Here is a 57,671-nt window from a genome sequence, read left to right on the forward strand (position 1 = left end):
CCCCGAGGACGTCGAACTCGCCGCATGACCCCAGCAAGCCAGACCATCCCAAACCCGACGCGGACCTCTTGACGAAAGACATAGAGGCACCCCCCGGTTCCGGCGTTGCGCGCCTCGGGCAGCCGTTCCCCCCGCGCGTCGCTCACCTCGATGCGTACGTGCCCGCCGTCCTCCCTGTCCCCTGCGTCCATCGCCTTCCGGAGTTCGGTCAGCCGGTGCGGGATGCGCAGCGCGTCGGGGCGCGGGATCTTGAGCATGTCCCGCTGTGCGTGCGGGGTGAAGCGCGTGACGGTGCGGCGGGGACGCCGCCGCCCGGTCCGGGTCCCGGGGCGGTCGTGCCGTAGGGAGCGGCGGGCGCTCGTGACGTTGAGTGACAGGTCGATGTCTGTTGGTGAGGGGTGGAAACTCTGATACGTTCATAGAGAACCCCCTGCTCGTTGCGGCGAGCAGGCGCGAGGCCCGCCAGGACTTAGGCGGGCCTCTGCTTTTGTGGTGACCTCCCTGTCCCCGTCGGGGTCCGTTCCCGGTTCCGTCAGACCCATTCCTTGGGCCGATGCACTTCCGCGCCACCGCCCAGCGGGAACGGGTCCTGCAGCTGCGAGGCGCGGACCGCGCCGTCCCGGATCGGCTTGATGAACAGCGGTCGCAGCTGCTTCAGCCAGCGGCTCGGCTTGTCGAAGGGGTTGAGGATGCCGATGGGCACCCCCAACTCCTCCTTCACGATGCGCAGGGGCTCGCACAGGTCGCTGTCGTTGCTGACCAGCACGACCAGTCCGCAGTCCTTGCGGAAGGCGTCCAACAGCATCTGCGAGGCGATGTGGACGTCGGTGCCCTTCTCCTCGGTCTTGACCACCTGCACCGTGGCGGGGCCGCCGGGAGGAGGCGCGGCGAGCCTCATGCGGGGCGTGGTCTGCTGGAAGCGGCCGTAGTGCAGGGACACCTGGGGTAACGCGCCGAGCGCCCGCAGATAGGCGTCCTGCCTGCGTGGACCTCCCGGATCATCGGGTCGTGGCGTGATTCTCGCCGTGAAGTACCGCACGCGCTTGATCTTCTGCCCGGCCGGCAGCAGCTTCTCGCACAGCGACACCGGGTCGAGCCACTTCAGGTCGGGGCTGTTCTTGAGCCGGCCGTAGTAGAGGTTGAAGCCGTCGATGTAGATGTTGGTAGTCATGCGATTACCGTACGCTGCCGTGGGGATGGCGCGCACCGACTGGCAACGGGCGGTGGTGAGTTGAGGCAGCGTCGGCAGAGGGTCTCGTCGCCGGTCGGCCGGAAGAGGGTCGCTTGTACGTGGTCGCCCTCGCATTCGCGGAGGGCTGCGAGTCGGCTGGACGGGCGGGCGGGGGCGGGCTGTTCGGCGGTTGGGGCGCTGCTGGTCGGGGTGGGCGCGGGCGGTACGTCGCGGAGCAGGTAGCGCAGGAGGCCGCCGGGGCGGTGGACGGGGGTGCCGTCGTCGGGGAGGCCGCGCAGGATGTGCGTGCGGATGGCGCCGGGGGTGTGACCGGCGGCGAGCCAGCGGGAGACGAGGCGGGCCAGTTCGTCGTGCATGCCGCGGGGGATGCGGCGGAGGTCGGGGGAGAGGAGGGGGAGGGCGGCGACGAGGGCGCGGGCGGCTTCGGGGACGTCGGCTGCCTCCGGGGCGGTGGCGTCCGGCTCGGCGGGAGGGTGGGAGGTGTTTCCTCCGGGGTCTTTCTCTGGATGACCGTCGGTGGGCGGAGGGGTCGGAGCACCGACGGCCGGAACGCGGGCACTCGGTGCGAGCTGGGGCGACGCGGAGGCGTCGGATACGTGTACGGGCATCCGGGCGAGGATCTTGGCGGCCTCGGCGGCGCTCAACGGGACGTTGGACACGAGCTGTTGGGTGACCCAGTGACCGCCCGGCCCCTGGAGCCGCCGCTCGTGGACGAACCCCTCCTCCTTGAGCTGCCGCTTGGCCCGCGTGAAGGCGCACGCGCCGATGCGGGCGCGCTCGGCGGTGCGCGACAGGGGCTCGCGCGCCCCGTCGGGGAGGGAGAGCTGCCAGGTCAGCAGCCGCACGGCGTCGGAGGACAGCCGGGGGTGCCGGATGAGGTCGTGCGAGAACTGCGTGAAGGCGCGCGGGGGCGCGATATGGTGCCGGTAAATCACGGTGGAGTCGCTTTCCACTGGTGGTTCAGGCCCTCGTGGACGGCTGCAACCGTCGCGGGGGCCGCCTTCGTTCCGTGCCCGGCGGGCACGCGGAAGACGTGATGTCGAGGCGACGCTACCGCACGGAACGTGCGCGTGCGGACGCGTTGAGTGAAGAAGGCTCGCGTGGAGAACACGCGCCCCTGTGCCGCAGGCCGTGGCCGGGAAGGTTTCGCCTCGGGCTGCTGAAACAGCAGCGGGGGAAGGGGACATCTGGTTCGCTGGGCCTGCCGCGCAGGGACCGGAGGAGGCCTCTCGTGGGGACAGGGGAAGGGCCGGCGGACACCGCGTTCGACGTCGATGTCGCTTGGGAGGCGGTCACCCGGTCCCGCGAGCGGCACGACGCCTCCGGGGAAGCGCGGGCCCTGACCGTACTGGGCCAGGCCCTCGACGAGGCCGGCCGCTCCGATGAAGCCGATTATCTCCATCGGCGGGCCCATGACGTCGCCCCCACCGGAACCGTCCGGCTGATCCAGGCGGAGCTTCTCCTGCAGCGCGGCTTCGAGTTGAAGAGGGACGGAGGCGATCCGGACACCGCGTGGGGCGAATCGCCTCGACGCCGCCGCGGAGGAGGCGCGCGGAACGACCCTGCGCTGGAACCCGGACACCGCGGCCTGGGAAGCGGTGGAGGACGAGCAGGACTCCTGAGGCACCGCGCCGTGCGGAGGGGCGTTCACTCGTCCGGCGCAATTCCTGCTGGTCCCGGCGTGGTTGGCACAGGGGCGTCCTACGGTGCGAGCACGGGTGACCGGTGGACGGATGTGCTGAGGGGGCTGGTGCGATGGAGTCGGGAGCGGACTCGGGTGCGGGCGTGGAGGGCACGGGCGCGGACTCGAACGGTGAGTTCCTGCGCTGCTTCGGGCGGCAGATGAAGCTGCTGCGGGAGGCTACGGGGCTGACCCAGGCGCAGTTGGGTGAGCGGGTCCCGCCCCTCACTCATGCCCGCAGGGGCACTGCTCTGCCCACTCGCTCTTCTTCTGCCGACCGCGTGTCTTCTCCTCGGGACGCCAGTTGACGAGGTCGGCTTTCAAGGTCAGTGGGACCGGTTACCTTCGACCCATGTCGATCACCGCACGACTGCGCGACTCGGTGAAACTGCCGGGTGGAGGCGCACTGGTCAACGGCTTCGCGCTCGAGAGCCGTGGGGACGGTTCCTGCCGTGCCCTCCTCCGGAACGGGCACGAGCTGGAGGTCCACGACCTCCGCGAGGTGCTGGCGGGGGAGCGTGCGCCGGCGGCCGTCTTTCCTCTTCCCTGGCCGGGCTGGGACCGTGGCGTCCATTCCGTGAGCCCCGACGGCACGTTCGCGGTGTTCTCGGGTCAGCGCGCGGTACGGGCCGTGGGCGCGGGCGGGGAGACGCTGTGGGAGTACCGGCACGGCTGCTGGGGCCCCGAGCTCGGTCATCCGCACACGGGTGACGAGCAGGAGGTGTGCCGTGGTCTGGAGCACGGCTCCTGCCGGGTCTCGGACGACGCCAGGCTCGTATGGGCGCATGTCGTCGCCGAGCCGGAGCCGGGCGGCTGGGAAGAACGCTGGGTCGTCCTGGACGCCCGCGACGGACGGGCGTTGGCGTGGCTGCCCCTGGACAGCGCGGCGGCCGGTTCGAACCACCTCTCCCACCCGGACGGTGTCCACATGGGGCTGAGCATCGGCATGGGCCAGGACGGCATCCTGCTGCACTGGGCGCGCTGGGACGGCGAGCAGCTGACCGGCTGGGACCTGAACGAGGGTCTGGACCGCATCCTGATGGACGTCCACGAGGGACACCCGGGCTTCCTGACGGTCGAGCACTACGGAGCGGACCTGCGACTGCACGCCCTGGACGGCACCGTGATCGCCGAGCGGGAGCCCGAGCAGGCCGACGACGAGGACCCGCCCGCCTGGGACTACGCCTGCGGCTTCGTCGACGCCGACACCGTCATCGCCTCGACGGTCGACTCCGACGAGGACCCGGAGCAGGCCCGCCACTGGCTGCTCGACGCCCACACCCTGCGGATACGCGGGGTGGTCGCGTATCCGCAGGGTCGCGTCGACAGCTACGTCCGCCCCCTCGGCGACGGCACCTGGCTCACCTACGACGGCAAGAGCGAGACGCTCAACCGCTGGACCCGGGCGGAGCCGGCGACGAGGTGACGAACGACGCCGGCTGCTCAGCCGGCCCGGTCCGAGGCCGCGGGGTCCCGCGCGAGGAGATCGAGGCCGACCCCGGGCTCCCGCAACGGCCTGGAGCGGCACCTCTCCGGGATCAGTGGCCGGCCGGTCGGACTGCTCGTCGCGCGCGGGAGTCGACCGCCGTCTTCCCCGGCCCGGCCACAGGCCGACGCGCCGCAGTACATCGGAAGGACGCGGATCAGAGTTCCGTAGGCTCCAGCGCCCCCAGGTGCGCCATCAACCCCAGTCGGTCGTACTGCCACCAGCCCTCGACGATCTTGCCGTTGGCGCCGAAGCGGAAGATGGTCGTTCCGGTCATGGACACCTTCTTCCCAGTGGCCGGGATGCCGAGGAAGTCCGCCTTGTGGATGCCCTCCATGCTCCACCGCGTGCACACCCGGTCCGCCTGGGCGATCTGGTCCTCGATCCGGATCGTGAGGTCGAAGCCGCCGCGCCACACGTCCATTTCGCGCCGGAGGTGGTCCAGGCCGATGACGTCCTGCTCGTTCGCGGGATCGTGGTCGTGGTAGTGCTCCTCGACCAGACCCGTCACCGGAGACAGATCGTCCCCGACGGCCAGCACCTCGAAGAACCGCCGCGCGGACTCCGTGTTCAGCTGGGCGTCCCGCGTCACCTCCAGGTCCGTGAACGTGGGCATCTCGTCGCAGAGGGCCACCATGTCCCGGAAGATCCGGTCGGTCTCCGGGAGCTGCGAATTGCGCATCGCGTCCTCGTACGACGGGAACTCCACGATCTCGACGACGTGCGACGCGTCCGAGCGGTCCTTGCCGACCACCGCGTGCGTGGCCGTCCGCTTCCCCCTGGTCTGCTCGACCCACTGGTCCATGAGCCGGTCCATCTCCTCGAACCGGCTGGTCCTGCAGTCGATGAGCTGTACGAAGGTCATGACGTCACCTCCGGCCCCCCTGGGTCCGGGTCCTGTCAGCACCCATTTTCCCCCGGGCGACGGGCTGCGTCCCGCCGTGACCGCGTACCCGCCCCGGGGTCCGCTACAGGGGCCCGTACTTCCGTCCCGTACGCGACGAGATCCCGCCCAGCAGCCCGCGCGGGACCAGCCTCGCCGCTCCCATCAGCGCCTTGTACCGCGGATCCGGAATCGACACCGACTTGCCCCGGGCCAGGTCCGCGAGCGCCGCCGCCGTGACCTTGTCCGCGTCCAGCCACATCCAGTTCGGGATGTTGCCCGTCCCCATCCCGGCCCGCTCGTGGAACTCGGTGCGCACGAACCCGGGGCACAGCGCCATCAGACGGACGCCGCTGCCCGCCAGGTCCCGGGCCGCGCCCTGCGTGAACTGCACGACCCACGCCTTGGACGCCCCGTACGTGCCGCGCGGCACGAACGCCGCCACCGAGGCGACGTTCACGACGCCCCCGCGGCCGCGCTCCCGCATGGCCTCCGCCGCCGCCGACGTCAGCCGGAGCACCGCCTCGCAGTGCACCTTGAGCATCCTCAGCTCGTCGGCCATGGGGACGTCGAGGTAGCGGCCCTTGTTGCCGAAACCGGCGTTGTTGATCAGCAGGTCGACGGGGTTCCTGCGGTCACCGAGCCGGTCGGCCACCGCCTCGATGCCCTTGTCCCGGGCCAGGTCGGCGGTCAGCACCTCCGCCTCGATGCCGTGGCGGTCGTGCAGCTCGGTGGCCTGCTCGCGCAGCCGGCCGGTGTCGCGGGCCACCAGCACCAGATCGTGTCCGTCGGCCGCCAGCCGCCGCGCGAACGCGGCACCGATCCCAGCCGTCGATCCCGTAATCAGAGCCGTTGTCATGGCGCAAGAGTAGTTACCCGGAGCGGCAGCATCCGCTCACGTGGTGGGCCGTCAGGCCCTCAGGCCGGCGAGCCCGTCCCGTACTTCTCCACGTACGTCCGGGCCGTCGCGACCGCCTCCGGGTGCAGCGCCTCGCCCGCCGCGAGCAGCCGGGGCAGCAACGACCGCTCGGTCGTCACCGCGCGGAACTGCAACGCGACCGTCACCTCGTGGTCCGGCCGGTGCACGATCCGCACCGCGTCGCCCGCGCGTATCTCACCGGGCCGGATCACCCGCAGATACGCACCCGGCGCACCCCGCTCCGTGAACCGCTTCACCCAGCCCTTCTCACCCATATGGCCCTGGAACGTGCGACAGGGGATACGCCCGGAGGTGATCTCCAGCAGCACCTCGGGCCCCACGGCCCAGCGCTCACCGATCAGGGCGCCGGACACGTCGATCCCCTCCGTGGTGAGGTTCTCGCCGAACGAGCCGTTCGTCAGCGGGCGCCCCAGTGCGCGCTCCCACGCGTCGAGGTCCTCACGGGCCACGGCGTACACCGCCTGGTCGTCTCCGCCGTGATGCCGCGTCTCGCACACGGCGTCCCCGGCCAGGCCGCTCGCACCGAACCCCTTCGGCCCCGGCGCCGCCACCCGCACCGGCCCGTCCACGGGCCGCTTGTCGATGCCGGTCACACCGTCGCGATGGTCCGTGTACGGCACCGCCTCGGGGCGCCCCAGGTTCACAGACAGAAGCTTCATGCGTCGCACGGTAGGCGACGGGAGTCAAAGCGTCGACGCATTATTCGCCACTCGACCAAAGGACGACTTATCCTTGGAGGGTGATCGAAGCCCGTCATCTCCGCGTGCTGCGCGCCGTCGCCACCACCGGTTCCTTCTCCGCGGCGGCCCGGGAACTGGGCTGCACCCAGCCGGCCGTCAGTCAGCAGATGAAGGCGCTGGAGACGTCCGTCGGGACCCCCCTGCTCATCCGCAGCGGTCGCGAGATGCGCCTGACACAGGCCGGAGAGGCGCTGGTGCGGCACGCCGTCGGGATCATCGCCGGACTCACCGCCGCGGAGGAGGAGGTCGCCGCCATCGCCGGGCTGCGGGCGGGCCGGGTCCGGCTCGTCTCGTTCCCCAGCGGCAGCTCCACGCTCGTCCCCACGGCCCTCGCCGCCCTGCGCGACGCGCACCCGGGCACCCGCGTCTTCCTGGAGGAGGCCGAACCGCCCCGCTCCGTGGAGATGCTGCGCGAGGGAGACTGCGATGTGGCCCTCGCCTTCCGGTACGAGGGGGCGGCGGGCGCCGAGGAATGGGACGACCTCGTCGTACGGCCGCTGCTGACGGACCGGCTCGTGGCGCTCGTGCCGGAGCGGCACCGGCTCGCCCGCGCGGAGTCCGTCGCCATCGGTGAACTCGCCGGGGAGCCCTGGATCGCCGGTTGTCCGCGCTGCCGGGGCCAGTTGGTGGAGGTGTGCGAGACGGCCGGGTTCACTCCGCGCATCGACTTCGCGACCGACGACTATCCGGCGGTCGCCGGGCTGGTCGGCGCCGGGCTCGGGGTCGCGGTCCTGCCCCAGCTGGCCATCGAGTCGGTACGTCCCCGGGGTGTGCGCACGGTGGCGCTGGAGCCCGCGGTGCGGCGGGAGATCGTCGCACTCACCCTCCCGGACCTCGCCCAGGTGCCGGCGGTCACCGCGACGCTCGAGAAACTGGCCAGGGCTGCCGCCCGCTGACCGGGGGTTCCGGCACGCGGGGTACCGCGCCCCGGCGGAGCGAGGGCACGCGCATGCGCCCTGGGGTGAGTGAAGAAACGTTCCTTCAGTTGTTCGAAGCGGCGTGCCCGGCAGCGGCCGATGCCGACACCAGCCGGTGGCGCGCCCGCCCCATCAGCTCTTCGCGCTCGTCCTCGGTCAGTCCACCCCACACGCCGTACGGCTCACGTACCGCCAGCGCGTGAGCGGCGCACTCGGCGCGCACCGGGCACCTCATGCAGACCTCTTTGGCCGAGTTCTCGCGAGCGCTTCGAGCCGCACCACGCTCGCCCTCGGGGTGGAAGAAGAGCGAGCTGTCCACCCCGCGGCAGGCGGCCAGGAGCTGCCAGTCCCACAGGTCCGCGTTCGGTCCGGGAAGGCGGGAGAAATCTGCCATTGCGTGACCCCTTGTAGCCGTTTTGGGCGGATCCGGTGTCAACGACCGTACAACTACGATCCAAGGAGATGAAAATATGACTCATTGCGAATCTAGCCCCAGACACTGGCAAAGGGGAAGAAAAGGGTCTGAATGGGGCACGGGTTGTGATGAAAGTTCGGGGGTCCGTCGCGCATGTCTGCACCGTGTCCGTCTCCTCACGTAGAGTGCCGAAGATGGCAGACGGCCCCGTAACTCTTTCGAGTGACCGTCGTTGAGAGTGCGAGGCGGTTGAAGGAACAAGCGCTCGGGCGGGCGTCCGAGACGGTCGACCGCACAGGTGACGATTTCGTACCAGCCTGGAGGCTCAAGGTGACGCGCATCAGCTGCGGAGGGCGGCCATGACTTCCGTCCTCGTCTGCGACGACTCCCCGCTTGCCCGAGAGGCGCTCCGACGCGCGGTCGCGACCGTGCCCGGCGTCGAGCGCGTGACGACGGCTGCCAACGGCGAGGAAGTCCTCCGCCGCTGGGGAGCCGACCGCTCGGATCTGATTCTGATGGACGTACGCATGCCCGGCCTGGGCGGCGTCGAGACCGTGCGGCGGCTGCTGTCCGCCGACCCCGGAGCGCGCATCATCATGCTCACCGTCGCCGAGGACCTCGACGGTGTGGCGCTCGCGGTGGCCGCCGGTGCCCGTGGCTATCTGCACAAGGACGCCTCCCGCGCGGAGTTGCGCGCCACGGTCACGCAGGCGCTCGCCGACCCGACGTGGCGGCTCGCCCCGCGCCGGCTGCGCTCCGCCGAGATGGGCGCCGCGCCCACGCTCACCGCACGTGAGATCCAGGTCCTCGAGGGCATGAGCCACGGCCGCTCCAACGCCGAGATCGGGCGCGAGCTGTTCCTCTCCGAGGACACCGTCAAGACACACGCGCGGCGGCTCTTCAAGAAGCTCGGCGCGTCGGACCGGGCCCACGCGGTGGCGCTCGGCTTCCGGTGGGGCCTCGTGCGCTAGGGCCCTGCGCGTGGATCACGCCGGATCGGAAGCGGGGTCCGGGCCCCGTGCCGAGCAGCGCGAGGCGGAGGAGGGAACCGGGGCGGAGCCCCGGGGACCGACGCCGACCCGCTCGGCGACACGGCCGGGCGCGGAGTCGGGCTCCGCGTGTCCGGCCTGATCCGAGCGAGAGGCCCTGGGCCCGTTCTTCTTCCGCCCGGACCGCTTCGGCGCCCGGCATCGAGCGGCAACCGGCGAGCGGGGGCACACGAATGCCGCCGCCCGGATCACCCGGTCCGCGCAGGCACGGGGGTCGGCCGCCGGTGGGCCACATCACCGGCCGGGCTGGCATTCGGCCTGGACGGCGGGATCATCCGTGGCTCGGTGGGGTGTGCGCTCAGTCGGGGACGAGCCCGTGCTCCGGTGCGGGGTGCGCTCGGCCGGAACGGGTGCGTGGTCCGGTGGGGCGTGGGCGCGAGACGGGTGGCCGCGGATGCGCGCCTCGCTGCGCGGTCCCGGACCGCTCCGTACGACAGGTCCCGGGGCCGGCCGAATCCGCCGCGCCCAGGACCCGGAAAGCCCCTCCGACCAGGGCGCCGAAGGCCGCTGTCAGGTGCCCGATGCTCGTTTCGCCGAGCATGCCGCATCCTTGAGGGTGTGGAGTTCCTCGGGGACGAGTCGGTCGAGCGGAAGGGGAGGGCGCAGGAGATGAGTTCCGGCGCACCTGCTCATAACGCTTCAGTGCACAACCAGGGACACGGTGCCGCGGACCCGACGTCCGCAAGGCACCATGGACCGATGCGCGACGACGAGGCGGGCACTGCCCAAGGGGCGATCGGTGCGCTCGTCCATCGCGCCGTCGACGGAGACGAGCAGGCCACACACGATCTGCTCGCCCATGTCCACCCCCTGGCCCTGCGCTACTGCCGTACCCGTCTGTCCCGGCTCCCGGGCGACGCCCGGCACTTCGTCGAGGACCTCGCGCAGGAAGTCTGCGTCGCGGTGCTCCTCGCGCTGCCCCGCTACAAGGACACCGGACGGCCCTTCGAGGCGTTCATCTTCGCCATCGCCTCCCACAAGGTCGCCGACCTGCAGCGCGCGGCCATGCGCCACCCCGGCTCCACGGCCGTGCCCTCCGACGAGATGCCCGAGCGCCCCGACGACTCCCTCGGCCCGGAGGAGCGCGCCCTGCTCAGCAGCGACGCCGAATGGGCCAGGAAACTGCTCGCCAACCTGCCCGAGCACCAGCGCGAGCTGATCCTGCTGCGCATCGCCGTGGGCCTCACCGCGGAGGAGACTGGACAGATGTTGGGAATGTCACCCGGTGCTGTCCGGGTGGCCCAGCACCGTGCCCTGAGCAGACTGCGCGCCCTGGCGGAGCAGTAACCCCCGCCGCCGTGCCGCCGCTTCGGCGGATGAACGGACGCCCAGGCGTTCCCGTACGAACATACGAAGCCCACAGCCGTGCGAAACCGTGGAATGAGACACCCGCGCTTCCCGTTAGCATGGACATCCGCACCGAGCAAGGCCATTTGGGGAAGGTGTCATGACTGCCAACGTCGACGGAGTGCCCGGAAAATTCGCGACACTCGGGCTGACCTACGACGACGTGCTGCTGCTGCCGGGCGCGTCGGACATGGCGCCCGACGAGATCGACACCGCCTCGTACGTCTCCAAGAACGTGCGGGTCAACATCCCGCTGCTGTCCGCCGCCATGGACAAGGTCACCGAGTCGCGCATGGCGATCGCGATGGCCCGCCAGGGCGGCGTCGGCGTACTGCACCGCAACCTGTCCATCGAGGACCAGGCCAACCAGGTCGACCTGGTGAAGCGCTCCGAGTCCGGCATGGTCACGGACCCCATCACCATCCACCCGGACGCCACGCTCGCCGAGGCCGACGCCCTGTGCGCCAAGTTCCGCATCAGCGGCGTCCCGGTCACCGACGGCAGCAAGAAGCTGCTCGGCATCGTCACCAACCGTGACATGGCCTTCGAGACCGACCGCTCCCGTCAGGTGCGCGAGGTCATGACGCCGATGCCGCTGGTCACCGGCAAGGTCGGCATCTCCGGCGCGGAGGCCATGGAGCTGCTGCGCCGGCACAAGATCGAGAAGCTCCCGCTGGTCGACGACCACGGCGTCCTCAAGGGCCTGATCACGGTCAAGGACTTCGTGAAGGCCGAGAAGTACCCCCTCGCCGCCAAGGACGCCGAGGGGCGGCTGCTGGTCGGTGCCGCGGTCGGTGTCGCCGGTGACGCCTTCGAGCGCGCCCAGGCGCTGATCGAGGCGGGCGTCGACTTCATCGTCGTCGACACCGCGCACGGTCACTCCCGGCTGGTCGGCGACATGGTCGCCAAGATCAAGTCGAACTCCTCCGGCGTCGACGTCATCGGCGGCAACGTCGCCACGCGCGACGGCGCCCAGGCCCTCGTCGACGCGGGCTGCGACGGCATCAAGGTCGGCGTCGGCCCCGGCTCCATCTGCACCACCCGCGTCGTCGCCGGCGTCGGCGTCCCGCAGGTCACGGCGATCTACGAGGCCGCGCTCGCCGCCAAGGCGGCCGGCGTCCCGGTCATCGGCGACGGCGGTCTGCAGTACTCCGGCGACATCGCCAAGGCGCTGGTCGCGGGCGCCGACACGGTGATGCTGGGCTCGCTGCTCGCGGGCTGCGAGGAGTCCCCGGGTGAGCTGATGTTCATCAACGGCAAGCAGTTCAAGTCGTACCGCGGCATGGGCTCGCTCGGCGCCATGCAGACCCGCGGCGACCGCAAGTCGTTCTCCAAGGACCGCTACTTCCAGGAGGGCGTCGCCTCCGACGAGCAGCTCGTCCCCGAGGGCATCGAGGGCCAGGTGCCCTACCGCGGCCCGCTCTCCTCGGTCGTCCACCAGCTGGTCGGCGGCCTGCGCCAGTCGATGTTCTACGTCGGCGGCCAGACCGTGCCCGAGCTCCAGGACAACGGGCGGTTCGTGCGGATCACCTCCGCGGGCCTGAAGGAGAGCCACCCGCACGACATCCAGATGACGGTCGAGGCACCGAACTACAGCCGCAAGTAGGCGGCGGGCTTCGGCGAGGGCGGCTCCGGAGCATCCGGGGCCGCCCTCGCCGTACGTCCGGGGCGGTGTCCGCCGCGGTCGTCGGGGATACTGGAAGGCGCTGCAACGCATCAGGGAAAGGCCACAGACGTGACTGAGATCGAGATCGGGCGAGGCAAGCGCGGCCGCCGGGCGTACGCCTTCGACGACATCGCCGTCGTCCCCAGCCGCCGTACGCGGGACCCGAAGGAGGTCTCGATCACCTGGCAGATCGACGCCTACCGCTTCGAGCTGCCGTTCCTGGCCGCTCCCATGGACTCGGTCGTCTCGCCGGCCTCGGCGATCCGCATCGGCGAGCTCGGCGGCCTCGGCGTGCTGAACCTCGAGGGCCTGTGGACCCGCTACGAGGACCCGCAGCCGCTGCTGGACGAGATCGTCGGCCTGCCCGCCGAGGCCGCCACCCGGCGCCTCCAGGAGATCTACGCCGCTCCCATCAAGGAGGAGCTGATCGGGCAGCGCATCAAGGAGGTGCGCGACTCGGGCGTGGTCACCGCCGCGGCGCTCTCCCCGCAGCGCACCGCCCAGTTCTCCAAGGCCGTCGTCGACGCGGGCGTGGACATCTTCGTCATCCGCGGTACGACGGTCTCGGCGGAGCACGTCTCCGGTGCGCACGAGCCGCTGAACCTGAAGCAGTTCATCTACGAGCTCGACGTCCCGGTGATCGTCGGCGGCTGTGCCACCTACACCGCCGCCCTGCACCTCATGCGCACCGGTGCGGCGGGCGTGCTGGTCGGCTTCGGCGGCGGCGCCGCGCACACCACGCGCAACGTGCTCGGCATCCAGGTCCCGATGGCCACCGCGGTCGCCGACGTGGCCGCCGCCCGCCGCGACTACATGGACGAGTCCGGCGGCCGGTACGTGCACGTCATCGCGGACGGCGGGGTCGGCTGGTCCGGCGACCTGCCCAAGGCGATCGCCTGCGGCGCCGACGCCGTGATGATGGGCTCCCCGCTCGCCCGCGCGACCGACGGCCCGGGCCGGGGCAACCACTGGGGCATGGAGGCGGTCAACGAGGAGCTGCCGCGCGGCCAGAAGGTCGACCTCGGCACGGTCGGCACGCTGGAGGAGATCCTCACCGGCCCGTCCCACTCCCCTGACGGCTCGATGAACCTCTTCGGCGCCCTGCGCCGCGCCATGGCCACCACCGGCTACAGCGAGCTCAAGGAGTTCCAGCGCGTCGAGGTGACGGTGGCGGACTCGCAGCACCGGCGGTAGGGCCCGCGCGGGCTTCGATACGGCACTGAGGGGCCGGTCACCTGGTGAGGTGACCGGCCCCTCCCGCGTGTCCGGGGGGCCGGAGGGGCGCCCTTGGCAGTCAGGGGCGCGCGGTTGTCCCGGGGCCCGATCCGCGCTGGTCCACCCGGGTGAGGCCGCTGGTGTCCTGGTCAGCGCCCCAGTTCTTCCGGGAGCCCCCTTCCGGGGACACGGTGGGACGGTCTGTCGCGATCGGGCCGGGCCCCGAGGGCGGTGTCGTGGAGGTACGGCGGCCCTCCGCGCGCCCCCTCACAAGCGGTGCGCCGCCCCCGTCGGAGTCGCCCCGCGCGTGTCCAGCAGCAGCTGGGCCTTGACCGACAGCCCCTGGAGGTCGTACGTGCGGTGCTGCTGGAGCAGGATGGTCAGGTCGGCGTCCGCGGCGGCCTCGTAGAGGGAGTCCGCGCGGGGGACGGGGCGGTCGAGGACGTTCCAGGACGGCACGTGCGGGTCGTGGTAGCTGACGGAGGCGCCCAGCTCCATCAGACGGATCGCGATCTCGTGCGCGGGGCTGCCCTGCTCGTCGGCGAGGTCGGGCCTGTAGGTGACGCCGAGGAGGAGCACACGAGCGCCGCGCGCCGACTTGCCGTGCTCGTTGAGGAGTGCGGCGGCCCGCTGGACGACGTAGCGTGGCATCCGGCCGTTGACCTGCTGGGCGAGTTCCGCCATGCGCAGGGTGCGGCCCGTCTGGGCGGTCAGGTCCTGGGCCACGGAGTGACCGCCGACGCCGGGGCCGGGGCGGAAGGCCTGGAAACCGAAGGGCTTGGTCTCCGCGCAGCGGATGACGTCCCACAGGTCGATGCCCAGGTCGTGACAGAGGGCGGCCATCTCGTTGACGAGGGCGATGTTGACGTGCCGGAAGTTCGTCTCCAGGAGGTGCACGGCCTCCGCCTCGCGGGGGCCACGGGCGCGTACCACCTTGTCGGTGATCCTCGCGTAGAAGGCGGCGGCCGACTCGGTGCAGGCGGGGGTGAGGCCCCCGATGACCTTCGGGGTGTTGGCGGGGGTGAAGTCGCGGTTGCCGGGGTCGACGCGGCTGGGGGAGTAGGCGAGGTGGAAATCGCGCCCCGCGCGCAGACCCGATCCCGATTCGAGCAGGCGCAGGAGGGGTCCCTCCGTCGTTCCGGGGGGTGCCGGGGACTCGAGGATCACCGTGGTGTGCGGGCGCAGTCGTGCGGCGAGGGTGCGGGCTGCCGCCTCCACCTGGCCCAGATCGAGCCCGCCGTCCGCGCCGCGCGGGGCCGGCGCGCAGATGACGGCGGTGCGCACCCGGCCCAGCTCGGCGGGGTTGGCGGTCGTACGGAAGCCCTGCGCGAGCATGCGGCGCTGTTCGGCGGCGCTGAGGGAGCCCGTCTCGGGGCCGGTCCGGTAGCCGATGGTGGGGATGCCGGCGGCGACGGCGGCCTGGGCCAGGGGGAGGCCGCACGGGCCGAGTCCGATGACGGCGAGATCTGCGGGCATGGCGTGGGCCGTCCTTCCCAATAACCGGAGTGCTACAGGTGCGCAAGCCCTGTGGACTGGACAGGCGAGCGCAATGTCAGACTAGGAGTAAATATGACCGATATGTGGGATTGATCGGCTGGTTTTCGGTGAGTCGTTCCGCGGGCGTTGTCCACAGGCTGGGGGCGCGTGGTGGCTGAAGCCGGGCAAGCCGGTCAGAATCTGGGCATGAGGGTGGGGACCCGGGCTTCGCCCGACGGGTGCGGCCGACGCGACCGATGAGCGGGAGGCAGCGGTGAGGACAGCGACACTGGGGCCGGCGCAGCGCGCCGAATCACTCGCATCCATGGCGGAGCGCGAACTGGACGTGCTGGTGGTGGGCGCCGGTGTGGTCGGTGCGGGCACGGCGCTCGACGCGGCGACGCGCGGCCTGTCCACGGGCCTGGTCGAGGCGCGGGACTGGGCCTCGGGCACGTCCAGCCGGTCCAGCAAGCTGATCCACGGAGGCCTGCGCTATCTGGAGATGCTCGACTTCGCGCTCGTACGGGAGGCGTTGAAGGAACGCGGCCTGCTGCTGGGCAGACTCGCTCCGCATCTGGTGCGGCCGGTGCCGTTCCTGTACCCGTTGCAGCACAAGGGCTGGGAGCGGCTGTACGCCGGAGCGGGAGTCGCCCTGTACGACACCATGTCGATGACCCACGGGCACGGGCGGGGCCTGCCCATGCACCGCCACCTGAGCCGCCGTCACGCGCTGCGGGTCGCGCCCTGTCTGAAGAAGGACGCACTCGTCGGGGCCCTGCAGTACTACGACGCCCAGATGGACGACGCCCGGTTCGTGGCGACCCTCGTCCGCACGGCCGTGGCCTACGGGGCGAAGGCCGCCAACCGCGCGCGGGTCACCGGGTTCCTGCGTGAGGGAGAGCGCGTCGTCGGCGCCCGGGTGCGGGACGTCGAGGGCGGTGGCGAGTACGAGATCCGCGCCAAGCAGGTCGTCAACGCCACCGGCGTGTGGACCGACGACACCCAGGCGATGGTCGGCGAGCGAGGACAGTTCCATGTGCGGGCCTCGAAGGGCATCCACCTGGTCGTCCCCAAGGACCGCATCCACTCCACGTCCGGGCTGATCCTGCGCACCGAGAAGTCCGTCCTGTTCGTCATCCCGTGGGGCCGGCACTGGATCGTGGGCACCACGGACACCGACTGGGACCTCGACAAGGCGCACCCGGCCGCCTCCAGCGCGGACATCGACTATCTGCTCGAGCACGTGAACTCGGTGCTCGCGGTGCCGCTCACGCGGGACGACGTCGAGGGCGTGTACGCCGGGCTGCGGCCGCTGCTCGCCGGTGAGTCGGACGCCACGAGCAAGCTGTCCCGCGAGCACACGGTGGCGCATCCCGTGCCCGGGCTGGTCGTGGTGGCGGGCGGCAAGTACACGACGTACCGGGTGATGGCCAAGGACGCGGTGGACGCGGCGGTGCACGGACTCGACCTGCGCGTCGCCGACTGCGTCACCGAGGACACCCCGCTGGTGGGCGCCGAGGGCTTCCGGGCGCTGTGGAACGGGCGGGCGCGCATAGCCGCGCGCACCGGACTGCACACGGTACGGGTGGAACACCTGCTGCAGCGGTACGGCGCGATGGCGGAGGAGGTCCTCGACCTGATCGCCTCGGACCCCTCGCTGGGCGAGCCGTTGCAGGCGGCCGACGACTATCTGCGCGCCGAGATCGCCTACGCCGCCTCGCACGAGGGGGCACGGCACCTGGACGACGTGCTGACCCGGCGCACCCGCATCTCGATCGAGACGTTCGACCGGGGTACGCGCAGCGCGCGGGAGGCCGCCGAGCTGATGGCGCCGGTGCTGGGCTGGGACAAGGACCAGATCGCCCGGGAGGTGCAGCACTACGAGAAGCGGGTGGAGGCCGAACGGGAGTCGCAGCGGCAGCCCGACGACCTGACGGCGGACGCGGCCCGGCTGGGGGCGCCGGACATCGTGCCGTTGTAGGCGTCTGTAGGCGTCTGTAGGCGTCTGTAGGCGTCTGTAGGCGTCTGTAGGCGTCTGTAGGCGTCCGCAGGGGTTCGAGTCTGCAAGTCGCCCGAAGCCGTCTGCGGTCGTCTGAAGCCGTCCGTGGGCATCTGTGAGCGTCTGTGGTCGTCGCAGCCGGTGCCGCTCGCGACGGCCGGCCGAATCACCCGAACGGGTGGACGACGGCGGGATCTTCGTTCGGACCCCGGTCGTTCCATGAGGTGCGAGGGCAGAACTCGGCGGCGAGCACCGACGGTTCGGGACCGGGATCCGCCATCGCGTCCGTGGTCACCCGGAAGGTGAGGACACGCCGGCCGTCGACAGCGGCTGCGGTGCGCACGCAGCTGCCGGAGGCGCGCCCGTTGTGCCGGAGGCGGTCGGGGTCCGGGCGAGCGGCGCCGGGGACACGGGAATTGCCAGTAGTGTCCGAAGCGGCGTCATCGCGGCTCCTCCCTCGCAGGAGGCTCATCACGCAGGGCAGGGCATCGCGTCCTTGTCCCGGGTCGCGCATGCGCCGGGCCCGGGGCACGGTCTGAGGCACCCTGGGCGTCGACCACTTGTCGGGTGAGAGACAATGAAGGCTCTGTCAGGGCGGGTTGCATGAGGGGACGCATGTCGGAGGCGGAGCGGGCGGGGACATCCCGTCAGAACATGAGCGCACGTCTCCTCGCCGGGCGGTACCGGCTGGGAGATGTGCTCGGCCGCGGCGGCATGGGGACGGTGTGGCGCGCCGAGGACGAGACCCTGGGGCGGACCGTCGCCGTCAAGGAACTCCGCTTCCCGTCCAACATCGACGAGGAGGAGAAGCGGCGGCTGATCACGCGGACGCTGCGCGAGGCCAAGGCGATCGCGCGGATCCGCAACAACGGCGCCGTGACCGTCTTCGACGTGGTGCAGGAGGACGACCGGCCCTGGATCGTGATGGAGCTCGTCGAGGGCAAGTCGCTCGCCGAGGTCATCCGGGAGGACGGGCTGCTGGAGCCGCGGCGTGCCGCCGAGGTCGGGCTCGCCGTGCTCGACGTGCTGCGCTCCGCTCACCGGGAAGGCATCCTGCACCGTGATGTGAAGCCGTCGAACGTGCTGATCGCCGAGGACGGCCGGGTCGTGCTCACCGACTTCGGCATCGCCCAGGTCGAGGGCGACCCGTCCATCACCTCGACCGGCATGCTGGTCGGCGCTCCCTCCTACATCTCCCCGGAGCGGGCCCGCGGGCACAAGCCGGGGCCGGCGGCCGACCTGTGGTCGCTCGGCGGGCTGTTGTACGCGTCGGTGGAGGGCACACCGCCGTACGACAAGGGGTCCGCGATCGCGACGCTGACGGCGGTGATGACCGAGCCGCTCGAGGAGCCGAAGAACGCGGGACCGCTCAGGGACGTCATCTACGGACTGCTCACCAAGGACGCCGCGCAGCGGCTCGACGACGCCGGTGCCCGGGCCATGCTGAACGCCGTCATCCGGGCGCCCGAGCCCCAGGGAGCCGACCACGAGCCGGCGGACGCGACGAAGGTCGTGCCGCTGCCCGAGCAGCCCTCGGAGCGTGCGAACGGCGGGGGCAGGCGGGGCGAGGAGGCCGGGGAGAAGCTGCGGGGCGCGTTGCGTTCCGTGCGGAAGGCGGCGGTGACCGCCGGCTCGGCCGGCGCCGCCGCGGCGTCCCGCGCCAAGTCCGGCAACGGCACGACCCCTTCGGCGTCCGGGACGGACGCCGGGACCTCGCGGACGGCGGCAGGGTCCAGCGGGGCCCGTCCCGGCACGGCGTCAGGCTCCGCCTCCGCCCGTACCTCTGCCTCCCCCTCCGCGCCGGCCTCGGCCTCCGGCGGGCGTAGTTCGGGGTGGCCGGTGATGACGCCGCCGGATCTGCCGGCGAGGCCCGCGCCGCGGGCGCCGCTCACCGATGTGGTGCCCCGGCGGACGCTGGTCGTCATCGCGGTGGTCGTGGTGCTCGCCGTGCTCGGCGTCGTGCTGGCCCTCACGCTCAGCGGCGACGACGAGGGCGACAAGGGGGCCAAGGGCAGCGGTGGCGACCGGACCGTCGCCGGCCAGGACCCGAGTGCCGACACCAAGAACGACGAGGGGGACGGCGCCCGCACCGACGGCACCCGCACCGACGGCACGGCGACCGAATCGGCGGGCGCGGGGCCGGGCGCGGGTGCGAGTTCGGCGCCCGCCGACCCCGGCAGCGGGACCGGTGGGCCGGACGACTCGGCCGAGGACGGCGGCGGCGCCCCGGTCAAGGAGACGTACGAGGGGAGCCAGGGGTACTCGATCGGACTGCCCAAGGGGTGGAAGTTCCGGTCGACGGGGGCCGCGGGGGACCGGTTCACCGGACCCGACGGGCAGAAGCTGCTCATCGGTTGGACGACCACGCCGAAGGACGACCCGGTCGCGGACTGGAAGAACCAGGAACGCGGCATGGTGCGTGCCCAGTACCAGCGGATCCGCATCGAGGCGGTGGACTACCGGGGGTGGAACACGGCCGACTGGGAGTTCACCTACGTGGAGAACGGGACGAAGTACCGGTCCATCGACCGGGGTGCCGTCGTCAACGACGGGCTCGGGTACGGGCTGATGTACACGGCGAAGGCCGCCCAGTGGGGCGGCGAACAGCGCAAGGACACCTGGCGCACGCTGACGAAGACGTTCGAACCGAAGTCCTGAGCATGAGCGGTCCGCGGAATGGGGAGTGAGATGTGGCATCCCCGCTCTGCGGGTTGCCTCCGGCACGTATCGTGAGTGCTTGCGGACCGTACGCAGCCGGAACGGCCCGCTGGGCGAACGGACCCGACCGACCGTAGTGCCGGGGGAGGCAACGTGGACGACTATGCGGGACGGGTTCTCGCCGACCGCTACCGCCTGCCCCTGCCGCCCTCCGACGAGTACGAACTGACCGAGACCCGCGCCTTCGACACATACAGCGGGCAGGAGGTCCTGGTCAGGCAGGTTCCGCTGCCGGAGGTCGTCGAGGCCGAGGTGCTCGACGCCGAGGGGCTGCCCGACGGCTTCACCGCCCGTGACGGGGGCACACGCCGTGCCGGCTTCGGGCCCGCGTCCGCGCGCCCGGGCACACGGCGGCCCACCGACCCGGTCGTACGGCGCGCGGTCGAGGCCGCGCAGGCGGCGGCCGCCATCCCCGACCACCCCCGCCTGGACCAGGTCTTCGACGTGTTCGCCGAGGGCGGTTCGCTGTGGATAGTCAGTGAACTCGTGGCCGCGCGCCCGCTCGCGGCCCTGCTCGCCGAGGAGCCGCTCTCCCCGTACCGGGCGGCGGAGGTCGCCTCCGACGTCCTGACGGCACTGCGGGTGCTGCACTCCCACGGCTGGGTGCACCGCAACATCACCGCGCGGACGGTGCTCGTCTCCGACGACGGCCGGGTGATGCTGACGGGACTCGCGGTCGGCGCGGCGGAGGAAGCACTGTGCGGCTACGACCCGGTGCCGGCCCCGGACGAGGAGCCCGGGCGGGGAGCGGGGGCGCAGGCGCCGGGTCCGGCCGCGGAGCCCGCGGGAGCGCTGCACTCCGGGCGTGGCCCGTCCTGGCCGCCCGGGTTCGCCGCCGACCCCGATTCCGACCCCGATGCCGCCCGCCGGGCCGCCATCGAGGCACGGTCCGGTCGGCTGCCCGGCGGCGGAGGTGACACGCCGGGCGGTCTCTCGCCCGTGGCGGCCCCTCGCGCCCTCGACAGCGCGGGGGACGTGCGGGCGGCCCGCGCCGGGGCCATCGCCGCGTACCGGGCGGGTGCCCGTGCCGCCGCCCGGGTGCAGGAGGCTCAGCAGAGCGGCCGGGCGGCCCTGCCCGGCGCCCGGCCCGTTCCCGACGGCGGTGGTGGCGAAGGCGCGGCGGCCGGTGCGGTTCCGCCGGGACAGATAGCCGACCCCTACGGCGTGGGCGCCCCCGGCCGGTACGGCCCCACACCCGGCACAGGCACAGGCACAGGCAGCGCACCGGGCGCCGTCGGCGGCAGCGGACGTACCGGCTCCGAAGGCCCCGGCGCTCCCGAGGCATCCGGCGGCCCGGATGGGGCCGCCCCGCCCGCGCGTTGGGACGACCTCGTGGCGCATGCCTCCGCGCGCCGGGGTCCGACCACGGCGTTGGCCGCCGAGCGGGCGCGGCAGGCGCGGATGGCCGTCGTCGGCCCCGTGACCGAGCGGTGGGCACCGGAACAGGCCGGACCCGTGCACGAGAACTGGCAGCTGGCCGCGCCGATCGGACCCGCCACCGACCTCTGGGCCCTGGGCACGCTGCTGTTCCGGGCCGTACAGGGACATGCGCCGTACCCCGAGGAGTCGACGGCCGAGCTGGTGCAGATGGTGTGCGCCGAGCCGCCCGCGTTCGCCGAGGAATGCGGGCCGCTGCGGCCGGTCGTGGAGTCGCTGCTGCGTCAGGACCCCACCGAACGCCCGGACTTCGAGGAACTGCGCGGCTGGCTGCGGTCGCTGGTGCGGTCGGCGCCCGAGCCCGAGGCCGGCGTACACGTCATAGCGGCACCGCCCGTCGACGCGAGCCGACTGCCCGTCATACGGCGTCGGGGCGAACTGGTGCGCAGGCGGCGGGCCGGGCTCCCCGCCCACCACGCACGGCACAAGCGGGCCAAAGGGGAGGCCGGCTCCCCGCGCCGGCTCGGCCGCACCCTGCTCCTGCTGGTGCTGCTCGCCATGGCGGCGGCGATCGCGTACGCCATCCTGTTCCTGCCGAAGTCGGGCGAGGAGACGACGGGGGCGGGCGGTTCGACCGACCGCACCGGAGCCGCCGGTGAGGTCGGCGAGGCACCGAGCGCGCCGGACGCCGGCGGAGAGCCGGACACCGGACAGAACGCGCCGGACCCGAAGGACAGCCCCGGGGAGTCGGCCGCGTCCACCGAGACGCAGACCAACGGACCCGAGGTCGCCGACGGCTTCACCCTGCGCAAGGACCCGGAGGGTTTCCGGGTCGCCGTCGCCGAGGGCTGGCAGCGCACCGCGAAGAACGGCAGTGGCCAGGTCGTCTACGCCGACGGTGACTTCGAACTCATCGTGGTACCGGGCCGGGACAGCGCGCAGCGGTACGGCAGCGACCCCATGGCCTACCAGCGGGACGACGAGCGCGAGCTCCAGCCCTACCGGGACTCCAGCTGGGCCACCTCCACCGGCCTGAAGACCATCGAGGTGGGCGGACGGACCATGGCCGAGGGCCAGTTCACCTGGACCGGGAACGCGGGCGAGCTGTACGTCCGTAACCTCGCGGCGCTGATCGACGGCCGCTACCACGTGGTGCAGGTGCGCGGCCCGGAGGCCGAACGGGACGAGGTGACACGGCTGTACGAACAGGCGGCGGCCACCTACCGGTTCACGGGCTGAGCCGAGACCGTGCCAGCGGCCGGACCGACACGCGTGCGGCCGGCCGAACCGCGAATGCCACGCATGCGCGGGCGTTTTGGTTGCCTCCCGTCCCCTACAGCGACAACCATCACAGTGCGGTCTCCTTGGCACCCCGTTGGTTCCCAGGAACGGCCGGGATACTTACCCTGGCCCTGTCAAGACCATTGCGGGGCAACGTGAATCAGATGCAGGGCTCGCTCGTCGCGGGCCGCTACCGGCTCGGCGACTCCATCGGGAGCGGCGGCATGGGCCGGGTGTGGCGCGCACACGACGAGGTGCTGCACCGATCCGTCGCCATCAAGGAACTGACCGCGGCGCTCTACGTCTCCGACAGCGAACAGGCCATGCTGCTGGCGCGCACCCGCGCGGAGGCGCGGGCGGCCGCGCGCATCAACCACTCCGCGGTCGTCACGGTGCACGACGTGCTGGAGCACGACGGCCGGCCCTGGATCGTGATGGAACTCGTCGAGGGCCGCTCGCTGGCCGACGCGGTCAAGGAGCAGGAGCGCGTCGAGCCCCGCGAGGCCGCACGCATCGGCCTGTGGGTGCTGCGCGCGCTGCGCGCCGCCCACGCCGCCGGCGTGCTGCACCGGGACGTCAAGCCCGGCAACGTCCTCCTCGGCCGGGACGGCCGGGTGCTGCTCACCGACTTCGGCATCGCGCAGATAGACGGCGACACGGCCATCACCCGTACCGGAGAGGTCGTCGGCTCGGTCGACTACCTCGCGCCCGAGCGGGTCCGCGGTCACGACCCCGGCCCCTCCTCCGACCTGTGGGCGCTCGGGGCGACGCTGTACACGGCGGTGGAGGGCAGATCTCCGTTCCGCCGCACCTCGCCGCTGACCACCATGCAGGCGGTCGTCGAGGAGGAGGCCGACGCGCCGCGGCAGGCCGGCCCGCTCACGCCCGTCATCAGCGCACTCCTGCGCAAGGATCCGGCCACCCGGCCCGACGTGGCCCAGGTCGAGCAGATGCTCGCCGAGGCGGCGGAGGGACGCCGCCCGCACGCGGCGCAGGAGTACGTGTCGACCCAGGCCGTCGACGCGCATGTGCCGCTGCCGCAGGAGATCAGACCGCAGGCCGTCCCGGTGGCCGCGCCGCGGTACCCGCAGGGCGGCGGTTCCACGGCCGTCCAGACGCCCTACGGGCCCGGTGTCGTCGCGCCCCGTCGGCGGGTGCGCGGGCGGGTGATCGCCCTGGTCGTCGTCCTGGCCGCGCTCATCGGCGGGGGAACCGCGGTGGTGCTTCAGCAGGAGGGCCGGGGCGGCACCACGGTCGGTCCCTCCCCGACGCCCACACCCACCGGCGCACCCGATCCCACGCCCGGCGCCACCAGGACGGGCGGGACCGACTCGGCGGGGGGCCTGCCCGAGGGCTGGGTACGCCGTACCGATCCCTACGGATTCTCGGTGGTCCTCCCCGGCGAGGACTGGCGGCGTGTCGTCTTCGACGAGGAGACCAGGCAGGTCGACTACACGCCCGACGGCGGCAAGCACTTCCTCCGTATCGCCGCCGACGACTCGCCCGACTTCGACGACCCGTACGAGCACCTGAGCGATCTGGACCAGCAGATAGGGCAGCGCCTGGTCGACTACCGGCAAGTGGGTCTGGAGCGCCGCGTCTACCGTGACCGCGACAGCGCGCGGCTGGAGTACAGCTGGACCGCGCTGGCCAAGGACACGGACTTCCCGGGGCCGTACCGGGCGATCGACCAGATGTACCTCTCGCGTGACGGCGTCGAGTACGCGATCTACATGGCCGGCCCGGCCGCCGACTGGGCCACGACCCGCGAGCAGTTCGAGACGGTCCTGCAGGGGTGGCGCGAGCCCTGACGCACCCGGGCGCGCTGACGAGCGCCCGCTTGGCCGAATCGCCGTACCGGAGGGGACACATCCGGTGAGGCATGATGGGCCCATGGTGACCGAGGGGGAGCCCGAGAACGGAGCCGCACGTCACAACGCCCGCGTCATCGCGGGCCGTTACCTTGTGGAGGCGAGGCTCGGGCGTGGCGGCATGGGCGTGGTCTGGCGGGCCACCGACCAATTGCTCGGTCGTGGCGTCGCCGTCAAGGAACTCCCCTTCGACGAGACGCTCTCCGCCGCGGAGGCACGGCGGCAGCGGGACCGCACCCTGCGCGAGGCCCGTGCCCTGGCCCAGTTGAGCCACCCGCACATCATCGTCGTCCACGACGTCGTCGAGGACGAGGAACGTCCCTACATCGTCCTGGAGTTGATCGAGGGCCCGTCGCTCGCCGACCGGATCGCCGAGCAGGGCCCGGTCGACGCCATGGAGGCCGCGCGGATCGGCATCGACCTGCTCGGCGCGCTGCGCGCCGCCCACACGGCCGGGGTGCTGCACCGCGACCTCAAGCCCGCCAACGTGCTGCTGGAGAACGGTACCGACCGGGTCGTGCTCACCGACTTCGGCATCGCCCAGGTCGCGGGCTCCACCACGCTCACCGAGACCGGCTCCTTCGTCGGCTCGCCCGAATACACCGCCCCCGAGCGGATGTCCGGCGCGAGGACCGGACCGGAGTCCGACCTGTGGTCGCTGGGCGCGTTGCTGTGCACGGCGCTCAGCGGCGAGTCGCCGTTCCGGCGCGACTCCCTCGGCGGCGTCCTGCACGCCGTCGTGGTCGACGAGATCCGGCCGCCCGCGCAGGCCGATCCGATCCTTCCCGTGGTGCGCGGTCTGCTGGAGCGGGACCCCGACCGCCGCCTGGACGCCGACCGGGCCGAAGGGATGCTGCGGGTGTTCCGCGAGACGGGCCGTACTCCGGAGTCGGTGCCCCTCGACCTGCTGCCGCCGGACCGGGACCTGCCCCGTCGGCGGCCCTCGGCACGGCGGGAGGAAGCGGACGGAGGGCTGTCGGTCTCCCCCGAGGAGCGTCCCGTCCGCCGCCGGCCCACGAAGGGCACGCTCGTGGCCGCGATGGCGGTTGCCGCGATGGCGGGAGCGGGAGTGTCCGCGGCGGCGCTGCTCATACAGGACCGGGACGGCGACGGGGGCGGTACGCCGACGAGCACGGCGCCCGAGACATCCGCGAGCGAATCGCCCGCCGGGCCCGGGGCGCCCGCCTCCACCGCCACGGCCACCACCCCACGGCGGCCCCTCCCGTCGGCGGCGGGCTCCACGGCCACCTCTCCCACGGCGACCGACTCCACGGCGACCGACTCGACGGCCACCACCTCCACGGCCACCACCTCCACGGCGACCGCTTCCACAGCGACCACCTCCACGTCGACGGACTCCACGGCGGCCGACTCCTCAGCCGTGCCGCACAGCCCAAGAAACGGGAGATGAGTTCCAGCGACGGTCACGGGTCTGTGACCGGTCCCCCTTCGCAGTGGATACGCGGGGGCGTGGCGCGATATGGATGAACCATGAGCAGCAACGGGGGAGCCCGCCACGGGGCCGATGAGCCAACCAGTTTCCGTCTGCGACCGCCCAACTCCCACCCGCCCGCGGCCGTCCCGCACCCCGGCAACCCGTACGCGGCACCCACCCAGGTGGTCCCACCGCAGACGCAGAACCGACTGATAGCCGGCCGGTACCGGCTGCTCGCCAAGCTCGGACACGGCGGTATGGGTACGGTCTGGCGGGCCAAGGACGAGACGATTGACCGCGAGGTCGCCGTCAAGGAGCCCAGCGTCCCGGACCACCTTCCCGAACGCGAACGTTCCAACGCCTTCGAGCGGATGCGCCGCGAGGCCCGCGCCGCCGCCCGCCTCGACCACCCCGCGGTGGTCAACGTCCATGACGTCGCGGTGGTGGACGGTCAGCCGTGGATCGTCATGGAGCTGGTCCAGGGCCGTTCCCTGGGTGCCGTGCTGCAGGAGGAGGGCACCCTCTCCGTACGCGAGGCGGCCAGGGTCGGCCTGGAGGTGCTCGGCGCGCTGGAGGCCGCCCACGCGGCGGGCATCCTGCACCGCGACGTGAAGCCGGACAACGTGCTGCTCGGCCGGCACGAGCGGGTCGTCCTCACCGACTTCGGCATCGCCCGGATCGAGGGCGAGACCAACCTGACCGACACCGGCGGCTTCGTCGGTTCGCCCGAGTACATCGCGCCGGAACGGGTGCTGGGCCAGCGCCCCGGCCCCGCCTCCGACCTGTGGTCGCTCGGTGTGGTGCTGTACGCGGCGACGGAGGGCGTCTCACCCTTCCGCCGCAGCAACACCCCGGCCACTCTCCAGTCCGTCCTCAACGCCGTGCCGGCGCCGCCCGCCTCCGCGCAGGGACCGCTGGCCGAGGTCATCACCGGTCTGCTGCAGAAGGACCCGGCGCGCCGTCCGAACGCCGCCCAGGTCCGCGCCGTACTGGAAACGGCCGCGCACCCGCCCGCCCCGCGCCCCACGCGTGTCGTCCGGTTCCCCGCCGCGGGCTCCGGAGGCAAGGGCGTCCGGATCGGCCGCAGGACGCTGACCGGGCTGGCGGCGGCGGTGGTCGCGGGAGCGGTGGCGGCGTACCTGGTGATCGCGGACCCGTTCGCGGGGCCGCTGCCGGACGGCTGGAAGCGGCACGACCTCGGAGACCGGGTGGGTGTCGCCCTCGCGGTGCCGGAGGGCTTCGTGAAGGACGCGCCCGCCGACGACTCGGACGGGACCACGGTCTCCTTCACCGACCCGAGCGGACTGGTGCGGATCGAGACCGACCGCGACCTGGAGGCCGAGGACGAGGACGGCGAGATCGAGGCCTCGGCCTCGGAGCGGGCCTTCGCGGAGTGGGACGAGCTCAAGGACGGCGACTACTCCTGGGGCATCGCCGCCACACCGGCGCCCAGGGGGAAGCCCCGCGAGACCACGTACAAGGACCGCGAGGCGGCCACCAACACCCTCGTCTACACGACGAGCGACGGGCCGACACCGCTGGTGCGCGAGGCGCAGGTCATGTACTACCGGAACAAGGACGGCGACATGTACCGGCTCCGGGTCGTGTACCCGGGCAAGGGCTACTTCGCCGAGGACGGGCGGGAGATCGCCCGCGCGGTCTTCACCTCGTGGGACATCCATACACTCTGAACGCACTGAACTCCGGCACGGACGGAAGTCAACGCCCTGATCAGGGCATTCGTTGCCAGCGTTCACTGGCGTCGTGTGAGCGGGGCGTGAATCTGTTACCGACGGGTACACAAAGCGTCCGCCCGGGCATACCCTGCGCCTCATGACGGACGCGCAGACCCGGGAAACGACCGGCACCAACCCCCTCGCCCCCGCCCCGGAGGGCGCCCGCACCGCCGCCGACGTGGTCACGCCGGAGCTGGTCGCGCAGCTCACCAAGGGCGTGGCCGGCTCCGGCCGGACCGCCAACCACACGCCGTTCACCGGCGAGAAGCTGGCCGACCTGCCCGAGTCGACGCCCGAGGACGTGGCGAAGGCCTTCGAGGCGGCCCGCGCCGCCCAGGCCGTGTGGGCCCAGATCCCGGTACGGGAACGTGCCGCCGTACTGCTCCGCTTCCACGACCTGGTGCTGGAGCGCCAGGCCGAGGTGCTCGACCTGATCCAGCTGGAGACCGGCAAGGCCCGGCTGCACGCCCACGAGGAGGTGCAGGCCGTCGCCGTCGCCGCCCGCCACTACGGCCGCCGGGCCGCCGCGTATCTGCGGCCCAAGCGGCACGCGGGGGCCATGCCGACCCTGACGAAGGTCACCGAACTGCGTCACCCGCGCGGTGTCGTCGGCCAGATCGCCCCGTGGAACTACCCGCTCGAACTCTCCGTCGGCGACGCGCTCCCGGCGTTCGTCGCCGGCAACGCGGTCGTGATGAAGCCCGACACGGAGACCTGCCTGACCGCGCTCTGGGCCCGTGACCTCCTCGTCGAGGCCGGGCTGCCCGCCGACGTCTTCCAGGTCGTCCTCGGTGACGGCCCGGTGGTCGGCCCCGAGGTGGTCAGGCACGCCGACTACGTCTCCTTCACCGGCTCCACCCGCACCGGCCGCGAGGTCGCCCAGGGCGCCGCCGCCCGGCTGGTCGGCGTCTCCCTCGAACTCGGCGGCAAGAACGCCATGCTGGTGCTGGAGGACGCCGACCTCGACAAGGCCGCCGCGGGCGCCGTCCGCGCCTGCTTCTCCTCCGCGGGCCAGCTGTGCATCTCCATCGAACGGCTGTACGTCCACGAGGCGATCGCGGACGCCTTCCTGGAGCGTTTCACCGCCCGGACGAAGGCGATCCGCCTGGGCACGTCCCTCGCCTACGGCGCCGACATGGGCTCCCTGGTCGGCGAACGCCAGCTGGACGCCGTCACCCGGCACGTCGACGACGCCGTCGCCAAGGGCGCCCAGGTGCTCGCGGGCGGCACGGCCCGCCCGGACATCGGCCCCTACTTCTACGAGCCGACCATCCTCGACGGTGTCGAGGCCCCGATGAGCGTCTGCTCGGAGGAGACCTTCGGTCCGGTCGTCTCGATCTACCGTTTCTCGTCCGACGACGAGGCGGTCGAGCGTGCCAACGCCACGCCGTACGGCCTGAACTCCTCGGTCTGGACGAAGGACGCCCGGCGCGGCCGCGAGATCGCCGCGCGGCTGCGCACCGGCACGGTGAACATCAACGAGGGGTACGCGCCCGCGTACGGCAGCGTCCAGTCGCCAATGGGCGGCATGAAGGAATCCGGGCTCGGCCGCCGGCACGGCTCCGAGGGCATCCTCAAGTACACCGAGGCCCAGACCGTCGCCCACCAGCGGCTGCTGCCGATGGCCCCCTCGCTCGGCATGGACGACGAGAAGTACGCGGCGTTCATGAGCCGCAGCCTGCGCCTGATGAAGGCGTTCCGCTTCCGCTGAGACAGCGGCCACCCAGCACCGGAACCACCGCTTTCAACGAGGAGAGCACGTGTCACAGGAGAACTCCGTGCAAGAGCCGGACACCGTGCGGGAGCCGGAGACCGTGCGAGAGCCGGACACCGGGCGGGAGCCGGACGACGACTCGTCGTACGACTACGACGTCATCGTCGTCGGCTCCGGGTTCGGCGGCTCGGTCTCGGCGCTCCGGCTGACCGAGAAGGGCTACCGCGTCGGCGTCCTGGAGGCCGGCCGCCGCTTCACCCGCGCCTCCCTGCCGAAGAACTCCTGGGACCTGAAGAACTACCTGTGGGCACCGAGGCTCGGCATGTACGGCATCCAGCGCATCCATCTGCTGGGCAATGTCATGGTCCTGGCCGGCGCGGGCGTCGGCGGCGGCTCCCTCAACTACGCCAACACTCTCTACGTACCGCCCAAGCCCTTCTTCGAGGACGCGCAGTGGGGGCACATCACCGACTGGCAGGAGGAACTGGCGCCGTACTACGACCAGGCGCGGCGCATGCTCGGCGTACGGATCAACCCGACCATGACCCCGTCGGACGTGCACCTGAAGGCGGTGGCCGAACGGATGGGTGTGGGCGACACCTTCCACCTGGCCCCGGTCGGTGTCTTCTTCGGGGACGGCGAGGACGCCGACGGAACGGTGAAGGCGAAGCCGGGGCAAGAGGTGCCCGACCCGTACTTCGGCGGGGCGGGGCCCTCGCGCCGGGCCTGTGCCGAGTGCGGCGAGTGCATGACCGGCTGCCGGCACGGGGCGAAGAACACCCTCAACGAGAACTATCTCCACCTCGCCGAGAAGGCGGGCGCGGTCGTGCACCCCATGACGACGGTGGTGTCGGTGACGGAGGACTCGCGGGGCGGGTACGCCGTCGCCACGCTCCCGACCGACAACCGCCGCAAGGACAAGGGCCGTACCCTCCGCGCCCGCCGGGTGGTGCTGGCCGCCGGAACCTACGGCACCCAGACACTGCTGCACCGGATGCGGGCCGGCGGCCAGTTGCCGCACCTCTCCGACAGGCTCGGTGAGCTGACCCGCACCAACTCCGAGGCCCTCGTCGGCGCCCAGACCGACGACCGCCGCTACCGCAGGGCCACCGGTGCGCCGAAGGCCGACTTCACGCGCGGCGTGGCCATCACGTCCTCGATCCACCCCGACGAGAACACCCACATCGAACCGGTCCGCTACGGCAAGGGCTCCAATTCGATGGGCGGGCTGTCCATCCTCCAGGTGCCCTACGCGGGCGGCGGCTCGGGCACGGCCCGGGTGCTGGGCTGGCTCGGCAACGCGGCGAGGCACCCCTGGCTGTTGCTGCGGTCCCTGTCCAACCGGCGCTGGTCGGAGCGGACCATCATCGGCCTGGTGATGCAGTCGCTGGACAACTCCCTGACCACGTACCTCAAGCCGTCCGGGGTCGGCCGTGGCCTGCTCACCGCCCGGCAGGGGCACGGTGCCCCCAACCCCAAGCAGATCAAGGCGGCCACGGACGGCGCTTCCGCGCTGGCGGCCGAGATCAACGGCTTCGCCGGTTCCAATGTCGGGGAGCTGACGGGGATGCCGTTGACCGCCCACTTCCTGGGCGGCTGCCCGATCGGCGGTTCCCGCGACACCGGTGTGATCGACCCGTACCACCGTCTCTACGGCCACCCCGGTATCTCGGTCGTGGACGGGGCGGCGGTCTCGGCGAACCTGGGCGTCAATCCCTCGCTGACCATCACGGCACAGGCGGAGCGGGCCATGTCGTACTGGCCCAACAAGGGCGAGGCCGATCCGCGCCCGCGGCAGGGGGCGTCCTACCAGCGGCTGAAGCCGGTCGAGCCGAAGTCCCCGGCGGTCCCGGCGGACGCGTTCGGCGCGCTGAAGCTGCCGTTCCTGGGGATGCCGGCGGTGCCGCCGAAGAGGTAGCCACGGCACGGCGGACCAGGAAGCGGACGGGGAGACGGACAGGGAGACGGACGAGGAAAACGACAAGCGACAAGGAAACAAGGGAAGAGGACCTGTGCCCCCCTCCGAGCCCAGGTCCTCTTCCCTTGTCCTGTGGGGTGCCGCGCGCGGCGCGGTCAGGCGTGGTTACGCCTCCGCACTGGCCTTGCGCCGGCGCACCACGAACACCGCACCCGCACCGGCCACGACGGCGGCACCGCCGACCAGCCCGATCATCGGGAGAGCGGAGTTGGAACCGGTCTCGGCGAGGCTGCCGGTGACCTTGACGTCGTTCACGTCGTCGAGTTCGGCCATGCCACCGGTCTGCGGCTTGGCGTCGTTCGGCTTACCCGCCTCGGAGCCGGCGGCCAGGATGTCGAAGAAGTAGATCCAGCCGTTGGGGTCGTCGGCCAGCCAGCAGCCTTCGGCGTCCGCGTACTCGGCGAGACCGCCGGTGAGGCCGAGGGCCTCGGGCACCTTGCCGTCGACGCTCAACCGCAGCTGGTACGAGACCGACTGCCCGGCACCGAGCGAGAACGCCGCGAACGTACCGCCCTCACCCGCGGTGTCCGCGAGCGTGTTCCACTGCCCGGTGGCCTTGTCGAAGGCCTGGACCGTGATCCGGCCGGAGTAGTCCTTCTCGTTCCAGCCGATGGCCGCGACGCCGATCAGCGGCTTGATGTTCTTGATCTCCTCGTCGCCGCGGTTGGACACGTTGAACGAGAACGCCTTCCAGCCGCTGCCGGCGACGATCGTGTCGGGCAGCCCCGACAGACCGCTGCGCAGTTCGGTGCTGAGCCCGGCGGTGCTGTTGCCCTCTTCGTCGACGCAGAGTTCGGGGTCGTCCTCCGCCGGGGCGCTCTCACTGGCGCTCGGCGACGGAGAGGCGGCCGGCGAGCTCGTGTCCGTGGCCGGCGTGCTGGCGCCGGTGGCGGGGGAGCTCGTGTCGTCGGCCGGGGTGCTCGCGTCGGTTGACGGGCTGCTCGCGTCGTCCGCGGGCGCGCTCGAAGCCTCGCTGGGGTCGCTCGCGTCCGTCGCGGGGGAGCTCGTGCCGTCGGTCGGGGTGCTCGCGTCGGTTGACGGGCTGCTCGTCGACGAGTTCGGCGTCTCTTCGCCGGTCGCGAACGCTGCCGGGGCCGAGAGCAGGGCGAGCGGCGCTATGACGGCCGTCGCGGCCGCAGCGGCCAGGGCACGGCGAAGCTTCATGAAGACCTCGGGTGGTTCGGTGTGCCGCGTGGTCGCGGCACGAACGAGTGCGGGAGGCCTCCGCGTGTGGGGCGCGGGTGTGGCCCGTGTTTCCGGTGGGTTTGATCCACGAAGCCGCTGAATGGTTGTCCCGATCTTCACGTGATTCTTATGTGAGCTGGATCACTTGCGGGTGGTGATGATCTCTGACGTACGCTCAGCCGCCGACATCCGTCCCTGAGAGAGAGCCCGCCGACGCCGTGGCCGAGCAGCCGTCCCAAGAACCCGAGCCCAGACCGGAGCACGCGCCGGATCCCGCGCCGGACTCCTCCCCGATGTCGTCGTCCATCCCGGACGACGTGTGGGAGAAGTTCGTCCAGGACAGTGAGCGTGACATCCGGGCTTCCGCTCCCAAGGAGCCGTCCGCCCGGGCGCGCATGGTGACCGAGCGGCTGCGGACCATGGACGAGGCGCGGGCTGCCGGGACGGGCGGGGGCGGGAAACGTCGTGGGCGCAGGAAGAGCGCTCCCGCGCAGCCCTCCCCGCCCGAGGGATGGCGTACCGGTCCCGCATGGCAGGACAGGGACGGCCGCGGTTCGCGGCGACGCCGGGTCTGGAGCGCGGTGGGCGTGGTGCTGGCGGCGGCACTGGCCGTGGTCGCCGTCAATCCGTCCGCCGCGCTGTCCTGGCTGCCCGGCGGCCTCGGCGAGGGGTCCGGCCCGTCGGGCGGGGCGCAGGCGGCGTCCGACGCGCCGCTCGCCCCCGAGACCGCCCGCCCCGGCACCGCGCCGTCCGCCGCCCCGGCCGACGTCCCCACCCGCGGCAAGCCGTTCGCCGGATCCCCGGCCGCGCGGTGGGAGTCGGGAGCTGATGCCATCCGGCTGCCCGAGGCGAAGGCCGTCAACGGGGTCCCGGCCGCCCGGATCGAGGAGGCGCTGAAGGGGACGAAGGAATTCCTGGTCGCCTCGAACCTCGATCCGGCGGTGCTCAAGGGCGCCCGGCCGACGAAGGCGCTGGACCTCGTGGACCCCGCGGAGAAGGACTACCTCGCCGACCTGCGCGTCGGGCTGCGCGAGCCCACGGTGAAGAACGACCCGGTGTGGACGTTCACCCGTTTCGATCCCGACGAGGTCGAACTCGTGGGTGACGTACGCGTGCGTGGCCACATGACGGTCGAGGCCCGGCGCGCAACCGCCGGGAAGGCCGTGGTCAAGGCCGACTACACCTTCGTGTACGCGGTGGCCCGCGCCGGCGGTGATGACGCCGGTGACGAGGTGACCCGGGCCGTCGTTCGCCGGTCGATCGAGGTGGAAGCCGTGGATCCGGCCCGTTTCCGGGCCGGGGAGGGGCACATCTGGGTCGCCGCCACCGACAGCGAGATATCCAACGACGACTGCCGGGAGGGCGACGGCGTGATCCGTCCGCAGTTCTTCGCCGACCGGCGGACCGGCCCCGAGCCGTCCGGGGAGGCGCGCGATCCCTACGACCGCAGCAGGGAGCTGACGGGCGCCGAGGACGACGGCGAGTGCGGCGTCGTGACCCGCACCTGAGGGGTGAGGGGTGTGAGTACGTCCGGCGGGCGACGGCATGCGAAGGGCCCCGCGGGGCGGAGCTTGGGTTCTAACTCTCGTCAGCACCGACGTCAGGGCAGCGTCGGTGCCTGGGGAACGGCGCCGGGGGTAGCGTCGCTGGTCTGTGGGCCGGACCGGTCCGGTGAGGGTCTGCCGGCCGGCCCCGGGCGTCCCGGGGCCGGCCGCATCTCGGTGACCGGGCTGCTGTCCCCTGCTGTCCGGTCACGTGTCCGGAGCGAGGTCCCACGACGTACGGCATGATCCGTACGTCTCATCGCTCCGGCGAGCCACGCGTGGTTCTCTCGGGCCCGCCCCTGGCTGACACGGACACCGGTACCAACGGAGCGGTCGCCGTGCCGGTCACGCGCCGTACGGGTGAGAGGCGATGCGTACGTCAGTGCCGGGAACGCGGATTCAGATCTTGCCGCGGCACAGCTCCAGCAGGGTCATCGCGAGCGCGGTGCCGGGCCTGCCCAGCGCGTCCCTGTAGTGGGCGAGGATCTCCATCTCGCGGGAGAGGTTCACGCGGCGCCCGCCGGAGACGATCCGTTCCTTCTGGATGACGGCCGATACGGCCATCCGTTCCTGCACCAGGCCGATGATCCGGTCGTCGAGCGCGTCGATCCGCTCGCGGGCGCCGGTGATCAGCTCGGCGGCCTCGGTGGTGCGGGCACCGGTCTTCTCGGTCGACTCCGTCGTGGTGGCGGTCATGTCGGGGCTCCTCGTGGGTGGTGGGTGCGGTGCCCCGGAGCGGCAAGATCCGGATGAAACGCCAGGCGCCCCGGACCTTGTCGGCCCGGGGCGCCTGGGAAGTCGCTTGTCAGTTGCTCAAGCAGCACGACCATGGCAGCCGGTGGGCCGGTTGCCATAGGTAAAGAGGAAGGTCGGGTGCGTGAACATGGGGCCAGTATGCCCGGCCGGCCGCCGCCGTCCAACACGGATCGCATGGTGAGACGGGGGTGGGGGCGGGGGGTAGGGGGCGGGCTTTTTCGGGACGTGCCGGGGACGTGGCCTGGGAGGGGCTGGGACGGACGTCCCTGCGCGGCTCTCGTGCGGCCCCCTGCGCGGCTCTCGTGCGGCCCCCTGCGCGGCCCCTGCCCGGTGCCTGCCTCGGTCCGCGACGTGTGCCGTCGCCGTCTCGGTAGAATCGGGAGGCACAAGACCCCCGCCCCACCGCCGGAAGGCACCTCGTGTCATCAGCGTCTCCCGCTGCCAACGCGCCCGACACCGTCCTGGTCGTCGATTTCGGCGCGCAGTACGCCCAGCTCATCGCCCGTCGCGTCCGCGAGGCGCGGGTCTACAGCGAGATCGTGCCGAGCACCATGCCGGTCGCGGAGATCCTCGCCAAGAACCCCGCGGCGATCATCCTCTCCGGCGGCCCCTCGTCCGTGTACGAGGAGGGTGCCCCCCGCCTCGACCGCGAGATCTTCGAGGCCGGCGTCCCCGTCTTCGGCATGTGCTACGGCTTCCAGCTCATGGCGCAGAGCCTGGGCGGCCAGGTGGACAACACCGGCGCCCGTGAGTACGGCCGTACGGAGCTGCACGTCTCCAAGGCGTCCTCCACCCTCTTCGAGGGCACCCCGGACGAGCAGGCGGTCTGGATGTCGCACGGCGACGCCTGCTCCGCCGCCCCCGAGGGCTTCACCGTCACGGCCTCCACGGACGTCGTCCCGGTCGCCGCGTTCGAGAACGACGACAAGAAGCTCTACGGCGTCCAGTACCACCCCGAGGTGATGCACTCCACGCACGGGCAGCAGGTGCTGGAGCACTTCCTGTACCGGGGCGCGGGCCTGACCCCCGACTGGACCACCGGCAATGTCATCGAGGAGCAGGTCGCCGCGATCCGCGAGCAGGTCGGCGACCGGCGTGCCATCTGCGGTCTGTCCGGCGGCGTGGACTCCGCCGTCGCCGCCGCCCTCGTCCAGAAGGCCATCGGCTCCCAGCTGACCTGCGTGTACGTCGACCACGGACTGATGCGCAAGGGCGAGACCGAGCAGGTCGAGAAGGACTTCGTGGCCGCGACCGGCGTACAGCTGAAGGTCGTGGACGCGGAGGAGCGGTTCCTGACCGCACTCAAGGGCGTCTCGGACCCCGAGGAGAAGCGGAAGATCATCGGCCGCGAGTTCATCCGGGTCTTCGAGCAGGCCCAGGCCGAGATCATCGCCGACGAGGGTCCGGCGGTGGAGTTCCTGGTGCAGGGCACGCTCTACCCGGACGTCGTCGAGTCCGGTGGCGGCACCGGCACCGCCAACATCAAGTCCCACCACAATGTGGGCGGGCTCCCCGAGGACCTCGAGTTCCAGCTGATCGAACCGCTGCGCCAGCTGTTCAAGGACGAGGTCCGGATGGTCGGCCAGGAACTCGGCCTGCCCGAGGAGATCGTCCAGCGCCAGCCGTTCCCCGGCCCGGGCCTCGGCATCCGCATCGTCGGCGAGGTGACCAAGGAACGGCTCGACCTGCTGCGCGACGCGGACGCCATCGCCCGTGAGGAGCTGACCGCGGCCGGTCTCGACCGGGACATCTGGCAGTGCCCGGTGGTCCTGCTCGCCGACGTGCGGTCGGTCGGTGTCCAGGGCGACGGCCGGACCTACGGCCACCCGATCGTGCTGCGCCCGGTCTCCAGCGAGGACGCCATGACCGCCGACTGGTCGCGGCTGCCGTACGACGTCCTCGCGAAGATCTCGACCCGCATCACCAACGAGGTGCGCGACGTCAACCGCGTCGTCCTGGACGTCACCTCCAAGCCGCCGGGCACCATCGAGTGGGAGTAGTCCCGACGGTCACGTCCGTTTGAGAGAGCGCACCGGCTCTCCGGGCTTCCAGACCTGGACGACGAGGTACGTGTCGTCCTCGACGCAGGTCCGCACGACCTCCGTCAGCTCGGTGCGGAAGAGGTGGAACGGCTCCGGCGGTTCCACCTCTTCGGCGTACTTGGCCCTGGTCTCCGCGTCCTCGACCTCGATCGCCCGCCCGCTGATCCGGACGTCGCCGCCGCCCATGCCCGTCCCCTCGCCGGGGTTCGCCTGGAGCGCGAAGCGCGGGTCACGGCGCAGGTCGAGCGCCTTGAGCGAGTTCGGCATCATGCCGAGCCACAGTTCGCCGTTCAGGAACCGCACCTCCAGGCCGGTGGTACGCGGTGAGCCGTCCTTGCGCAGGGTCGCGAGGATGTGGTGGGTGTACGCGGCGAAGCGCGCCTCGACGGTCTTCGCGAGATCGGGCTCGGCCGCGGCGAAGGCCTCCCAGTTCGTGTTCATGGGCCGAGTGTGGCGCGGATACCGGACAGCTCGTGTCGGGTATCCGCCGTGTCCTCCGGATGGAGCAGTGGGGGTGGGCCGGGGCACGGTTGTCGTGCTTGTCGGCCCGCACCGCTTTCGCTGCGCCAGGCGGTTCTGCCGGGCCGGGCTGAGCCGCGGCGGACCGAGCCGGGGCAGGGTCAACTCGGCGCCCCGGAATTCACTCGGGATGACTGGGCCTGCCGGACGGGGAGGGCATGGGGTAGGGCACAATTCGCTGTCGTCACCCGGGAGTTGCGTGGTGGTCGTCGGCAGTGGTCATGGGTTTGTGATGGTGGGGAAGGCGGGCTTCGGGCGTGGCGGTGCAGGAGGCGAGGCAGGGCGGCGCGGATGCGGGCCCGCACGAGGGCGGCTGTACCTGCGGGGACTGTCCGCACGGGGTGCGTGAGGGGCATCGGCGCGCGGTCGCGGCGTTCCTGCTGAAGCGGGACGAGTTCGCGGCCGGGCACGGCGTGCCGGCCGCCGTGGCCCACTCGGCCTCCGCCTCCCGGCAGTGGGTCTCGGAGGAGTTGACGCAGGCCGCGGAGGCCGTCGCCGAACGGGGCAGGGCCGAGGGCGCGGCGTGGCTGGTGCGGCTGTGGCGGCGGACCGCGGTCGTCGTGTGGGCGGGGGTCGTTCTGCTGCTCCTCGGGCAGGCGCTCACGGCGATCGGCGCGGGCTGGACCGCCGCGCGTTCCACCGGGTTGGTGGCCGCGCTGGTGGTGGCCGGCGCGCTGACCGCCGCGTCGTGGTTCCACCGGGCGCGCGGGGGTGCGCTGGCGCCGGTGATCGGGGAGGACAACCGCCTCTCCACGTCCCGTGCGGTGGCCGCCGCGTGGGTGCTGTTCCTGGCGTTCGCGGTGCTCGTGCTGGTGGGGCAGCTGGCGGCCGCCTCCGGGCACCGGGAGCGTGACGCGCTGATCGCCGGGCTGGAGCTCGCCCGCGGCGCCGGTGTGGTGACGGTGCTGGCCGTGGTGTGCGGGATCGCTGTGCTGGTGCGTCGGGTGGTCGGCCTGCGGGTGCAGGGGCAGCGGCTGCAGAAGGTACGCGCGTCCCGGCCCAGGGCGGCGGACCTGCTGACCGACGACGCGGGGCGGGGGAACTTCGCAGACATCCAGTACGTCGTGATCAGCGGGGTCGCTCTGGTGTTCGCGGCGGTGCGGTTGGCCCGGCGGCCGGACCAGTTGCCGGATCTGCCGTGGGGACTCGCGGTGGTGGTGCTGGTGTCGGCGGCGACGTATCTCGCGGGGAAGTACGCGGAGGGCGGGCGTCCGGTGATCCTTTCGGTGGTGCGGGCGCGGGAGGCCGGTGATCTGGACGCGCCCATCCGGACCGGCGACGACATCGAGATCCGCGGGGCCGGGTTCGTGCCGGTGGGGGCGCAGGGGGCGGATCGGCTGTCGCGGATGGTGGTGCGCGTGGGGGCGGTGAACGTGCACGTGCCGCTGGTGCCGGTGAGGGGCGGGTTCGACAACCCGACGGATGCCCTGCTGACGGTGCCTGTTCCGGCGGAGGTCGAGCCGGGGCGGGTGGAGGTGCAGGTCGTCACCGCGGCGGGCGTGGAGACGAATCGGTACGCGATCGATGTGATGGAGTAACGCGGCGCCTGTGGGTGGTGGGTGGGTCGGGGCCGGGTCGGGGGTGTCCGTCCTCGGACTGGCGCGGAAAGGGGCGTGGTCTGCACCTGGGCCTGCTGACCCGCGGGGATGTGGGCCACGTGAGAAGCGGGGGGTGCGGGCGCGCCGGCCACTGCGGGCGGACACCCCCGCCCCGTTCACGCCGTACGCGGCAGCCTGCGCACCTGCGGGCATGCGTGCCGCCTGGGGCGATGCGGGTCCCCCCGCTCGAGCGAAGCCGAGAGTGGGGGAGGGTGGGCGCGGCGGCACCCCGTAAGCGCCGGGCTGCGCAACCACCCCCCGGCCGCTCCCCCGCGCGCGGGGATGCGAGCCCCCGAAGAAAAACCCCGCGGTCAGGGTTGAGCCGGGACCGATCGTCGTACGTATGGACTGTTGAGGAGGGTTCGGTACGGCGGTGAGAGGCGGCAGGCAGCGATGACTCACGGTATGCGCGCGGACACGTACTCCCCCTACTCCGACGGCCACAGAGGCCGGCGGGACACCGCCGCCCGCTACGCCCTGGTCCCTCTGCGGATCTTCCTCGGGGTCACCTTCCTCTACGCAGGCCTCGACAAGCTCACGGACAGCGCGTTCATGAAGGACTCCGGGGCCGGGTCGATCGGGGACATGATGCGGGGCGTCCGCGACTCCTCCGCCCTTCCCGCGCTGGTCGACATGGCGTTGGAGAGCCCGGTGGGGTTCGGGTACGCCATCGCCTTCGGTGAGTTGGCCGTCGGGATCGGCACCCTGCTCGGCCTGCTCACCCGTCTGGCCGCCCTGGGCGGTGCGTTGATCTCCCTCAGCCTGTGGCTGACCGTGAGCTGGGCCGCCGATCCGTACTACTACGGCAATGACCTCCCGTACCTCATGGGGTGGATCCCACTGGTGCTGGCCGGGGCTCCCCTGTTGTCCGTGGACGCCGCCCTCCGAGCGCGGCGGCGGCAGCGGACGGGGGAGTACCGGTAGCTCGCGTCAGGCCGGTGCGTCCGCCGCTCCGGTCTCCCGGGGCCTCGTCCGGCGGCGGCGTATGAGGCGGGTCAGGAAACCCACCGCGCCGGCCAGGCAGAGGCCGCCCGTGACGACGGGGATCACCACGAACCACGGCGTTTCCCAGGCGCCGCCCGCGTCGCCTGCGTAGATCACCGCGGTCAGGGTGAGGACGATGCCGGCGACCAGCCTGCCGGGCTGGAACTCATGACGTAGCACGGCTCACCTCCGCCTGTCCCACGCCGACCTGGAGTTCGAGGTCGAGCGTGCCCGCCTCCTCGACGCCGGTGGGCGGTTCCAGGGTCACGTCCTTGTGCTTGCCCAGTGCCACGTCCACGTCCTTCTGCTCGTCGCCCGGCAACTGGATGTCGCCCACCCCCACGTCGATGCTCAGCTTCACGGTCACGTCCCTGGGCACGATCACGTGGATCCGGCCCACGCCGACATCGGCCCGCGCCGAAACGGTCCCGTCCCCGGGGACGCGTATCGCGGACAGGTCCAGGACGCCGTTGCCCGTGCCCAGCTCGTAGGCCGGGCGTACCTGAGCGACCGAGGCGGGCTCCCAGGTCGTGCGCGTCCAGTCGGTGCCGATGTCCTTGGGTACGGCGGCCGAGCCGGCGAGCAGGCCCGCCGTGAGGACCGCCAGGACGATCGATCCCGCCCCGGTGCGGCCGAGGAACGCGGAGACGGCCACGCCGACGCCGAAGACGGCCAGCGCGCAGGCGAGACCCGTCTGCAGACTGGTGCCCAGGGGCTGTGTCTCCCAGGTCAGGCCTGTGCCCAGACCGCCCGCGAGCAGGGCGAGCAGGAAGATCCAGCCGCCGATCCGGAGAGGGCCGCGCGGCTTCGGGGACCGGGGACGCGGTCCGTAGGTGTGGTCGCCGGTCCCGGGGTGGGCGCCGAGGCTGATGTTGACGGCGGCGGCGACGTCCGTGTCGCGGGAGTCCCGGGGACCCCACAGATAGCCCGTGCCGCCGATGTGCGTGCCGTCCTTGACGATGGGATCGCGCCACCACGAGGGGAAGGCGGAGGGGACCGGCGGCGCCTGGGGCTCCGGCGGAGCGTCGGCGACGGCCTGGGCGGCGATGTGGTCGGGGCTGGGGGCGCCGCGCCGCCGTGACCAGTACCCGGCGCCGGCGAGCAGCAGGGACAGTATGACGGCGAAGCTCAGCACGCCGTCGTTGCTCAGCATGGTGAGGAAGACGCCGCAGCCGACCAGCGCGAACAGCACCGCCGTCAGGGTGTGGCCGTCGACCCGGCCGGTCAGCAGCCTGCGGATCTCGTTCTCCTCCTCGTCGTCGTACGGGACGAAGAGCCAGGCGAAGCCGTAGAAGATGAGGCCGATGCCGCCGGTGGCGGACAGGACCGCGAGCGTGATCCGGAAGATCACCGGGTCCATGTCGCACTGCCGGCCCAGCCCGGCGCACACCCCGCCCAGCATCTTGTGCCGGCGGTCGCGCCGGAAACGGTGGCCGGCGTCCGTCAGGCCCGACTCGCCGGCCGGCTCCGGCGGCGGGGCGGTCGCTCCCCCCTCCTTGTGCGCGCCTGCGCGCCCGTGCGCGCGCGCCGAGTCCGCGGCGGGCGCGGCATCCTGCGGCCCGCTGCCCTCGGAGGCGCGCGGGCCGGAGCCGGGTCCCGGACCCGTCGCGGCGTGCTGGTGATCGGTCATGAGTCCATGGTGACGGGCGAGCCGCCGTGGCGGCAGTCGGCATGACCCTGGCCGGACCCTGATATCGGTCCCTGAGCGGGGCCGGGGGAGCGTTCGAGGGGCCCGGGCCGCGGAGATCAGGGGAGTCTCCGGGGCAGACCCTGATGCTCCGGCACCTCGGGCGTGTGACCATCGTGGGCATGTCGGAAGCCGCAGCAGCGCCAGTCGCCGAGCCGCGGCCGCCGCGCAAGCTCTACCGCAGCAGTGACGGACGCTGGCTCGGTGGCGTGGCGCGGGGCCTCGCGGGGCATCTCGGGCTGCCCGTGATCTGGGTGCGTCTCGTCTTCGTCGGCCTGTTCATGGCCGACGGTCTCGGTGCGCTGCTGTATGCCGCGTTCTGGTTCTTCGTACCGCTGGGTGTCGGCGGCGTGGACGCGCAGAAGCCGCCCTCGCTGGTGACGACCGAGTCCGCGCCGGACGGCCGGCGCAGACTCGTCACCCGGAGACCGGACAAGGGCCAGATCGTCGCCCTGCTCCTCATGGTCGTGGTGGCCATGATCTTCGTCGGCAGTGTGAACCTGAGCAACGGGGCCAGGGCCTATCTCTGGCCGACCGTGCTGGTCGGTGCGGGTGTCGCCCTGGTCTGGCGGCAGGCGGACAACGCCCGCCGGGCCCGCTGGATGGAGGTCGGCCGTCGCCGCCGCACGGTCACGCTGCTGCGGGCCGTGGCCGGCGTGCTGCTGGTGACGGCGGGCGCCTCGGGCATCTTCGTCCTGAGGGGCTCCGGCAGCCACCTCGGCTCGGTGCTCCAGGCCGCCCTCGCGGTCCTCGTCGGCATCACACTCCTCGCCGGCCCCTACCTCGTGCGCATGACACAGGACCTCTCCGAGGAGCGCCTGATGCGCATCCGGGCCCAGGAACGCGCGGAGGTCGCCGCCCACGTCCACGACTCGGTGCTGCACACCCTCACCCTGATCCAGCGCAACGCGGACAACGCGGGCGAGGTGCGCCGCCTGGCCCGGGCCCAGGAGCGCGACCTGCGCGCCTGGCTCTACAAACCGGAGGGCAACGGAAAGGACGAGGACGACGAGCCCACCACCCTCGCCGAGGCCGTGAGGCGCAACGCCGCCGAGGTGGAGGACAAGCACGGCGTCCCCATCGAGGTCGTCGTCGTGGGCGACTGCCCGCTCGACGAGAGAATCGGCGCGCAGATGCAGGCCGCGCGTGAAGCGATGGTCAACGCCGCCAAGTACGGTGGCGAGGGAGGCGCGGTTCAGGTCTACGCCGAAGTCGAGGGACAGACGGTCTTCGTGTCCGTCCGGGACCGCGGCCCCGGCTTCGATCTCGACTCGATACCCGCCGACCGCATGGGCGTCAGAGAATCGATCATCGGCCGCATGGAGCGCAACGGCGGCACGGCGCGGCTGCGCGCGGTGCCCGACGGCGGCACGGAGGTCGAGCTGGAGATGGAGAGGGCGGAGAAGACGTCATGAGCGAGCCGACCGAGGCGAACGGAACGACGGGACCGGCACAGGGGGCCGAGTCCGCGGCGCCGGCGGGCGGCGACGGCCGGCGTCATGCGCGCGTCGTCCTCGTCGACGATCACCGCATGTTCCGCACGGGCGTCCAGGCGGAGATCGGGCAGACCGAGCAGACGGGTGTCGAGGTGGTCGGCGAGGCCGCCGACGTCGACCAGGCGGTCACAGTGATCACCGCGACCCGGCCCGAGGTGGTCCTGCTCGATGTGCACCTGCCCGGTGGCGGTGGCGTCGAAGTGCTGCGCCGCTGCGCCCCGTTGATGGGCGACACCGAGCGGCCGGTCCGTTTCCTGGCCCTGTCCGTGTCGGACGCGGCGGAGGACGTGATCGGTGTGATCCGGGGCGGTGCCCGCGGATACGTGACCAAGACGATCACCGGGACCGACCTGGTCGACTCGATCTTCCGGGTCCAGGAGGGAGACGCGGTCTTCTCGCCGCGTCTGGCCGGCTTCGTCCTGGACGCCTTCGCCTCGACCGACGCCCCGCCGGCCGACGAGGACCTCGACCGCCTCACCCAGCGCGAGCGGGAGGTGCTGCGGCTGATCGCCCGGGGATACGCGTACAAGGAGATCGCCAAGCAGTTGTTCATCTCCGTGAAGACGGTCGAGTCCCATGTCTCGGCGGTGCTGCGCAAGCTCCAGCTGTCCAACCGCCACGAACTGACCCGCTGGGCGACGGCACGACGACTGGTGTGAGCCGGGGCCCGCCGGGGCCGCTCAGCCCACGCGCGTGGCGCCCGCGAACGGCATCTCGTCGAGGGGGGCCAGGCGCACGGGGGCCGAGGGGTTGGGGGCGTGGATCATCCGGCCGTCGCCGACGTAGAGGCCGACGTGGCTGATGCCGGAGTAGAAGAAGACCAGGTCGCCCGGGAGCAGCTCGGAGCGGGGGATGCGGCGGCCGGCGGCGATCTGGGCGTAGGTCGTGCGGGGCAGGGAGACCCCGGCGGAGCGGTACGCGGCCTGGACGAGACCCGAGCAGTCGAAGGCGTCGGGCCCGGTCGCGCCCCAGACGTAGGGGCTGCCGAGCTTCTGGTAGGCGTAGGAGACGGCCTGCGCGGCGCGTGCACCGGGGGCCAGGGAGGTGACGGAGCCGGGAGCCGTCAGGCCGTCCCGGAGGTCCGTCGACGGGCGTGAGGCGTGGTCGGTGCCGTCGGTGCGCCCCGCGCGTTGGTCGGGTGGCAGCCGGGACAGCAGCCGGCGGGCGGCCGTCAGCTTGCCGGTGATCGTGTCCCTGTGGCGTTTCAGATCGGCGCGACGGGACGTCAGGTTGTTCACCTCGATGCGCGCGGCGCCCCGCAGCTGCTCGATCTCCCGCAGCTGTGCGCGTACGCGCCCCACCGCCGCCCGCTGACGGCTGCCCGCCCGTTCGGCGAGGGCGGCGCCGTCCAGGTAGCCGTCCGGGTCCTCGGACAGGACGAGTTGCAGGGCAGGGTCCAGGCCACCACCGCGGTACTGCGCCGCCGCGGCCGAACCCAGCGCGGCGCGGGCGGAGTCGAGCCGCTCCTGCCTGCGGGCCCGCTCGTCCTGCAGAGCGCCCAGCCGCCGCCGGGCCGACTCCGCCTTCTCCTTCGCGCCGTTGTACTTCTCGGTGGCTGCCTCCGCCTCCTGGTAGAGCTTGGCGACGTCGGCTCTGACCTGGTCCGGTGTCGGCTGTGGTGCGGCGTGTCCCGACCCGTCGAGGCCGGTCGCGGTGGCCGCGCCGGCGAGGGCGATGGTGGCGGCCGTGCGGGCCTTGGTGCCGCCCGCCCAGCGCTGTCGGTACCTGCGGTGCGCTGCCACCCTGACTCCCGTCCTTTCCGATGTCCGCCCGGGAGCGGATCGCCGTCCGGCGGTCCGGCGGCGGGGGTGCACAGGGGGAGCCGTCCGCCGCCGGACCTTCTCGGCGGTGGTGGCCGGTCGCCGCCCCCGGTCCGGGCGGCGTGGAGAGCCGGTCACCTGGTGGAGGACGCTAGGTCCGGCCGCGCGGCCCCGGTAACGGGTTGTGCGGAACTGGTGCGAGCGGACCGACGGGTGACCGCACGTGACCGTGATCCCGTTCCCGCTCCGTCGCCTTCGGGCAGGGCGATGACCGATGTGGTGAAGGAGGGAAGGATGAGGGCGCCGGAGTGCTATGGGGTGCGCATGGCTAGGCTCCGGCCTCATGGACGTACTCATCCACCTCTTCGTCGGTCTCCACATCATCGGCATCGCGTCGCTGCTCGGCGGCTTCCTCACCCAGATGAAGGCGATGGGCGAGGGCACCGCCCGCTTCAGCCCCGCGATGCTGCACGGCGCGCTGACGATGCTGGTCACCGGTGTGATCCTGGTCGGCCTCAACCAGGCCGACGACCAGCCCGTCGACAACCTCAAGATCGGCGTGAAGCTGGCCCTGCTGATCGTGATCCTCGGCCTGGTCTATGTGAAGCGGGACGAGGAGAAGGCCGACAAGGGCATGTTCGGCCTGGTCGGCCTGCTGACCACGGCGAACATCTTCATCGCGGTGCTGTGGACCTGACCCGTCCCGGTCCCCGTTCCCGACCCCGTCCCGGTCCCGTCCCCGACCTCGGTCCTGACCCCGTGCCTGTCCCTCTGCCCCTCGTCCCGAAGGCCGGGCGGCTCAGGCCGGGCGCACCACGCTGTGGATCGAGGACTCGCCGTCGTAGTAGATCGACTCCTCGCGGACGTACGTGCCGGGCTTCGGGGCGTGGATCATCATCCCGTTGCCGATGTAGATACCCACGTGGGTGATGTCGTCGTAGAAGAAGACCAGGTCACCGGGTCGAGCCTGCGAGACGGGGACCGTCGTGCCCGCGTCGACCTGGTCGTACGTCGTGCGCGGGACGGTGACGCCGGCGGCCTTCCAGGCACCCTGGGTGAGGCCGGAGCAGTCGTAGGAGTCGGGGCCGGTGGCGCCCCAGACGTACGGCTTGCCGATCTGCGCGCGGGCGAAGGCGAGGGCCTTGTCGGCCTTGGCGGCGTACGAGGAGTCGGCCGGGGGCGTCGTCGCCGAGCCGGAGGACCCGGACGTGCCGGAGCCCCCTGAGGTGCCGCTCTCCTGCTGTGCGGCCTCCTCCTGGGCCTTCTGCTGCTCCGCCTGCTGCCGGGCGAGCTCGGCGGCCTTGCGGGCGGCCTCCTCCCGCTGCTTCCTCTCGATCGCCGCGAGCCGCGCCTTCTCCTCGGCGGTCAGCTTCGACATCAGCTCGCGCGCGTCGGTGAGCTTCTTCTGGACGGTGGCCTTGGCCGTCTTCAGGTCGCCCTGGGACTCGGTGAGCGTCTCGAGACTCCGGGTGGCTTCCCGGCGCGTCTTCATCGTCTCGGACTGCTGCGTGACGTAGTCGTCGACCGCTTCCTTCTGGCGGCCGGTCATCCGGTCCATCAGCTGGCTCTGGTCGAAGATGTCCTGCGGTGAGTCCGCGAGCAGGAAGGTCGCGGTGTCGGGGATGCCGGCGCCGGTCCGGTACTGGGCGGCGGCGAAGGAACCCAGTTCCTCCCGTGCCTCGTTGAGCCGCTGGGTGCGCTTGGCCACGGCGTCGAGGAGGGCGTCGACGCGCTTGCGCTGCTTCGCGGTCCTCTCCTTGGCCGCGTTGTACTTCTCGGTCGCCGACTCCGCCTGGCGGTAGAGATCGTCGACCTTCTTCTCGACCTCTTCCAGGCTCGGCCTGCCGTCGTCCGAGGGGGCGGCGTCGGCGGTCTGGGACAGCAGGGCCACGGAGGTCAGCGCGGCCGTGGCGAGTGCCGGGGTCCGTATGCCTGCCACGCGCGGGCCGGGGATGCGCGACTTGCGGTGCGACGCCAAGGGAGGCGACTCCTTCCAAAGCTCCGCCTACCGGGTTAGCGGTGGGGGTCCCCCGGACGTTCAGGCTCTGGGGAGAGTTCGGGCGGCTGCTTGGAAGGGTTGCCCTACGGCCGCTCCACGAGGGAGTGGGCCGATTCACCCCAAGGTCTCGGTGGGTCCCCGGCTCCGGCTGCCGCGGGGGCGGTGACGGACTCGGCGGGGGCCGCGCGACCCGGCGAGGTCCGCCGGTGGGGGGCGAGCGGCCCGCCCGCACCGTAGCCAACTGGTGTGGCTCCTGTGAAGGTTGCTGGGTGATATGCCCGATACATTTTCGTGACCTTGTGGGTCGGGTCACTCAGGGTGAGGCGGTGGTAGTGGAGGGTGTGCGGCAGGGAGGTCCGGGGCCCCGCGGCCGAGGGGGGCCGGAATCCGGGGGATGTTCTCGGGGTGGCCCCGGGTTGTCGGTGGGGCGCCCTAGACTCGGAGAGCGATGAGCAGCCTCTTTGACGACAGCTTCCTGGCGGACCTCCAGGCCCAGCGGGGCCCTGCGGACGAGCCCCCGCCACCACCCGAGGACGATCATGTGCCGGAGCCCCTTCCGGACGATCTGTTCGGCGGGAAGTTCGACGTGCCGCCGGACCGGTGGGGATCCCCCCGCTCGAGCGAAGCCGAAAGTGGGGGAGGCTACTACCGCGACGGCGCCCCGCGCCCGGTGATGGACTCCGCCGCGCTGCTGGAGGGGCTGAACGACAACCAGCGCGCCGCCGTCGTGCACTCCGGCTCCCCGCTGCTCATCGTGGCCGGCGCCGGGTCCGGCAAGACGCGCGTGCTCACCCACCGCATCGCCCACCTGCTCGCCGAGCGGAGCGTCCACCCCGGTCAGGTCCTGGCGATCACCTTCACCAACAAGGCCGCCGGTGAGATGAAGGAGCGCGTCGAGCAGCTCGTCGGCCCGCGCGCCCACGCGATGTGGGTGATGACCTTCCACAGCGCCTGCGTGCGCATCCTGCGCCGCGAGAGCAAGAAGCTCGGCTTCACGTCGTCCTTCTCGATCTACGACGCGGCCGACTCCAAGCGTCTGATGGCCCTGGTCTGCCGCGATCTGGACCTCGACCCCAAGCGCTTCCCGCCGAAGTCCTTCAGCGCCAAGATCAGCAACCTGAAGAACGAGCTGATCGACGAGGAGGACTTCGCCGCCCAGGCCACCGACGGTTTCGAGAAGACCCTCGCCCAGGCCTACGCCCTGTACCAGTCGCGGCTGCGCGAGGCCAACGCCCTCGACTTCGACGACCTGATCATGACGACGGTCAATCTGCTCCGCGCCTTCCCGGACGTCGCCGAGCACTACCGCCGCCGCTTCCGCCACGTGCTCGTCGACGAGTACCAGGACACCAACCACGCCCAGTACGCCCTGGTCAGGGAGCTCGTCGGCACCTCCGAGCACCCCGTCGACGTGCCGCCGGAGGCCGAGGTCCCGCCCGCCGAACTGTGCGTGGTGGGCGACGCCGACCAGTCGATCTACGCCTTCCGCGGCGCGACGATCCGCAACATCCTCCAGTTCGAGGAGGACTACCCGGACGCGACGACGATCCTGCTGGAGCAGAACTACCGCTCCACGCAGACCATCCTGAGCGCCGCCAACGCCGTCATCGAGCGCAACGAGTCGCGCCGCCCCAAGAACCTGTGGACCAACGCCGGCTCCGGCGCGCGGATCACCGGGTACGTCGCGGACACCGAGCACGACGAGGCGCAGTTCGTCGCCGACGAGATAGACCGCCTCACCGACGCGGGCGAGGCGAAGGCCGGCGACGTCGCGGTCTTCTACCGCACCAACGCGCAGTCCCGTGTCTTCGAGGAGATCTTCATCCGGGTCGGCCTGCCCTACAAGGTCGTCGGCGGCGTCCGCTTCTACGAGCGCAAGGAGGTCCGGGACGTCCTGGCCTATCTGCGGGTGCTCGCCAACCCCGAGGACTCGGTGCCGCTGCGCCGCATCCTCAACGTGCCCAAGCGGGGCATCGGCGACCGCGCGGAGGCCATGATCGACGCCCTCGCGCAGCGCGAGAAGATCAGCTTCCCGCAGGCGCTGAAGCGCGTCGACGAGGCGTACGGCATGGCCGCCCGGTCGACGAACGCCGTGAGGCGGTTCAACACGCTGATGGAGGACCTCCGTACGATCGCCGAGTCCGGCGCGGGCCCGGCGACGGTCCTGGAGGCGATCCTCGAACGCACCGGCTACCTCGCCGAGTTGCAGGCCTCCACCGACCCGCAGGACGAGACCCGGATCGAAAACCTCCAGGAACTCGCCGCCGTCGCCCTGGAGTTCGAGCAGGAGCGCGGCGAGGGCGAGGCCGGCACCCTGGCCGACTTCCTGGAACGGGTCGCCTTGGTCGCCGACTCCGACCAGATCCCCGACGACGACGAGGACGGCTCCGGCGTCATCACCCTGATGACCCTGCACACCGCCAAGGGCCTGGAGTTCCCGGTCGTCTTCCTCACCGGCATGGAGGACGGCGTCTTCCCGCACATGCGCGCCCTCGGCCAGACCAAGGAACTGGAGGAGGAGCGGCGCCTGGCCTACGTCGGCATCACGCGCGCGCGTGAGCGGCTCTACCTCACCCGGTCGACGCTGCGCAGCGCGTGGGGGCAGCCCTCCTACAACCCGCCCTCGCGCTTCCTGGAGGAGATCCCGGCGGCCCACCTGGAGTGGAAGCGGACGGGGGCGAGCACACCCGTGTCCTCCGGTCCCGCGTCGGGCGTGGCGGCTTCGCTGTCGTCGTCCCGGTCCCGCTCGTCGGCATCGGGCGGCTCCGGCTTCGCCACCCGCCGGGCGGCGGGGGACAAGCCCGTGGTGTCGGTGGCCGTCGGCGACCGGGTCACGCACGACCAGTTCGGCCTCGGCACCGTGGTCGCGGTCAAGGGCACGGGTGCGAACGCGGAGGCGACCATCGACTTCGGGGACACCAAGCCGAAGCGCCTGCTCCTGCGGTACGCGCCGGTGGAGAAGCTGTAGCGGCCCGCCGCCGGAGGGCCCGCCGGGGCCCGTCGGCGGCTTGGGCCCACGGGCCGGGTCCTACGACGGGTCGAGGCCGTGGCTGCGCAGCCAGGCGAGCGGGTCGATCGCCGAGCCGCCACCGGGGCGGACCTCGAAGTGCAGGTGCGGGCCGGTCGAGTTGCCGGAGTTCCCGGAGAACGCGATCGGGTCGCCCGCCTTCACGGTCGTGCCGGAGGGGACCTGGTAGCTGGAGAGGTGGCAGTACCACGTCTCCGTGCCGTCCATCGCGGTCACGATCATCATGTTGCCGTAGGCGGGGTTGTACTGCGTACGTACCGTGCCGTCGGTCGCGGCCATCACCGTGGCGCCGTACGACACGGGGAAGTCGATGCCGGAGTGGACCGACATCCAGTTGATGCCGGACTGGCCGTAGTAGGCGCTGAGCCCGTGCTGTGCGACGGGGAGCGCGAACTTCGGGCGCAGCCGCTCCTTGCGGGCCGCCTCCTCCGCCGCCCGCCTGCGCTCGGCCTCCTGCTGAGCCCTGAGGTCGATGCGTTCCTGGGTGCGGCTGGCCCGGTCGGCGAAGTCGTCGGCGCCGGCGGCGAGGCTCTCCAGCTGGGTGTCCAGCTTGATGTTGGCGGCGGACGGTTTCACCGGCTGGGCGTCCGCCGCGGTGGTCGCCGTGTCCTGGCCGCCGTCGTCGCCCAGATCGCCGACCGAGGCCGCGGCGATACCCGCGACGCCCATCACACACGCCGAGGGCACGGCCACCGTGAACAGCGCGGAGCGCTTGGGGGGCGTACGGCGACGGGACCGGGACCCGGCACGCGTGGCCGCGCGCGGCGACGGGGCGGGGACGGTCTCCTCCTGCTCGTCGAGCAGGTGCACCGCGGGCAGCTCACCGGTGTCGGCGGGCTCGCCGTGCGCCGGCTCGTCGGCGGGTTCGTCGTAGCCACCCTGGGCGGCATCCTCGTACGTGCCCTGTGCCGGGTCCTCGTACGTGCCCTGGTCGTAGGTATCGGCCTGCGGCTCGTAGGCGTCGGGAGCGGACGCCGGGGCGGTGGCGTCGCCGCCGTCGAGGTTCCACTGCGTGGCGTCGTAGACGCCGCTCTCGAAGGTCTGCGCGTTCCAGTCCCAGTGCTGGGTCCGGTCGGCGGGGTTCCCGGCCTGATCGGGCTGGACCCAGGCACCGGCGTCCCACTGTCCGCTGGTCTCCGGCGAGCCGGCCTGCGGCGGGATCACCGGCATCGGCTGGTGGCCGGTGGTCCAGGCGGTCGTGTCGTGGGCGCCGGTGTCGTACCCGGCGGCGTGCTGGGCCGCGTAGCCGTCGTAGTGCCCGGTGTCGTGGCCGCCCGCGGCCCAGTGTCCGGTGTCGTACGCACCGGTGTCGTGGCCGCTGCCCGGGAGGTCGCCGAAGAGGGGATCGGTGGCGAAGGTCCCGGTGGTGTGGCCGCCGGTGCCGAAGTGCGTGGCGTCAAAACCGGTGGCGTCGTAACCGCCGTACGTGGTGAAGTCGCCGTACTGGGCTTCCTGGGTGCCGTACGACGCGTAGGGCGCCGAGGAGGCATCGGAAGCCGGAGTCGGGGGGATGGTCCCCGACGGGTGACGGTCGTTCACCAACTTCTCTTTCGCCTCGACAACAGGGGCTGCCAGAGCAGTGCGGCGACTGTACCCGGCAGTACGCGGGCACGACAATCTTCCCCAGGTTTCACGCGCGCAGGAAACGGGCATTCGGTCGTCTTTTGGCGGACGGCGGGCGCGGTCTTGGCTCTTTGTTCGAAGTGCGTTCGAAGCTTTGGGTCGGGTGGCGGCGGTAAGTCGGCCGTGCCGGACCGTTGTTGTTCGGACGGGGGCGCCGGGGAGCTCCTGTCACGGCGCACGGGTTCCGGGCGTGTCGCGCCGTGCCGCCCTCATGCCACCGTCAGGCCCTCCGGCCGGCCGGTGGACGGCTCTCCGGGACGCGCCGTGTCCAGGGCCTGTCGTATGCCGGTCGCCACGGCCGGGTGCACCGGCAGGGCGAGGTGGCCGACGCCGCTCACCCGTACGTTCGCCACCGACAGGTCGGGGTGCTCGATGCACGCCGTCTCGAGCGGGTCCATGATGTGGTCGAGATCGCTCCAGAAGGCGACGAAGTGCGTACGGCAGCCGGGTGCGGGCAGGGCGAGCTCCTCGAGCACCGCTGAGCCGGGGCGCATCTGGCGCACGATGGGGTGCGCGTTGGCCAGCGGCGCGACGCGGGTGCCGGAGTGCGGGGTGCCGAGCGTGACGAGCGTCCGCACGCGGGTGTCACCGCCCAGTCGCTGCACGTAGTACCGCGCGATCAGTCCCCCGAGGCTGTGCCCCACCACGTCCACCTGACGGCTGCCCGTCCGCTCGCACACCTGCTCTATGTGCCGGCCGAGCAGCTCGGCTGCGATACGGACGTCGCAGGTCAGCGGTGAGTAGTTCAGCGACTCGATCTGGTGTCTGCCGTGCTGGGTCAGACTGCGGCGCAACAGGAGGAAGACCGAGCGGTTGTCGATGAAGCCGTGGAGCAGCACGACCGGCGGTTTGGCCTCCGGCGGCAGCTGTGCGGTGCCGCCCGGTGCGGGCAGCGCGGGAGTCGCGCCGCGTCGCTCCTGGATGATGCCGGCCGGATAGAGCAGGAGGTGGCCCGCCAGGATCGCCAGCTCCAGGGCGGTCGCCTTCAGCAGGGCCAGGGAGAGATCCGCCAGCCGGATGGGCAGAAGACGCCGGCAGAGCGGCAGGAAGGGTAGAGCTGCCTCGGTGACCTTCATGGCCGACCTCCTGTCGGCACGCGGAAGGACAGCCTCGTCCCCCGTGTGCCCTCATGGGACATCGCTGCGAGAGTGGTCGACGGTGCGCGCGAGCGACGGCTGGAGGGGCGCGGTGGTGCGGCGACCTCGGTGCGCATCCCTTATCCGCATGGTCCCACCGATGCCCACGTGCCGCACGGGCAGGCGGTGTGCGGGCCTCGGAGCCCGGGAACGCTGCGCGGTGAACGTGTCCCACCGTGTGATTTGCCCCTCGCTGTGCACCGTGAAACTGCCGGGTGCGGGATGCTGGAGATAACGTTCGTTCACTTCCTCGGCCGGTTCGGGCCTGGGATTCCGTGCGATGTGTACGGCGTGGCGGATGTGTGCGGTACTTGTCGGTACGGATGGATGTAGTCGCTTCATGGAGGCAGTGATGGGTGTGGCAGCCGGTCCGATCCGCGTGGTGGTGGCCAAGCCGGGGCTCGACGGCCACGATCGCGGGGCCAAGGTGATCGCGCGGGCGCTGCGCGACGCCGGTATGGAGGTGATCTACACCGGGCTTCACCAGACTCCCGAGCAGATCGTCGACACCGCGATCCAGGAGGACGCCGACGCGATCGGGCTCTCCATCCTCTCCGGCGCGCACAACACGCTCTTCGCGGCGGTGATCGAGCTGCTCGAGCAGCGGGACGCGGCGGACATCCTGGTCTTCGGCGGCGGGATCATCCCCGAGGCGGACATCGCTCCGCTGAAGGAGAAGGGCGTCGCGGAGATCTTCACGCCGGGCGCGACCACGGCGTCGATCGTCGACTGGGTCCGCGCGAACGTACGCCAGCCCGCGCAGGCGTAACCGGCCGTCCGTGACCCCGGCCACCACGGGCTCCCCGCCCGCGTCCTCCCGGCATGCGGTGCGGTGGGCCCGGCGCGGCCCGGTGGTGGGTGTCAGGGGCCGGGCGGGGTCAGTTCCGTGAGCATGGCCGCGCGCAGGCGCAGCGTGGTGACCAGGCGTTGGAAGGCTTCCGACCAGTAGCCCCCGGCTCCGGGGGACGCGTTCTCCGGTTCGTCCGGTATCGCCAGGAGCGCGTCGAGGCGGCCGGACTCGGACGGGTCGAGGCAGCGTTCGGCCAGGCCCATGACTCCGCTGAAACTCCATGGATAGCTCCCCGCGTCGCGCGCGATGTTGAGCGCGTCGACCACCGCCCGTCCGACCGGCGCGGCCCACGGCACGGCGCACACCCCGAGCAGCTGAAAGGCCTCGGACAGGCCGTGCGTCTCGATGAACCCGGCCACCCACTCCGCCCGTTCGTCGGCCTCCAGCGTGCCGAGCAGCTGGGCGCGTTCGGCCAGGGACACCGCCCCCGGCCCGCCCGCCTCCGGCGCCGAGGGCTCCCCGAGCAGCGCCCGGGACCACGGCGCGTTCCGCTGCCGTACGGCCGCCCGGCACCACGCCGCGTGCAGTTCGCCCTGCCAGTCGTCCGCCACCGGCAGGGCCACGATCTCCTGGGGCGTACGCCCGCCGAGCCGCCGCGACCAGCTGTCGAGCGGTGCCGCCTCCACCAACTGGCCGAGCCACCAGGACCGTTCGCCCCGGCCTGCGGGGGCCTTGGCCACCACGCCGTCGCGTTCCATGCCCGCGTCGCATGCGTGCGGTGCCTCGACGGCGATCGTCGGTGTGTCCCCCGTATGGTCCACGGCCACACAGGCCCCGGCTCTGACCGCCATCCGATCCGCCAGTGCCGAGCCGGGCAGCGACGACAGCAGCTCCGCCGCCGTCGCCCGTACATTGCGGCTGCGGTCGGCCAGCGCCTGCTCCAGGAAGGGCTCGTCGTCCGGACCGAGGCCGGCGCGCAGCGAGTCCAGGAACATCAGCCGGTCCTCCGCCCGCTCCGCCGCCCAGGTCGTCGCGAGGAGTGCGCGCGCGGCGGCCGGCTCGCGGGAGCGCAGGGCGGCGAGGAGGGCGACCCGTTCGGCGAAGAGGCCCTCCTGCCAGAGCTGCCGTATCCCGTCCGTGTCGTGCGGGCCGGGTACGGACGTGCCCCCGCCCGGCGTGGACCGCAGGGCGAACCGCCAGTCCGGGTTGAGCCGGGCCAGCCACAGGGCGCGCGGCCCGGCGAGGCGCAGCGCCGCCGGACGCAGGTCCGTCCGTCCCCGGGCGGCGTCGAGCAGGGCGGGCAGCGACTCGGGCGGCGCCGCGTAACCGTGGGCGTTCGCCACCGCCAGCCACTGGGGCAGCAGCTCCATGAGATCCGGAGCCGTGCCCCGGCGGCCACCGCCGGAGGTGCCGGAGCGATCGGCGAGCAGCATCGTGAGCCGGCGGGCGGCGGCGGGCGGCAGCGGAGGACGCCGGTCCTCGGGCGCGGGCCGCGGACGCTCGCCGGCCGGGGCCGGCCGCAGCCCCGCCCGTCGCCGTACGGTCGCCAGGGCCGCCGCGTCCAGCAGGGCCAGCGGCGCACGAGGCCCCGGCGCGGTGCCTGCCGGTGTGCGCCGGTCCGTGCCCAGCAGGGCCGTGGTCACCAGTTCCTCCCAGGCGTCCGGGAGGGAAGGGGCCGCGGCCGCGGTGGTCCTGCTCATGAGCTTCCTTTCCGACGGGTGTCCCGGAGCGGTCGAAGCCTCACGTGCGCCGGGTGACCGGTGAGGCGAGAACGATGCATGAGGTGCCCGGGGCGGACGCGAACGGGAGCGAGCGCACCGCTCAGCACAGCGGCACCGCCTCACCGGGGCCCTGCGGCCATGCCGCCAAGGGGGTGAATCCCTGGTGGCCGCACTCGCCGAAGACCCTGACCGGAGCGCCGCCGGACACGGCGATCAGGCGCCACAGGCCGGGGCGGGACCGCGCGGCCGGGGTGAGCGGCAGGGCCGTGTCCTCGTCGGCGTCGGCCAGCTGCCAGCCGTCACCGTCCTGGGTGGGTATCACCCGGTCCAGCGTCACCGGGACCGCCTCCAGCCAGGGGTCGTCGCGCAGCGCGTCGCCGTAGCGGGCGAGCGCCCGGGCCGTCGTCGTCCCCGGGGGCCGCACCGTCGTCGGCGCGGCCGGCCCGAACCGGTCACCCAGGCTCGCGCGGGGCTGTCCCGCGCCCGGATACGCGGACAGCTCCGCGTCCAGGGCCAGCCCGACCGGCAGCGCGAGCTCCGGTGCGCGGCCCGCCGCACCGTAGGAGAGGAGCAGCGCCGTACGCTCCGACTCCGTGCCGTACAGCCAGGTACGGCGGGTCGTCAGACGGCTGTCCGCCGTGTCGTACTGGGCGAGGACCAGCCAGCGGTCCCGCACCGGCGGGCCGTCCGCCGACGCGGGCAGGCCGACACGGGAGCGGACCGTCGCGGCGAGGCCCTCCGGCAGCCGCTCACGGCGCTGCCAGCCCCGGCCGAGGAGATGGAGCAGCGCACACTCCTCCAGCAGCCGCACCGGCCAGCCCGGACCGCTGCCGGGGAGCGCCCCCAGCTCCCGCACCCGCGCGGCCAGTCCCTGTGCCTGGGCGTCGACCATGCGGGCCGCGGTCTCCTCCCACAGGCCGTACCCGGACCGCTCGGCCGACGCCAGGCCGCCGCGGAGCAGATCCGCCAGGCGCTGCTCCAGTTCCGCAGCGCCCGCGGTGATCCGCTCGGCCCGGCGCTCCGCCCTGCGCCGCGCCGCCTCCGGATCGGCGGGCCCCGGCGGGGAACCCGGCGTCTGAGCGGCCCGTTGCCGTGCCGTGCGCGCGCGCCGGCCGGCGATCCACTCATCGGCCCACTCCGGCGCCCGCCCCCGCGGCACCGCCGCGTCGTCGCCCGCCCAGAGCAGCAGCAGACCGAGTGCGTGCTCGCACGGGAACCTACGACTCGGGCACTCGCACGTGTAGGCGGGGCCGGAGGCGTCCGCGATGTCGACGACCGTCCGATACGGATCGCTCCCACTGCCCTTGCACAGCCCCCACACCGTCCCCTCGCCGGAACTGCCGGCCCCGGACCACGCACCGGCCGCGCCGAGTTCGCTTCCCGCCCTGCGTGACGCGGAGTCGGGCGCCAGTGCCAGCACCTGCTCCGCGGTCCAGCGCACCCCCTGCTGAGTCATGCCTCCGAAACTAGATCCCGGCACTGACAATCGCCCTGGCCCGTGCGTTTGCGCAGGTCAGAGCGATTGTCAGTGGCGTGGTGCACGGTTGGTGGCAGATCCGAACCGGCCGAGCTGGAGGGGGACTCAGCCATGTCTGTGTCTGTTGAACCGACATCCGTCGACCCGAGCCGGAACGGCTCCGCGCCGGCGAACCCGGCGGCGGAGACGCAGACGCTGCGCCCGCACGCCGAGGACGCCTTCGCCGCCGAACTCGCCGCGCTGGCGGCGCAGGACGACCGTCCGCGTCCGGCCCGCTGGCGGATGTCGCCGTGGGCCGTCGCGACCTATCTGCTCGGCGGCACCCTGCCCGACGGCACGGTGATCACGCCGAAGTACGTCGGACCGCGCCGCATCGTGGAGGTCGCGGTGACCACCCTCGCCACCGACCGCGCCCTGCTTCTCCTCGGCGTGCCCGGCACCGCGAAGACCTGGGTCTGCGAACATCTGGCCGCGGCGGTCAGCGGAGACTCCACCCTGCTGGTGCAGGGCACGGCCGGCACACCGGAGGAAGCCATCCGCTACGGCTGGAACTACGCCCGGCTGCTCGCCCACGGCCCCAGCCGCGACGCCCTCGTCCCCAGTCCGGTGATGCGGGCCATGGCGGAGGGCATGACGGTCCGCGTCGAGGAGCTGACCCGCATCCCGGCCGACGTCCAGGACACGCTCATCACGATCCTGTCGGAGAAGACCCTGCCGATCCCGGAGTTGGGCGAGGAGGTGCAGGCGGTCCGCGGCTTCAACCTGATCGCCACGGCCAACGACCGGGACCGCGGGGTCAACGACCTGTCCAGCGCCCTGCGACGCCGTTTCAACACGGTGGTGCTGCCCTTGCCGGAGACACCGGAGGCGGAGGTCGACATCGTCTCGCGCCGGGTCGACCAGATCGGCCGCTCCCTCGACCTGCCGGCCGTGCCCGACGGCGTCGACGAGATCCGCCGTGTCGTCACCGTCTTCCGTGAACTGCGCGACGGGGTCACGGCCGACGGCCGGACGAAGCTCAAGTCGCCCAGCGGCACGCTGTCGACCGCCGAGGCGATCTCCGTCGTCACCAACGGGCTGGCGCTGGCCGCCCACTTCGGCGACGGCGTGCTGCGGGCCGGGGACGTCGCCGCGGGCATCCTCGGCGCGGTCGTCCGTGACCCGGCGGCGGACCGTGTCGTCTGGCAGGAGTACCTGGAGACCGTCGTCC

General features: G+C 72.3%; 42 protein-coding genes and 2 pseudogenes (1 of these 44 running past the window's edge). 24 read left to right on the forward strand and 20 right to left on the reverse strand.

The genetic code is table 11. From position 1 onward, the window contains the following. The 3 genes and pseudogenes from IE178_RS36240 to IE178_RS25695 all read right to left on the reverse strand — a co-directional run. Positions 1 to 257: pseudogene (locus IE178_RS36240) on the reverse strand (hypothetical protein); the annotation flags it as partial. Positions 258 to 532: 275 nt separating this feature from the next. Then, positions 533 to 1,171 carry an NYN domain-containing protein gene (locus IE178_RS25690; protein ID WP_184761039.1) on the reverse strand — a complete coding sequence of 213 codons (639 nt, stop codon included), beginning with the start codon at positions 1,169 to 1,171 and terminating at the stop codon, positions 533 to 535. Then, positions 1,168 to 2,127: a hypothetical protein gene (locus IE178_RS25695; protein WP_193513951.1), complete on the reverse strand. Its 960-nt coding sequence runs from the start codon at positions 2,125 to 2,127 to the stop codon at positions 1,168 to 1,170. The genes IE178_RS25690 and IE178_RS25695 overlap by 4 nt, the downstream gene beginning before the upstream one ends. Positions 2,128 to 3,225: 1,098 nt before the next feature. Here IE178_RS25695 and IE178_RS25700 point away from each other — a divergent pair. Beyond that, positions 3,226 to 4,299, forward strand: coding sequence for a hypothetical protein (locus tag IE178_RS25700; protein WP_193513952.1), 1,074 nt, complete (start codon positions 3,226 to 3,228; stop codon positions 4,297 to 4,299). Between the two features lie 217 nt (positions 4,300 to 4,516). Here IE178_RS25700 and IE178_RS25705 read toward each other — a convergent pair whose 3' ends face one another. The 3 genes from IE178_RS25705 to IE178_RS25715 all read right to left on the reverse strand — a co-directional run bounded on the left by IE178_RS25705 (position 4,517) and on the right by IE178_RS25715 (position 6,841). Next, positions 4,517 to 5,224: an ester cyclase gene (locus IE178_RS25705; RefSeq protein WP_193513953.1), complete on the reverse strand. Its 708-nt coding sequence runs from the start codon at positions 5,222 to 5,224 to the stop codon at positions 4,517 to 4,519. Between the two features lie 103 nt (positions 5,225 to 5,327). After that, positions 5,328 to 6,101: an SDR family NAD(P)-dependent oxidoreductase gene (locus IE178_RS25710; RefSeq protein WP_193513954.1), complete on the reverse strand. Its 774-nt coding sequence runs from the start codon at positions 6,099 to 6,101 to the stop codon at positions 5,328 to 5,330. Between the two features lie 59 nt (positions 6,102 to 6,160). Then, positions 6,161 to 6,841, reverse strand: coding sequence for an MOSC domain-containing protein (locus IE178_RS25715; protein ID WP_184761045.1), 681 nt, complete (start codon positions 6,839 to 6,841; stop codon positions 6,161 to 6,163). Between the two features lie 80 nt (positions 6,842 to 6,921). On the opposite strand from IE178_RS25715, the gene IE178_RS25720 reads away from it, so the two are divergent. Beyond that, positions 6,922 to 7,818 (forward strand): LysR family transcriptional regulator, encoded by an 897-nt coding sequence (locus IE178_RS25720; RefSeq protein ID WP_193513955.1) that lies wholly within the window; start codon positions 6,922 to 6,924, stop codon positions 7,816 to 7,818. An 85-nt stretch (positions 7,819 to 7,903) separates the two neighbouring features. Here the strand turns inward: IE178_RS25720 and IE178_RS25725 are convergent, their stop codons facing one another. Then, entirely contained in the window at positions 7,904 to 8,233 is a 330-nt protein-coding gene (locus IE178_RS25725; protein ID WP_184761047.1) for a WhiB family transcriptional regulator, read from the reverse strand. A gap of 380 nt (positions 8,234 to 8,613) precedes the next feature. On the opposite strand from IE178_RS25725, the gene IE178_RS25730 reads away from it, so the two are divergent. From IE178_RS25730 to IE178_RS25745, 4 genes are all read left to right on the forward strand, one after another. After that, positions 8,614 to 9,225, forward strand: coding sequence for a response regulator transcription factor (locus tag IE178_RS25730; RefSeq protein WP_003948568.1), 612 nt, complete (start codon positions 8,614 to 8,616; stop codon positions 9,223 to 9,225). A 777-nt stretch (positions 9,226 to 10,002) separates the two neighbouring features. Continuing rightward, complete coding sequence (locus IE178_RS25735; RefSeq protein ID WP_184761048.1) at positions 10,003 to 10,590, forward strand: sigma-70 family RNA polymerase sigma factor; 588 nt, start codon at positions 10,003 to 10,005, stop codon at positions 10,588 to 10,590. Between the two features lie 160 nt (positions 10,591 to 10,750). Next, positions 10,751 to 12,256, forward strand: coding sequence for an IMP dehydrogenase (guaB, locus tag IE178_RS25740; RefSeq protein WP_184761049.1), 1,506 nt, complete (start codon positions 10,751 to 10,753; stop codon positions 12,254 to 12,256). 129 nt (positions 12,257 to 12,385) lie between these two features. After that, the gene (locus tag IE178_RS25745) at positions 12,386 to 13,510 is read left to right on the forward strand and encodes a GuaB3 family IMP dehydrogenase-related protein (protein WP_184761050.1); all 1,125 of its coding nucleotides are present in this window, start codon (positions 12,386 to 12,388) and stop codon (positions 13,508 to 13,510) included. A gap of 288 nt (positions 13,511 to 13,798) precedes the next feature. Here the strand turns inward: IE178_RS25745 and IE178_RS25750 are convergent, their stop codons facing one another. Next, a complete protein-coding gene (locus IE178_RS25750; protein WP_184761051.1) occupies positions 13,799 to 15,007 on the reverse strand; it encodes a nucleotide sugar dehydrogenase in 1,209 nt (402 codons plus the stop codon). A gap of 274 nt (positions 15,008 to 15,281) precedes the next feature. Between IE178_RS25750 and IE178_RS25755 the strand changes: the two genes are divergently transcribed. Beyond that, positions 15,282 to 16,988, forward strand: coding sequence for a glycerol-3-phosphate dehydrogenase/oxidase (locus IE178_RS25755; RefSeq protein ID WP_184761052.1), 1,707 nt, complete (start codon positions 15,282 to 15,284; stop codon positions 16,986 to 16,988). Between the two features lie 184 nt (positions 16,989 to 17,172). Here the strand turns inward: IE178_RS25755 and IE178_RS25760 are convergent. Further along, positions 17,173 to 17,376: pseudogene (locus IE178_RS25760) on the reverse strand (serine hydrolase); the annotation flags it as partial. A gap of 245 nt (positions 17,377 to 17,621) precedes the next feature. Here IE178_RS25760 and IE178_RS25765 point away from each other — a divergent pair. The 7 genes from IE178_RS25765 to IE178_RS25795 all read left to right on the forward strand — a co-directional run bounded on the left by IE178_RS25765 (position 17,622) and on the right by IE178_RS25795 (position 31,056). Then, positions 17,622 to 19,664 carry a serine/threonine-protein kinase gene (locus IE178_RS25765; RefSeq protein WP_193513956.1) on the forward strand — a complete coding sequence of 681 codons (2,043 nt, stop codon included), beginning with the start codon at positions 17,622 to 17,624 and terminating at the stop codon, positions 19,662 to 19,664. A 153-nt stretch (positions 19,665 to 19,817) separates the two neighbouring features. After that, positions 19,818 to 22,340, forward strand: coding sequence for a serine/threonine kinase C-terminal domain-containing protein (locus tag IE178_RS25770; RefSeq protein ID WP_193513957.1), 2,523 nt, complete (start codon positions 19,818 to 19,820; stop codon positions 22,338 to 22,340). A gap of 206 nt (positions 22,341 to 22,546) precedes the next feature. Then, the gene (locus IE178_RS25775; protein WP_193513958.1) at positions 22,547 to 24,193 is read left to right on the forward strand and encodes a serine/threonine-protein kinase; all 1,647 of its coding nucleotides are present in this window, start codon (positions 22,547 to 22,549) and stop codon (positions 24,191 to 24,193) included. Positions 24,194 to 24,275: 82 nt separating this feature from the next. Continuing rightward, positions 24,276 to 25,664: a serine/threonine-protein kinase gene (locus IE178_RS25780; RefSeq protein ID WP_193513959.1), complete on the forward strand. Its 1,389-nt coding sequence runs from the start codon at positions 24,276 to 24,278 to the stop codon at positions 25,662 to 25,664. 80 nt (positions 25,665 to 25,744) lie between these two features. Then, on the forward strand, positions 25,745 to 27,379 hold the full coding sequence (locus IE178_RS25785) for a serine/threonine-protein kinase (RefSeq protein ID WP_193513960.1): 1,635 nt from the start codon (positions 25,745 to 25,747) through the stop codon (positions 27,377 to 27,379). A gap of 142 nt (positions 27,380 to 27,521) precedes the next feature. Then, on the forward strand, positions 27,522 to 29,135 hold the full coding sequence (locus IE178_RS25790; RefSeq protein WP_193513961.1) for a succinic semialdehyde dehydrogenase: 1,614 nt from the start codon (positions 27,522 to 27,524) through the stop codon (positions 29,133 to 29,135). A gap of 103 nt (positions 29,136 to 29,238) precedes the next feature. Then, positions 29,239 to 31,056 carry a GMC oxidoreductase gene (locus tag IE178_RS25795; RefSeq protein WP_193514022.1) on the forward strand — a complete coding sequence of 606 codons (1,818 nt, stop codon included), beginning with the start codon at positions 29,239 to 29,241 and terminating at the stop codon, positions 31,054 to 31,056. A gap of 165 nt (positions 31,057 to 31,221) precedes the next feature. Here IE178_RS25795 and IE178_RS25800 read toward each other — a convergent pair whose 3' ends face one another. After that, positions 31,222 to 32,280 carry an LAETG motif-containing sortase-dependent surface protein gene (locus tag IE178_RS25800; RefSeq protein WP_193513962.1) on the reverse strand — a complete coding sequence of 353 codons (1,059 nt, stop codon included), beginning with the start codon at positions 32,278 to 32,280 and terminating at the stop codon, positions 31,222 to 31,224. Between the two features lie 314 nt (positions 32,281 to 32,594). Between IE178_RS25800 and IE178_RS25805 the strand changes: the two genes are divergently transcribed. After that, positions 32,595 to 33,809, forward strand: coding sequence for a hypothetical protein (locus tag IE178_RS25805; RefSeq protein WP_193513963.1), 1,215 nt, complete (start codon positions 32,595 to 32,597; stop codon positions 33,807 to 33,809). 435 nt (positions 33,810 to 34,244) lie between these two features. Here IE178_RS25805 and IE178_RS25810 read toward each other — a convergent pair whose 3' ends face one another. Beyond that, entirely contained in the window at positions 34,245 to 34,541 is a 297-nt protein-coding gene (locus IE178_RS25810; RefSeq protein ID WP_184761061.1) for a chorismate mutase, read from the reverse strand. 479 nt (positions 34,542 to 35,020) lie between these two features. Between IE178_RS25810 and guaA the strand changes: the two genes are divergently transcribed. Then, positions 35,021 to 36,601, forward strand: a complete 1,581-nt coding sequence (gene guaA, locus IE178_RS25815) for a glutamine-hydrolyzing GMP synthase (RefSeq protein ID WP_184761062.1) — start codon at positions 35,021 to 35,023, stop codon at positions 36,599 to 36,601. Positions 36,602 to 36,610: 9 nt separating this feature from the next. On the opposite strand, the gene IE178_RS25820 is transcribed toward guaA, so the two are convergent. After that, a complete protein-coding gene (locus IE178_RS25820; RefSeq protein ID WP_193513964.1) occupies positions 36,611 to 37,084 on the reverse strand; it encodes a pyridoxamine 5'-phosphate oxidase family protein in 474 nt (157 codons plus the stop codon). Between the two features lie 335 nt (positions 37,085 to 37,419). On the opposite strand from IE178_RS25820, the gene IE178_RS25825 reads away from it, so the two are divergent. Both IE178_RS25825 and IE178_RS25830 read left to right on the forward strand, forming a co-directional pair. Further along, entirely contained in the window at positions 37,420 to 38,700 is a 1,281-nt protein-coding gene (locus IE178_RS25825; RefSeq protein ID WP_193513965.1) for a hypothetical protein, read from the forward strand. A 453-nt stretch (positions 38,701 to 39,153) separates the two neighbouring features. Next, positions 39,154 to 39,684: a DoxX family membrane protein gene (locus IE178_RS25830; protein ID WP_184761065.1), complete on the forward strand. Its 531-nt coding sequence runs from the start codon at positions 39,154 to 39,156 to the stop codon at positions 39,682 to 39,684. Positions 39,685 to 39,690: 6 nt separating this feature from the next. Here IE178_RS25830 and IE178_RS25835 read toward each other — a convergent pair whose 3' ends face one another. Both IE178_RS25835 and IE178_RS25840 read right to left on the reverse strand, forming a co-directional pair. Further along, positions 39,691 to 39,924: a hypothetical protein gene (locus IE178_RS25835; RefSeq protein WP_193513966.1), complete on the reverse strand. Its 234-nt coding sequence runs from the start codon at positions 39,922 to 39,924 to the stop codon at positions 39,691 to 39,693. Continuing rightward, positions 39,911 to 41,374 (reverse strand): PspC domain-containing protein, encoded by a 1,464-nt coding sequence (locus IE178_RS25840; RefSeq protein ID WP_193513967.1) that lies wholly within the window; start codon positions 41,372 to 41,374, stop codon positions 39,911 to 39,913. The genes IE178_RS25835 and IE178_RS25840 overlap by 14 nt, the downstream gene beginning before the upstream one ends. Positions 41,375 to 41,553: 179 nt before the next feature. Here IE178_RS25840 and IE178_RS25845 point away from each other — a divergent pair, with 179 nt between their 5' ends. Both IE178_RS25845 and IE178_RS25850 read left to right on the forward strand, forming a co-directional pair. After that, positions 41,554 to 42,846, forward strand: coding sequence for an ATP-binding protein (locus IE178_RS25845; RefSeq protein WP_184761068.1), 1,293 nt, complete (start codon positions 41,554 to 41,556; stop codon positions 42,844 to 42,846). Then, positions 42,843 to 43,586, forward strand: coding sequence for a LuxR C-terminal-related transcriptional regulator (locus tag IE178_RS25850; protein ID WP_193513968.1), 744 nt, complete (start codon positions 42,843 to 42,845; stop codon positions 43,584 to 43,586). Before IE178_RS25845 ends, IE178_RS25850 begins: the two co-directional genes overlap by 4 nt. Before the next feature lie 21 nt (positions 43,587 to 43,607). Here IE178_RS25850 and IE178_RS25855 read toward each other — a convergent pair whose 3' ends face one another. Next, a complete protein-coding gene (locus IE178_RS25855) occupies positions 43,608 to 44,669 on the reverse strand; it encodes a C40 family peptidase (protein WP_184761070.1) in 1,062 nt (353 codons plus the stop codon). A 361-nt stretch (positions 44,670 to 45,030) separates the two neighbouring features. On the opposite strand from IE178_RS25855, the gene IE178_RS25860 reads away from it, so the two are divergent. After that, positions 45,031 to 45,384, forward strand: a complete 354-nt coding sequence (locus IE178_RS25860) for a hypothetical protein (RefSeq protein ID WP_193513969.1) — start codon at positions 45,031 to 45,033, stop codon at positions 45,382 to 45,384. A 102-nt stretch (positions 45,385 to 45,486) separates the two neighbouring features. Here IE178_RS25860 and IE178_RS25865 read toward each other — a convergent pair whose 3' ends face one another. After that, entirely contained in the window at positions 45,487 to 46,665 is a 1,179-nt protein-coding gene (locus IE178_RS25865) for a C40 family peptidase (protein WP_193513970.1), read from the reverse strand. 469 nt (positions 46,666 to 47,134) lie between these two features. Here IE178_RS25865 and pcrA point away from each other — a divergent pair, with 469 nt between their 5' ends. After that, complete coding sequence (gene pcrA / locus IE178_RS25870) at positions 47,135 to 49,654, forward strand: DNA helicase PcrA (protein ID WP_193513971.1); 2,520 nt, start codon at positions 47,135 to 47,137, stop codon at positions 49,652 to 49,654. Positions 49,655 to 49,714: 60 nt separating this feature from the next. On the opposite strand, the gene IE178_RS25875 is transcribed toward pcrA, so the two are convergent. Both IE178_RS25875 and IE178_RS25880 read right to left on the reverse strand, forming a co-directional pair. After that, positions 49,715 to 51,367, reverse strand: coding sequence for a M23 family metallopeptidase (locus IE178_RS25875; protein WP_193513972.1), 1,653 nt, complete (start codon positions 51,365 to 51,367; stop codon positions 49,715 to 49,717). Positions 51,368 to 51,546: 179 nt separating this feature from the next. Further along, positions 51,547 to 52,413: an esterase/lipase family protein gene (locus IE178_RS25880; RefSeq protein ID WP_193513973.1), complete on the reverse strand. Its 867-nt coding sequence runs from the start codon at positions 52,411 to 52,413 to the stop codon at positions 51,547 to 51,549. 412 nt (positions 52,414 to 52,825) lie between these two features. On the opposite strand from IE178_RS25880, the gene icmB reads away from it, so the two are divergent. Next, entirely contained in the window at positions 52,826 to 53,242 is a 417-nt protein-coding gene (gene icmB, locus IE178_RS25885; RefSeq protein ID WP_145867664.1) for a coenzyme B12-dependent isobutyryl CoA mutase small subunit, read from the forward strand. A gap of 92 nt (positions 53,243 to 53,334) precedes the next feature. On the opposite strand, the gene IE178_RS25890 is transcribed toward icmB, so the two are convergent. Continuing rightward, positions 53,335 to 54,963: a DUF5691 domain-containing protein gene (locus IE178_RS25890; protein ID WP_193513974.1), complete on the reverse strand. Its 1,629-nt coding sequence runs from the start codon at positions 54,961 to 54,963 to the stop codon at positions 53,335 to 53,337. Between the two features lie 121 nt (positions 54,964 to 55,084). Next, a complete protein-coding gene (locus IE178_RS25895; protein ID WP_193513975.1) occupies positions 55,085 to 56,440 on the reverse strand; it encodes an SWIM zinc finger family protein in 1,356 nt (451 codons plus the stop codon). 132 nt (positions 56,441 to 56,572) lie between these two features. On the opposite strand from IE178_RS25895, the gene IE178_RS25900 reads away from it, so the two are divergent. Then, positions 56,573 to 57,671, forward strand: the 5' portion of a protein-coding gene (locus IE178_RS25900; RefSeq protein WP_184761078.1) for an ATP-binding protein. It continues 56 nt past the right edge of the window; only the first 1,099 of its 1,155 coding nucleotides appear in the window; the start codon lies at positions 56,573 to 56,575; its stop codon lies off the right edge, out of view.

Source organism: Streptomyces griseoloalbus, from assembly GCA_014650015.1.
Classification (GTDB): domain Bacteria; phylum Actinomycetota; class Actinomycetes; order Streptomycetales; family Streptomycetaceae; genus Streptomyces; species Streptomyces griseoloalbus.

Coding starts and splice junctions, on each gene's coding strand:
- IE178_RS25725 (WP_184761047.1), bottom strand. CDS start 8,233: ATGGCAGATTTCTCCCGCCTTCCCGGACCGAACGCGGACCTGTGGGAC.
- IE178_RS25750 (WP_184761051.1), bottom strand. CDS start 15,007: ATGCCCGCAGATCTCGCCGTCATCGGACTCGGCCCGTGCGGCCTCCCC.
- IE178_RS25880 (WP_193513973.1), bottom strand. CDS start 52,413: ATGAAGGTCACCGAGGCAGCTCTACCCTTCCTGCCGCTCTGCCGGCGT.
- IE178_RS25830 (WP_184761065.1), top strand. CDS start 39,154: ATGACTCACGGTATGCGCGCGGACACGTACTCCCCCTACTCCGACGGC.
- IE178_RS25860 (WP_193513969.1), top strand. CDS start 45,031: ATGGACGTACTCATCCACCTCTTCGTCGGTCTCCACATCATCGGCATC.
- icmB (WP_145867664.1), top strand. CDS start 52,826: ATGGGTGTGGCAGCCGGTCCGATCCGCGTGGTGGTGGCCAAGCCGGGG.
- IE178_RS25710 (WP_193513954.1), bottom strand. CDS start 6,101: ATGACAACGGCTCTGATTACGGGATCGACGGCTGGGATCGGTGCCGCG.
- IE178_RS25810 (WP_184761061.1), bottom strand. CDS start 34,541: ATGACCGCCACCACGACGGAGTCGACCGAGAAGACCGGTGCCCGCACC.
- IE178_RS25700 (WP_193513952.1), top strand. CDS start 3,226: ATGTCGATCACCGCACGACTGCGCGACTCGGTGAAACTGCCGGGTGGA.
- IE178_RS25765 (WP_193513956.1), top strand. CDS start 17,622: ATGTCGGAGGCGGAGCGGGCGGGGACATCCCGTCAGAACATGAGCGCA.
- IE178_RS25785 (WP_193513960.1), top strand. CDS start 25,745: ATGAGCAGCAACGGGGGAGCCCGCCACGGGGCCGATGAGCCAACCAGT.
- IE178_RS25895 (WP_193513975.1), bottom strand. CDS start 56,440: ATGACTCAGCAGGGGGTGCGCTGGACCGCGGAGCAGGTGCTGGCACTG.
- guaB (WP_184761049.1), top strand. CDS start 10,751: ATGACTGCCAACGTCGACGGAGTGCCCGGAAAATTCGCGACACTCGGG.
- IE178_RS25775 (WP_193513958.1), top strand. CDS start 22,547: ATGCAGGGCTCGCTCGTCGCGGGCCGCTACCGGCTCGGCGACTCCATC.
- IE178_RS25890 (WP_193513974.1), bottom strand. CDS start 54,963: ATGAGCAGGACCACCGCGGCCGCGGCCCCTTCCCTCCCGGACGCCTGG.
- IE178_RS25875 (WP_193513972.1), bottom strand. CDS start 51,367: ATGCCCGTTTCCTGCGCGCGTGAAACCTGGGGAAGATTGTCGTGCCCG.
- IE178_RS25705 (WP_193513953.1), bottom strand. CDS start 5,224: ATGACCTTCGTACAGCTCATCGACTGCAGGACCAGCCGGTTCGAGGAG.
- IE178_RS25805 (WP_193513963.1), top strand. CDS start 32,595: ATGTCGTCGTCCATCCCGGACGACGTGTGGGAGAAGTTCGTCCAGGAC.
- IE178_RS25690 (WP_184761039.1), bottom strand. CDS start 1,171: ATGACTACCAACATCTACATCGACGGCTTCAACCTCTACTACGGCCGG.
- IE178_RS25715 (WP_184761045.1), bottom strand. CDS start 6,841: ATGAAGCTTCTGTCTGTGAACCTGGGGCGCCCCGAGGCGGTGCCGTAC.
- pcrA (WP_193513971.1), top strand. CDS start 47,135: ATGAGCAGCCTCTTTGACGACAGCTTCCTGGCGGACCTCCAGGCCCAG.
- IE178_RS25730 (WP_003948568.1), top strand. CDS start 8,614: ATGACTTCCGTCCTCGTCTGCGACGACTCCCCGCTTGCCCGAGAGGCG.
- IE178_RS25850 (WP_193513968.1), top strand. CDS start 42,843: ATGAGCGAGCCGACCGAGGCGAACGGAACGACGGGACCGGCACAGGGG.
- IE178_RS25790 (WP_193513961.1), top strand. CDS start 27,522: ATGACGGACGCGCAGACCCGGGAAACGACCGGCACCAACCCCCTCGCC.
- IE178_RS25780 (WP_193513959.1), top strand. CDS start 24,276: ATGGTGACCGAGGGGGAGCCCGAGAACGGAGCCGCACGTCACAACGCC.
- IE178_RS25820 (WP_193513964.1), bottom strand. CDS start 37,084: ATGAACACGAACTGGGAGGCCTTCGCCGCGGCCGAGCCCGATCTCGCG.
- IE178_RS25735 (WP_184761048.1), top strand. CDS start 10,003: ATGCGCGACGACGAGGCGGGCACTGCCCAAGGGGCGATCGGTGCGCTC.
- IE178_RS25845 (WP_184761068.1), top strand. CDS start 41,554: ATGTCGGAAGCCGCAGCAGCGCCAGTCGCCGAGCCGCGGCCGCCGCGC.
- IE178_RS25840 (WP_193513967.1), bottom strand. CDS start 41,374: ATGACCGATCACCAGCACGCCGCGACGGGTCCGGGACCCGGCTCCGGC.
- IE178_RS25800 (WP_193513962.1), bottom strand. CDS start 32,280: ATGAAGCTTCGCCGTGCCCTGGCCGCTGCGGCCGCGACGGCCGTCATA.